Source organism: Streptomyces sp. NPDC058653, from assembly GCF_042716895.1.
Lineage (GTDB): Bacteria > Actinomycetota > Actinomycetes > Streptomycetales > Streptomycetaceae > Streptomyces.
The window spans coordinates 6789-63814 of sequence record NZ_JBHXRM010000029.1 but is presented as its reverse complement, the minus strand read 5'-3'; the positions used below and the strand labels follow the sequence as shown (position 1 = coordinate 63814).

The 57026-nt window shown below is 69.5% G+C and carries 52 protein-coding genes, 3 pseudogenes and 1 riboswitch (1 of these 56 only partly in view); of the genes and pseudogenes, 28 read left to right on the top strand and 27 right to left on the bottom strand.

The window, feature by feature from the left end; all coding sequences use genetic code 11:
- A protein-coding gene (locus ACFWU9_RS23800) for a tetratricopeptide repeat protein (RefSeq protein ID WP_384321656.1) crosses the window boundary here: on the bottom strand, positions 1–284 show its 5' portion. The gene continues 118 nt to the left of window position 1, outside the view; the window shows 284 of its 402 coding nt (coding positions 1–284); its start codon is at positions 282–284; its stop codon lies off the left edge, out of view.
- Positions 285–803: 519 nt separating this feature from the next.
- Between ACFWU9_RS23800 and ACFWU9_RS23795 the strand changes: the two genes are divergently transcribed.
- The 7 genes from ACFWU9_RS23795 to ACFWU9_RS23765 all read left to right on the top strand — a co-directional run bounded on the left by ACFWU9_RS23795 (position 804) and on the right by ACFWU9_RS23765 (position 10807).
- Positions 804–1601, top strand: a complete 798-nt coding sequence (locus ACFWU9_RS23795; RefSeq protein WP_384321557.1) for a thioesterase II family protein — start codon at positions 804–806, stop codon at positions 1599–1601.
- Positions 1602–1981: 380 nt separating this feature from the next.
- Positions 1982–2290, top strand: a complete 309-nt coding sequence (locus tag ACFWU9_RS23790; protein ID WP_384321554.1) for a phosphopantetheine-binding protein — start codon at positions 1982–1984, stop codon at positions 2288–2290.
- A 403-nt stretch (positions 2291–2693) separates the two neighbouring features.
- Positions 2694–5018, top strand: a complete 2325-nt coding sequence (locus ACFWU9_RS23785) for an amino acid adenylation domain-containing protein (RefSeq protein WP_384321552.1) — start codon at positions 2694–2696, stop codon at positions 5016–5018.
- Positions 5019–5104: 86 nt separating this feature from the next.
- Positions 5105–6292 (top strand): FAD-dependent oxidoreductase, encoded by a 1188-nt coding sequence (locus ACFWU9_RS23780; protein ID WP_384321550.1) that lies wholly within the window; start codon positions 5105–5107, stop codon positions 6290–6292.
- A gap of 201 nt (positions 6293–6493) precedes the next feature.
- Positions 6494–7642 (top strand): acyl-CoA dehydrogenase family protein, encoded by a 1149-nt coding sequence (locus tag ACFWU9_RS23775; RefSeq protein WP_384321548.1) that lies wholly within the window; start codon positions 6494–6496, stop codon positions 7640–7642.
- 1250 nt (positions 7643–8892) lie between these two features.
- On the top strand, positions 8893–9387 hold the full coding sequence (locus ACFWU9_RS23770; RefSeq protein WP_384321547.1) for a hypothetical protein: 495 nt from the start codon (positions 8893–8895) through the stop codon (positions 9385–9387).
- Positions 9380–10807, top strand: coding sequence for a hypothetical protein (locus ACFWU9_RS23765; protein WP_384321545.1), 1428 nt, complete (start codon positions 9380–9382; stop codon positions 10805–10807). The genes ACFWU9_RS23770 and ACFWU9_RS23765 overlap by 8 nt, the downstream gene beginning before the upstream one ends.
- Positions 10808–11296: 489 nt before the next feature.
- Here ACFWU9_RS23765 and ACFWU9_RS23760 read toward each other — a convergent pair whose 3' ends face one another.
- The 7 genes from ACFWU9_RS23760 to ACFWU9_RS23730 all read right to left on the bottom strand — a co-directional run bounded on the left by ACFWU9_RS23760 (position 11297) and on the right by ACFWU9_RS23730 (position 15318).
- Positions 11297–12082: an ABC transporter permease gene (locus ACFWU9_RS23760; RefSeq protein ID WP_384321543.1), complete on the bottom strand. Its 786-nt coding sequence runs from the start codon at positions 12080–12082 to the stop codon at positions 11297–11299.
- Positions 12079–13089: an ATP-binding cassette domain-containing protein gene (locus ACFWU9_RS23755; protein WP_384321540.1), complete on the bottom strand. Its 1011-nt coding sequence runs from the start codon at positions 13087–13089 to the stop codon at positions 12079–12081. The genes ACFWU9_RS23760 and ACFWU9_RS23755 overlap by 4 nt, the downstream gene beginning before the upstream one ends.
- Positions 13090–13137: 48 nt before the next feature.
- Positions 13138–13974 carry a DUF4097 domain-containing protein gene (locus ACFWU9_RS23750; protein WP_384321539.1) on the bottom strand — a complete coding sequence of 279 codons (837 nt, stop codon included), beginning with the start codon at positions 13972–13974 and terminating at the stop codon, positions 13138–13140.
- Between the two features lie 79 nt (positions 13975–14053).
- Entirely contained in the window at positions 14054–14518 is a 465-nt protein-coding gene (locus tag ACFWU9_RS23745; RefSeq protein WP_384321654.1) for a hypothetical protein, read from the bottom strand.
- Positions 14403–14834, bottom strand: a complete 432-nt coding sequence (locus ACFWU9_RS23740; RefSeq protein ID WP_384321652.1) for a hypothetical protein — start codon at positions 14832–14834, stop codon at positions 14403–14405. Before ACFWU9_RS23740 ends, ACFWU9_RS23745 begins: the two co-directional genes overlap by 116 nt.
- 25 nt (positions 14835–14859) lie before the next feature.
- The gene (locus ACFWU9_RS23735) at positions 14860–14976 is read right to left on the bottom strand and encodes a hypothetical protein (RefSeq protein ID WP_384321650.1); all 117 of its coding nucleotides are present in this window, start codon (positions 14974–14976) and stop codon (positions 14860–14862) included.
- A gap of 54 nt (positions 14977–15030) precedes the next feature.
- Positions 15031–15318 carry a hypothetical protein gene (locus ACFWU9_RS23730; RefSeq protein WP_384321537.1) on the bottom strand — a complete coding sequence of 96 codons (288 nt, stop codon included), beginning with the start codon at positions 15316–15318 and terminating at the stop codon, positions 15031–15033.
- Positions 15319–15591: 273 nt separating this feature from the next.
- On the opposite strand from ACFWU9_RS23730, the gene ACFWU9_RS23725 reads away from it, so the two are divergent.
- Complete coding sequence (locus ACFWU9_RS23725; protein ID WP_384321535.1) at positions 15592–16236, top strand: FMN-binding negative transcriptional regulator; 645 nt, start codon at positions 15592–15594, stop codon at positions 16234–16236.
- Between the two features lie 75 nt (positions 16237–16311).
- On the opposite strand, the gene ACFWU9_RS23720 is transcribed toward ACFWU9_RS23725, so the two are convergent.
- On the bottom strand, positions 16312–16905 hold the full coding sequence (locus ACFWU9_RS23720) for an LmbU family transcriptional regulator (protein ID WP_384321532.1): 594 nt from the start codon (positions 16903–16905) through the stop codon (positions 16312–16314).
- Positions 16906–17603: 698 nt separating this feature from the next.
- Here ACFWU9_RS23720 and ACFWU9_RS23715 point away from each other — a divergent pair.
- Positions 17604–18797, top strand: a complete 1194-nt coding sequence (locus ACFWU9_RS23715) for an IS701 family transposase (protein WP_384321530.1) — start codon at positions 17604–17606, stop codon at positions 18795–18797.
- A 510-nt stretch (positions 18798–19307) separates the two neighbouring features.
- A complete protein-coding gene (locus ACFWU9_RS23710; RefSeq protein ID WP_384321529.1) occupies positions 19308–20150 on the top strand; it encodes a DUF4097 family beta strand repeat-containing protein in 843 nt (280 codons plus the stop codon).
- Between the two features lie 418 nt (positions 20151–20568).
- Here ACFWU9_RS23710 and ACFWU9_RS23705 read toward each other — a convergent pair whose 3' ends face one another.
- From ACFWU9_RS23705 to ACFWU9_RS23690, 4 genes are all read right to left on the bottom strand, one after another.
- Positions 20569–20964, bottom strand: a complete 396-nt coding sequence (locus tag ACFWU9_RS23705; protein WP_384321527.1) for a thioesterase II family protein — start codon at positions 20962–20964, stop codon at positions 20569–20571.
- A gap of 203 nt (positions 20965–21167) precedes the next feature.
- Complete coding sequence (locus tag ACFWU9_RS23700; RefSeq protein WP_384321525.1) at positions 21168–22514, bottom strand: lysine N(6)-hydroxylase/L-ornithine N(5)-oxygenase family protein; 1347 nt, start codon at positions 22512–22514, stop codon at positions 21168–21170.
- Entirely contained in the window at positions 22511–23095 is a 585-nt protein-coding gene (locus tag ACFWU9_RS23695; protein ID WP_384321523.1) for a hypothetical protein, read from the bottom strand. Before ACFWU9_RS23695 ends, ACFWU9_RS23700 begins: the two co-directional genes overlap by 4 nt.
- A 230-nt stretch (positions 23096–23325) precedes the next feature.
- A complete protein-coding gene (locus ACFWU9_RS23690; RefSeq protein ID WP_384321521.1) occupies positions 23326–23550 on the bottom strand; it encodes an MbtH family protein in 225 nt (74 codons plus the stop codon).
- 1040 nt (positions 23551–24590) lie between these two features.
- Here ACFWU9_RS23690 and ACFWU9_RS23685 point away from each other — a divergent pair.
- Positions 24591–24956 carry a hypothetical protein gene (locus ACFWU9_RS23685; RefSeq protein WP_384321520.1) on the top strand — a complete coding sequence of 122 codons (366 nt, stop codon included), beginning with the start codon at positions 24591–24593 and terminating at the stop codon, positions 24954–24956.
- Positions 24902–25372, top strand: a pseudogene (locus ACFWU9_RS23680) (AMP-binding protein); the annotation flags it as partial. The gene ACFWU9_RS23685 and the pseudogene ACFWU9_RS23680, both read left to right, overlap by 55 nt.
- Before the next feature lie 236 nt (positions 25373–25608).
- Here ACFWU9_RS23680 and ACFWU9_RS23675 read toward each other — a convergent pair.
- A pseudogene (locus tag ACFWU9_RS23675) lies at positions 25609–25734 on the bottom strand (DUF1707 domain-containing protein); the annotation flags it as partial.
- 250 nt (positions 25735–25984) lie between these two features.
- Here ACFWU9_RS23675 and ACFWU9_RS23670 point away from each other — a divergent pair.
- The 8 genes from ACFWU9_RS23670 to ACFWU9_RS23635 all read left to right on the top strand — a co-directional run bounded on the left by ACFWU9_RS23670 (position 25985) and on the right by ACFWU9_RS23635 (position 33994).
- Positions 25985–26629 carry a GntR family transcriptional regulator gene (locus ACFWU9_RS23670; RefSeq protein WP_384321518.1) on the top strand — a complete coding sequence of 215 codons (645 nt, stop codon included), beginning with the start codon at positions 25985–25987 and terminating at the stop codon, positions 26627–26629.
- On the top strand, positions 26626–27537 hold the full coding sequence (locus ACFWU9_RS23665) for a dihydrodipicolinate synthase family protein (protein ID WP_384321516.1): 912 nt from the start codon (positions 26626–26628) through the stop codon (positions 27535–27537). The genes ACFWU9_RS23670 and ACFWU9_RS23665 overlap by 4 nt, the downstream gene beginning before the upstream one ends.
- Positions 27534–29312, top strand: a complete 1779-nt coding sequence (araD, locus tag ACFWU9_RS23660; protein WP_384321514.1) for an L-arabinonate dehydratase — start codon at positions 27534–27536, stop codon at positions 29310–29312. The genes ACFWU9_RS23665 and araD overlap by 4 nt, the downstream gene beginning before the upstream one ends.
- A gap of 169 nt (positions 29313–29481) precedes the next feature.
- Complete coding sequence (locus ACFWU9_RS23655; RefSeq protein ID WP_384321511.1) at positions 29482–29841, top strand: hypothetical protein; 360 nt, start codon at positions 29482–29484, stop codon at positions 29839–29841.
- A gap of 94 nt (positions 29842–29935) precedes the next feature.
- Positions 29936–30949: a polyprenyl synthetase family protein gene (locus tag ACFWU9_RS23650; RefSeq protein WP_384321509.1), complete on the top strand. Its 1014-nt coding sequence runs from the start codon at positions 29936–29938 to the stop codon at positions 30947–30949.
- 89 nt (positions 30950–31038) lie between these two features.
- Positions 31039–32232 carry an oxygenase MpaB family protein gene (locus tag ACFWU9_RS23645; protein ID WP_384321507.1) on the top strand — a complete coding sequence of 398 codons (1194 nt, stop codon included), beginning with the start codon at positions 31039–31041 and terminating at the stop codon, positions 32230–32232.
- Positions 32233–32391: 159 nt separating this feature from the next.
- On the top strand, positions 32392–33312 hold the full coding sequence (locus tag ACFWU9_RS23640) for an endonuclease/exonuclease/phosphatase family protein (protein WP_384321648.1): 921 nt from the start codon (positions 32392–32394) through the stop codon (positions 33310–33312).
- Positions 33313–33496: 184 nt separating this feature from the next.
- Positions 33497–33994 carry a Rieske (2Fe-2S) protein gene (locus tag ACFWU9_RS23635; protein WP_384321505.1) on the top strand — a complete coding sequence of 166 codons (498 nt, stop codon included), beginning with the start codon at positions 33497–33499 and terminating at the stop codon, positions 33992–33994.
- 97 nt (positions 33995–34091) lie between these two features.
- On the opposite strand, the gene ACFWU9_RS23630 is transcribed toward ACFWU9_RS23635, so the two are convergent.
- Positions 34092–35021, bottom strand: coding sequence for a LysR substrate-binding domain-containing protein (locus ACFWU9_RS23630; RefSeq protein WP_384321503.1), 930 nt, complete (start codon positions 35019–35021; stop codon positions 34092–34094).
- Positions 35022–35094: 73 nt separating this feature from the next.
- Here ACFWU9_RS23630 and ACFWU9_RS23625 point away from each other — a divergent pair, with 73 nt between their 5' ends.
- Positions 35095–36171: a DMT family transporter gene (locus ACFWU9_RS23625; RefSeq protein WP_384321501.1), complete on the top strand. Its 1077-nt coding sequence runs from the start codon at positions 35095–35097 to the stop codon at positions 36169–36171.
- Here the strand turns inward: ACFWU9_RS23625 and ACFWU9_RS23620 are convergent.
- Entirely contained in the window at positions 36162–37493 is a 1332-nt protein-coding gene (locus ACFWU9_RS23620; RefSeq protein WP_384321499.1) for an aminotransferase class I/II-fold pyridoxal phosphate-dependent enzyme, read from the bottom strand. The two genes, ACFWU9_RS23625 and ACFWU9_RS23620, sit on opposite strands and share 10 nt — an antisense overlap.
- Positions 37494–37528: 35 nt before the next feature.
- Between ACFWU9_RS23620 and ACFWU9_RS23615 the strand changes: the two genes are divergently transcribed.
- Positions 37529–38221, top strand: coding sequence for a pyridoxamine 5'-phosphate oxidase family protein (locus tag ACFWU9_RS23615; protein WP_384321497.1), 693 nt, complete (start codon positions 37529–37531; stop codon positions 38219–38221).
- Between the two features lie 75 nt (positions 38222–38296).
- Here ACFWU9_RS23615 and ACFWU9_RS23610 read toward each other — a convergent pair whose 3' ends face one another.
- The 3 genes from ACFWU9_RS23610 to ACFWU9_RS23600 form a co-directional block, all read right to left on the bottom strand.
- Positions 38297–39277, bottom strand: a complete 981-nt coding sequence (locus ACFWU9_RS23610) for a DMT family transporter (protein ID WP_384321646.1) — start codon at positions 39275–39277, stop codon at positions 38297–38299.
- A gap of 167 nt (positions 39278–39444) precedes the next feature.
- A complete protein-coding gene (locus tag ACFWU9_RS23605) occupies positions 39445–40470 on the bottom strand; it encodes a DMT family transporter (RefSeq protein WP_384321495.1) in 1026 nt (341 codons plus the stop codon).
- Between the two features lie 84 nt (positions 40471–40554).
- On the bottom strand, positions 40555–41106 hold the full coding sequence (locus ACFWU9_RS23600) for a Clp protease N-terminal domain-containing protein (RefSeq protein WP_384321493.1): 552 nt from the start codon (positions 41104–41106) through the stop codon (positions 40555–40557).
- 253 nt (positions 41107–41359) lie between these two features.
- On the opposite strand from ACFWU9_RS23600, the gene ACFWU9_RS23595 reads away from it, so the two are divergent.
- Positions 41360–41554 (top strand): hypothetical protein, encoded by a 195-nt coding sequence (locus ACFWU9_RS23595; RefSeq protein WP_384321491.1) that lies wholly within the window; start codon positions 41360–41362, stop codon positions 41552–41554.
- Between the two features lie 79 nt (positions 41555–41633).
- On the opposite strand, the gene ACFWU9_RS23590 is transcribed toward ACFWU9_RS23595, so the two are convergent.
- The gene (locus tag ACFWU9_RS23590; RefSeq protein WP_384321489.1) at positions 41634–42251 is read right to left on the bottom strand and encodes a PadR family transcriptional regulator; all 618 of its coding nucleotides are present in this window, start codon (positions 42249–42251) and stop codon (positions 41634–41636) included.
- Between the two features lie 351 nt (positions 42252–42602).
- On the opposite strand from ACFWU9_RS23590, the gene ACFWU9_RS23585 reads away from it, so the two are divergent.
- Entirely contained in the window at positions 42603–43424 is an 822-nt protein-coding gene (locus ACFWU9_RS23585; RefSeq protein ID WP_384321486.1) for a PhzF family phenazine biosynthesis protein, read from the top strand.
- A gap of 35 nt (positions 43425–43459) precedes the next feature.
- Here the strand turns inward: ACFWU9_RS23585 and ACFWU9_RS23580 are convergent, their stop codons facing one another.
- On the bottom strand, positions 43460–44239 hold the full coding sequence (locus ACFWU9_RS23580; protein ID WP_384321485.1) for a CPBP family intramembrane glutamic endopeptidase: 780 nt from the start codon (positions 44237–44239) through the stop codon (positions 43460–43462).
- 184 nt (positions 44240–44423) lie between these two features.
- On the opposite strand from ACFWU9_RS23580, the gene ACFWU9_RS23575 reads away from it, so the two are divergent.
- Complete coding sequence (locus ACFWU9_RS23575) at positions 44424–46172, top strand: substrate-binding domain-containing protein (RefSeq protein WP_384321483.1); 1749 nt, start codon at positions 44424–44426, stop codon at positions 46170–46172.
- 86 nt (positions 46173–46258) lie between these two features.
- Here ACFWU9_RS23575 and ACFWU9_RS23570 read toward each other — a convergent pair whose 3' ends face one another.
- Entirely contained in the window at positions 46259–47791 is a 1533-nt protein-coding gene (locus tag ACFWU9_RS23570) for a glutamate--cysteine ligase (RefSeq protein WP_384321481.1), read from the bottom strand.
- 501 nt (positions 47792–48292) lie between these two features.
- Here ACFWU9_RS23570 and ACFWU9_RS23565 point away from each other — a divergent pair.
- Both ACFWU9_RS23565 and ACFWU9_RS23560 read left to right on the top strand, forming a co-directional pair.
- Complete coding sequence (locus ACFWU9_RS23565) at positions 48293–48919, top strand: hypothetical protein (protein WP_384321479.1); 627 nt, start codon at positions 48293–48295, stop codon at positions 48917–48919.
- A 366-nt stretch (positions 48920–49285) separates the two neighbouring features.
- Positions 49286–49492, top strand: coding sequence for a DUF5999 family protein (locus ACFWU9_RS23560; protein WP_384321477.1), 207 nt, complete (start codon positions 49286–49288; stop codon positions 49490–49492).
- A gap of 136 nt (positions 49493–49628) precedes the next feature.
- Here the strand turns inward: ACFWU9_RS23560 and gcvP are convergent, their stop codons facing one another.
- On the bottom strand, positions 49629–52514 hold the full coding sequence (gene gcvP, locus ACFWU9_RS23555) for an aminomethyl-transferring glycine dehydrogenase (RefSeq protein WP_384321475.1): 2886 nt from the start codon (positions 52512–52514) through the stop codon (positions 49629–49631).
- 180 nt (positions 52515–52694) lie between these two features.
- Positions 52695–52791: riboswitch (glycine riboswitch) on the bottom strand.
- A 112-nt stretch (positions 52792–52903) separates the two neighbouring features.
- On the opposite strand from gcvP, the pseudogene ACFWU9_RS23550 reads away from it, so the two are divergent.
- Positions 52904–53278 (top strand): annotated as a pseudogene (locus ACFWU9_RS23550) (PRC-barrel domain-containing protein); the annotation flags it as partial.
- An 89-nt stretch (positions 53279–53367) separates the two neighbouring features.
- Here the strand turns inward: ACFWU9_RS23550 and ACFWU9_RS23545 are convergent.
- The 4 genes from ACFWU9_RS23545 to ACFWU9_RS23530 form a co-directional block, all read right to left on the bottom strand.
- Entirely contained in the window at positions 53368–54825 is a 1458-nt protein-coding gene (locus ACFWU9_RS23545) for a DNA polymerase IV (protein ID WP_384321473.1), read from the bottom strand.
- 83 nt (positions 54826–54908) lie between these two features.
- Positions 54909–55475, bottom strand: coding sequence for a MerR family transcriptional regulator (locus ACFWU9_RS23540; protein ID WP_384321471.1), 567 nt, complete (start codon positions 55473–55475; stop codon positions 54909–54911).
- Between the two features lie 205 nt (positions 55476–55680).
- On the bottom strand, positions 55681–56154 hold the full coding sequence (locus ACFWU9_RS23535) for a bifunctional nuclease family protein (protein ID WP_031232239.1): 474 nt from the start codon (positions 56152–56154) through the stop codon (positions 55681–55683).
- A gap of 53 nt (positions 56155–56207) precedes the next feature.
- Positions 56208–56960 (bottom strand): MerR family transcriptional regulator, encoded by a 753-nt coding sequence (locus ACFWU9_RS23530; RefSeq protein WP_384321469.1) that lies wholly within the window; start codon positions 56958–56960, stop codon positions 56208–56210.
- Positions 56961–57026 lie beyond the last annotated feature (66 nt).

Sequence of the window (57026 nt, the reverse complement as noted above, 5' to 3'; positions counted from 1 at the left end):
CGACTGGTGAGGGTGTTGGGGTTGTTCGGGCCCAGGACCTGTTCGAACGTGGCGAGTGTCTGCTGGTGGAGGTCGGCGGCCTCGTGATGTCGTCCGAGGTCGTTGAGGGTGTCGGCGAGGTTGTCAGCAGGTTGCGGGTGATGGTGAAGTCGTCGGGGTGTGTGCGGTGAAGGAGGGGTGGGAGGTGGGGGTGAGGAGGCGTGCGGTGGGCCAGCCGGCGCGCCCCGCGCTGTCGGTGTCGCGAACGGTCTGGGTGAGGTGGGGTGTCGAGGGCTGTGTGACAGGTAGCGCGGTTCGTTCCGGCTCGTTATCCAGTGCTGTCAAATATCTCTACAGGTCAACGTATTGGAGAGGTGTAAGGCAAGTTAGACATGCGGCTCTGCACACGAGAACGGACGGCGCCGGCCGCCGGCGTTCGCCACGGTCCAGCTGAACTGCGGAAACGAGCATGGCGCAGCCTCACGTACACACCGAATGTCCCGTGTCCTCGCGCTTCACGGCATCACATGATTGCCATAATTGGGCGATCGAGATAAATGCCGAATTATGCTAAATCGGGCTACTTCTCCTCACCGTTTACACGTGTATCTGTAGATCATCCACTTCCCTTACGGCAGCGGGTCTGCTAAAAAGTTTAAGTACGCCACTTGCGCGAGCCAGAGGATTCGCATGATGTTATTTGGGACTGGAGCCCTTCCTAGTGCCGCCGTTATTCGTCAGCACGTTTGCCGCTTCCCAAAGGCAACCCCGCCGATCTCTCCGGGTCAGGCCGGCGGGGCGCATGCGAATAGTGTTGATGTTCTATGAGTCCGGCCGGAGAGAGTTATTCGCCGGAGAACCCGATGCAAAAGCGGTGGATTCGGCGCTTCCGTGATGACGACGAATTCAAGACAAAGCTGGTCTGTTTCCCTCACGCCGGTGCCGGGGCGGGCATTTACCGCACCTGGCCCGCAGGACTGCCATCCGATATCGGCGTCATGGCTGTCCGATACCCGGGCCGGGATGACCGGTTCGATGATCCGTTCTCGCCCGGACTGGAAGCTCTCGCAGACGATATCGCCGACGCGCTCGTCGATCTGACGCAGTACCGGTTGGTGCTCTTCGGTCACTGCATGGGGGCTTCGGTGGCGCACGAGGTGGCGCTGCGCCTCCAGGAACGAGACTGTCCGCCGACCGCCTTGTGCGTGTCGTCGAGACGACCGCCGCAGGCGCTGGCCGACCGCCGTACGGACTACGGTACGGACGAGGACATCATCGCGCATGCCACGAGCCTGGAGCCGAACATTGCCGCGGTCTTCGAGGACCCCGGCCTGAGAGAGGCCATGCTCCCCGCAGTCCTCGCCGACTACCACTTGACGGCTGGATATTCCGGAGGCCGGCGGCCTCCGCTCTCCTGCCCGATCTACGGGTACGCCAGCGACGATGATCCCGAACTGAGCCCGGAGCAGATGCGTGGCTGGGCGGACATGACAAATAACGCCTTTCAGTTCCAGGTGCTGCCCGGTGGGCATTTCTACCTCAAGTCCGAGGAAGCCACACTGCTCGCGGACTTGGGTGACGTACTGGACTCCATCAAGCTCGGTACGACAATCGCCCCATAAGGTACAGCTCCATGGGCGATTCCGGCGCCCCCGGGATCAGGCATGCGTGTGTCGCGGCCAACCGATTTTCAAGAATCCGAGATGTAAATCGGTCCCGAGTAAATAAGTCCCGCTATCCAAGTGGCGAATCCAGCGACATCAACGCGGGATTTCAGCACTGCATATGTACGGGCCGCCGGACATATTCTCGCACTGCCCGATGCGGGGGCCGACCCCACCCCGAGACTCCTTGGGGGAGGCGGCACCTCACCCCTTGCAGGGCAGTAATTACTGTCCGGGTGACGTGAGGGTAGCTGCCTCGACCGAACATGGCGATCCCATGAACCAAATTGGGCCAAGCCAGCTCGCAACGAAAAATTCAATCAACTGGACAGGCATAGATGATGGAAGACTCGATAAAATCTCCACGCCCCGACGAGCGGGTTCAGGATCCATCCGATCTCACCCATCTCGTCCGTTCCGCCTGGCGGGATACGCTCGGCCACGACACCTTCAGCGACGACACCAGTTTCTTTGATGCCGGCGGAGATTCGTTCGTGCTCATCTCTCTCATCGCGAAGATCACAAAATCCTCCGGACTCACGATCAAGGCCATTGACATGCTCCGGAACCCAACCGTCCAGGGACAGGTCGCCGTACTGGGCCAACTGATGAGCAATGATCCCGGAGAACATCAGGCAAGCACGTGATTCGTTCTTCTTTCCCGTCCAGGGGTTCCGTCCGCGTGCGTTCACGGCGGTGAGGGACAGACGAGTGCAGTTCCCGGATAGCCGCAGTCGGGGATCGTGAGGGTCCGGCCGGCTGAGGCATGCCCCCACGTACACCCAGGCCTCGCAGTCGTCATGCTTCCTTGCCAACGGTCGGACGGCTGCGATGACCAAGTGGCTGTCGGCGGGTGATGACGACCTGGCGGTCGGCGGAGTACCGATGCGTGAATGTGTCGCGCGCGACCAGCAGTCCCCGTTCTCCTACGGAAGACTCCCCACGTCGGCCCTTGCGGACGTGTCCGCACCCTCGTGATTACACCCCGCTGTACCAAGAGCATGTCGCCGTGACCAGCTGTTACGGGACGACCCTGAGGGGAGGCGCCTGATGGAAACACTTGACAGCCAGGACGAGCACGCAGTTGAACTGTGGTCAGAAAGATTGGCGGGAGTTCCGACGGTTCTGGAGATACCGTCAGACAATCCTCGTCCACATCATCACGACCCGCGCAGTAGCCGGCTCTCCTTTGAGCTGGCCACCGAAACTGCAACGCTATTGCGTAGGCGATCGCTAACCCTGAACGCACCTTCACTCCCCATTCTCCTGGCTGCATTCGGCCTTACGTTGAGCAGATTGACCGGGGCAACCACTCTGCTTGTCGGTGTCGCCAATGTCGAAAACCCTGTTCCGGTTCGTGTGGACATCAACGACGATCTCGCACCGCAAGACTTCGTCCGTAACGTTCATGAATCGCTGACATGGAGCTTGGACAGAATGGATGTTCCATTCGATAGGGTCGCAGCACGGCTGGGCGTGGAACAGTCCGGACGATGCGGTCTCGTCCAAGCCTTTTTTGACGTGCGTGACCAGACCAATCCGGGGGCGACGGACGCTGTTCCCGGTGTGATCCACACCGAGGAAGACGCCACCCGCAGACCCGAGTTCGATATCGCTGTACAGCTGGATGGCTCCGGCCAGTCATTCGCAGGTTACGTCGACTATGCGACGGACTTGTGGAACGGAGGCGAGGCAGAGAAGTTCATCATGGGTTATTCTGCCGCCGTGGAACAGCTTGTGGAGGCGATGGCAGCGGATCATGCAGGCGGGACACTGGCGGATATCCGCTGTCTCTCCGCCAGTGCGCGGAAGACTCTCGAAGCCATCAATGGCACACGTTGCGCCTTCCCAGATTCATCCGTGGACGAGCTTTTTCGCGTCGCGGCGGAGCGATGGCCGGCTGCGCAGGCCATACGTGATGCAGAATCGGTGCTGACGTACTCCGAACTTGCCGTCGCGGCAGCTGAACAGGCGCATCTGCTGCGTGCCGCCGGTGTCCGAGAGGGCGACACGGTCCTGATCGATGTTCCGCGGTCGGTGTCGGAGGCAGTAGCGGTGTTGGGAACGCTCTGGGCGGGCGCCATATATATGGGAGTCGATCTGGCGCAACCAGAATCCCATACTGCCAAGATAACCGCCAAGGCATCTCCCGCTGCTGCGATCGTAGTCGGCGACGGGGTCGACCGTATCGCTTCGCATGGCGTACCTGTGGTCAGTTCATGGCATAGGGGATGGGAGGCCGACGGAAAAAGTGTGTCCCCCGTCCGGCCTGATCCCAATCGACTGGCTTACATTGCCTTCACGTCGGGCTCGACAGGTGATCCAAAAGGTGTGGCGATCCCGCACCGCGGGGTTGTCCGATTGGTCCACGATGGAAAGTATCTGGCACTGGGCCCGGGTGAACGATTTCTTCGGATGTCGCCACTTGCATTCGATGCCTCTACGCTGGAGCTCTGGGGCGGCCTACTGACGGGTGCGACCATTGAGGTCTGTCCTCCGGAGTATCTGACCCCGAACGAGATAGGCGCTTTTCTTGCAGAGCGTCAAATAACTGTAGCCTGGCTCACTGCCGGGCTTTTCAGGCTCGTGCAAGAATTTTCGGCAGAATCGTTCGGTGGTTTGCGACACCTCTTGACCGGTGGAGATGTCGTGCCCTACGAGCAAATCAAACAAGCTCTGGCGGACAATCCGGGTCTCGTGGTCACCAACGGCTACGGTCCGACCGAGAACACGACCTTCACGACAGTCCATTCAGTCCGTGATCCGGCGGACATCAATGGGCCGATTCCTATCGGCTTGCCTGTCGTGGGAACTCGGGTATATGTTCTTGATAAACGCGCGAGGCTGCTGATGCCCGGAGCTGTCGGAGAATTGTATTGCGCCGGAGAAGGCCTCGCCACCGGCTACTTCAACGAAAAGGTAGAAACCGATCGGGCGTTTGGTTTCTTCTCGCCGGACGTTCCTGAGCGACTTTACCGCACGGGCGACCTGGTACGTATCGATGGGGCCGGGAAACTCCACTTCCTGGGGCGGGAAGACGACCAGGTGAAGATCCGCGGCTTCCGCATCGAAATGCACGCGATCAGCGAGTCATTGAATGCTCAGGAGGGGGTGGAGGATTCGGTCGTGACGGTCACGGACGGCGACAGCGTTGACAAGAAGCTCATAGCCGCGGTTCGGCTGACGCCAGGGACGGCTGTCACACCCGCCGACTTGAGCAACCGCCTCCGTGAAAATCTGCCGTCGTATATGGTTCCCCCTCTCTGGGCGGTTATGGATCAGCTACCTGTCACGGCGAATGGGAAAATAGACCGACGCCGAATCGCAGCCGTCGCCAGGCCTGCCAGCTCGTTCGCAAAGCGGCGCCAGGCCTGATCAGAGTGGACGGTCACCAAAGTGAGCCGTCCCTCCTGTCTCCTCCCCGAGCCACGGCTCGCCGACATCCGTTGTGAGGCATTCGCATGTACGACGCCATAGTGGTGGGGGCGCGCTGCGCCGGCGCACCCGCCGCCATGTTGCTGGCCCGTGCGGGGTACCGAGTACTCCTGCTCGACAAGTCGGCGTACGGCTCCGACACCCTCTCCTCGCATCTCATCCACCAGCCCGGAGTCGCGGCACTCGCCCGCTGGGGGGTGCTGGAACAGGTCCGCACCTCGGGCTGCCCGCCTCTGAAGCGAACGACCTACGAAGTCGCCGACATTCGCATCGAGGGGTACGCCCGGGGCGCATCGGGGCAGCAAACGGAATTCGCCCCTCGGCGTCGCGTCCTGGACGCCCTGTTGGTGGACGCGGCCGTCGCGGCCGGCGCCGAGTTCCGTGAACGCTGCCGGGTGACCGGTCTGCTACGGGACGAGGCGGGACGGATCATCGGAGTCGCCGGCCGGCAAGGGGACCAGAACTTCACCGAACGCGCACATCTGGTGATCGGCGCGGACGGCATGCGGTCCACCGTGGCCGAGATGGTGGAGGCGCCGTACAGCGTGCAGGACCCGCTGCTCACCTGTGCGTACTACATGTACTGGCAGGACCTCCCCGCCGAACTGGAGCTGTACGAGCGGCCCGGCAGTTGGGTCGCCACCGTGCCCACCAACGATGACGCCACCCTCGTTCTGGCCTACTTCCCGCAGTCCCGCTTCGAGGAAGTCCGCGCCGACGCGCGCGGTGCCTACCGGGAGCAGATACGCACCACCGCGCCCGCACTGTACGAGCGGCTGGGGGGCAGGGAGCCCGAGGGGCGTCTGAGTGGCAGCGGCGACCAGCGGAACTTCTTCCGGCAGGCGGCCGGGCCTGGCTGGGTGCTCGTGGGTGATGCCGGACATCACAAGGACTCCATCACGGCACGTGGCATGAGCGACGCGTTCCTGCAGGTGGAAAGCCTGGTGCAGGAGGTGGGAAGCACGCTCGGTGGCGACCCCGCGCAACTCGACGCGGCCCTGGCTCGATTCGCCAAGGACCGGGACGCCACACTTGCCTCGGGTTACCAAGCCACGCTCGGCGTCGCCCGGCTCGCGCCTCCGCACGAGGAACGGCTCACCCTGCTGCGGGCCGTGCAGTCCGATCCGGAGCTGGTCGCCATCTACCTCGACGTGGTGGCCGGAGTCGCATCGATCGATGCCCTCTACACGCCCAAGCTACTCGCCCTCCTGTGATCCGCGCTCGGCAACGCGTGTACAACGCTGTGCTCCATGAGAGCGCGGTGCGGGAAGTCGGCGAGACAAGGAGAACAATCCCGCAGGTCGCCGAGAAACCGGTTATCGATATCCCGGGACCTCGCGCTCGTGGGTGTCGCGGGTGCGCGAGTCATGGTTCAAGATCAATCGGATCTTTGCTCAATTCGGGAGTGATGGACAATGGTGGCTTTCACCGCTGAGCACAATGCCTTTCGCCAACTGGTTCGCGACTTTGCCGAGAAAGAGATCGGACCGTACGCGGAGAAATGGGAGGCGAATGGGATGTTCCCCGCGCACGAGCTGTTCCCGAAGATGGGCCGGCTCGGCCTGCTCGGTGTGGAGTACGACGAGAGGCACGGCGGCCAGGCCGCGGACCACCTCTTCACGGTGATCCTGCACGAGGAACTTGGCCGCGTGGGCCCCTGTGGCGTGGCTCTGGGCATCGGCGTCCAGACGGACATGGCAACCCCGTCGCTGCACCAGTTCGGCAGCGAGGAACTCAAGCAGAAGTACCTGGTCCCGGCGATCAAGGGCGAGGCGGTCTGCTCGGTCGCGGTGACCGAGCCTGATGCGGGCTCCGACGTGGCTGCCATTCGCACCCGTGCGGTGCCCGACGGCGATGACTGGGTGATCAACGGCTCGAAGCTGTACGTCACCAATGGCGTCCAGGCCGACTGGATCTGCATGCTGGCCCGTACGTCCGACGGGCCCGGCAACGGCTGTTTTACGCAGATCGTCGTCCCGGCGGACACGCCGGGCTTCCAGGTCCACCGCAAACTCGACAAGCTCGGTATGCGCTCCTCCGACACCGCCGAGCTGACGTTCACCGACGTGCGGGTCCCTCTCAGTAACACGATCGGCGAGATCGACCTGGGCTTCTACCAGCAGATGAGTCAATTCCAGAACGAGCGCCTGGTGTTGTGCTACGCCGCGGTCGGCAGCATGGAAACGGCCCTGACCCGGACCGCGGAATACCTGAAGACCCGCCATGCCTACGGCAAGCCCTTGATCGACAACCAGTACATCAATTACACACTGGCCGAGCTGAGTGCACGGCTGGACATTCTGCGGCACTACAATTACGCGGCAGCGGAGGCGTACATCCGCGGTGAGGACGTCCTCCGGTTCGCGTCCGTCGGGAAACTGGAGGTGGGCCGCCTGGCCCGCGAGATATCTGCGACCTGCCTGCAGTTCTACGGCGGTATCGGATACATGGAGGAGATGTGGACCGCCCGGTACTTCCGGGACAGCCCCGTATGGTCGATCGGCGGCGGTCCGGACGAGGTCATGTTGTACGTCCTGTCCCGCCTGGACGGTTACCACGCGTAAGAAGAACGGCCTCAGCTCACGGGCCGCCCGTGGGGGCGCCGGGTACCTTCTGTTCAACAGGGCTATACAGACGCCGACGCCGGAAGGGGCACCATCAGGGTCCCCCGCCGCCGTACCGCCCGTCGGAGCCCGCATCCGGCGACCCCGCCTGGCGCGAGGGATATTCCTGCGCGCCCTCGTCCGCGAGGTCGGCGTTTCTCGGCCAGCCTGGTCTCGTAGATCGAGACGGGCAAGAGCCGGCCTTCCTTCACTACGCTCTACGCGATCACCGCGGCCCTTGCGATCTCGGTCGAGTCGTTCTTCGACGGCGACGGCAGCGACAGCCCCCTCCACTCAACCCCTGCCTCCGCTCTGGTCGCGGCACGCGGCGTGGATCGGCTTCGGACGGTCCCGGTTCGCGCCCGTCGTCCAGGCGTTCGTCCCGCTGGATTGTGGCCCGGGGCGCTGCGGCTGCGCACCGCCTTCTTTCGCGGGTACGTACGTGACCTGACACCGGAGGAGCACCGCGTGCTGAGGTGCCTGCCCAGTCTGAAGGCCTCGCGGCATCACTCGGGCGCCTGTTCACGCTCGGCATGTGGGCGGCACTGGCCGCCCTCGCCCTCTCCACTGTCTCCAAGAATCCGGACCATACGCGGGCCAGCAACCCGCCCATGAATCACCCCGCCTTTGTTCAGGCGCTCGTCGCCAGGCTTCTGCCCTGCCCACGCAGGCAGTCACTCAGCGTGCGCCCCGGGCAGTGCCTTCGATGGGATGACGTTCCGTGCCAGCACGGCCTGCCGCAACAGCACTTCCTGGAAGGGGTCTGGGGAGTATGGACCTTGCTGGGGAGCGCGTAGAAAGAATCGGCTACGTCGCGCGGCACAATCCTGAAAGACGCATCCTCGCGGTTCAGAGGCGGGCACAGCTGCATCGATGCAGGTCAGTGCCATCAGGTAGACACCTTCATGACGTACGTCCCGGGATCATCGGCCTCGACGATCCCGGGGAGCGATCCGCCCTCACGAAGGGGCGTGACGTAGCGGGGCGCGACGACCTCCTTCAACATTTCCCGGGCCACCCAACACGAGGAGCGCCCGAGCCACCCCGCCAGGGTTACGACGGCCTCTCGGGCCTCCAGCGTGAGCGAGGTGCGGGTATGCCGCGGCGGCATGTGAAATGCCAACCTGCCGCGGGCCGCCGCCGGCTGTGTCGTGTTTCGCGTACCGCCCGGGGGTAGTGAGCCCGAGACACCTGAAGCAGGGGGAGCAGTGGTGGAGAACACGGGGGCGGCCTTTCGCATTCATCTCTTCGCGGCCTTGGACGACACGGCCGAGATAGAGGCGGCGCTTGAGGAGTCGGGGGTGCGGGGCCGACGATTGGCGGCGCACGGGAGCGTTCCGCTCGCCGAGGTGCTGTTCGCGGCCTCCGCGTCCGTCACCGCACTGACGCACCTCGTCAGTGTGCTGCGGCGCCAGTTCAAGAAGGGCGTCATGGTGGACGCCATGGGGGCCTCGGGCGTCACGATCAAGGCGGACGGCAGTGTGCCGAGGGGCATGGTGGTGATCCGGCACCAGGACGGTGAGGTCCGGGTACGGGACGCCGAGGGCATCACCCAGGCGCTGCTCGGCGCGGTCACCGGGTTCTCCGCGGACGGGTCCGCCCCGGGAGCGTCCCCATCGCCCGGTTCCTCTCCGTCCGGCGCCGAGCAGGGGCCTCAGTCCACCACCACGTCCACGACGGGCGTTATGGGGAGTAGCGGTGGGTGAGGATGGGCACGCTCACCCGGCCGGGGACGGCTATGTGCCCAGTGTGCTCTTCGCCGAACAGCAGAACGTCGAACTGGCCCGCGAGGCAAGGGTTTTGTCGCAGGCCTTCACCGACGTGACGTTCTGCCGGACCATCGCGGGGGGCGTTCTGCCGCCCGCGCGCAGGGAGCACTTCTTCGCGCGTGGGGACCAGCAACTGCGCCTCCACCTCGACGGCCTTCTTCTCGTCCTCTGGCAGTCGCCCAAGGTCGAGCACTCCGAAGTGACGCGGCTGGTCGGCCGGGTGGAGGCGTTCCTCGTGGCCTCGACCGCCATGGAGTGCCAGGTCATCGAGTGCGTGAGCGCGGGCACCGACTCCAGCTACGTCATGGCGATCTCCCCGCTGGTGGTCGACATCATGGCGCAGTTGATGTGGGGCGCGCCGGTCGTCGCCATGCACTACGACGACGAGTACAGCCGGCCCCCCGAGGAGATCTTCCGGGAGCTCGTCGTGGCACCGCCGGGCGGCGGCACACGCGAGCAGGCCGACTATTTACGCGAGCGCCGAGCGCTCAACGAACTGGACGCGTCCATCGCCTCGTACCTGCGTCTGCGGGAGAGCGGGGGTACGAGCACCCCGTCCAACGTCGTCCCGGACGGCGAGGACGGCTCCACGACGCGCGCCGAGTCCGCCGACACCTACGCCGCCTGCTCGACCTTCCTGCTCGCGCACGAGTTGGAACACATCATGGGCGGGCACTTCGCCAAGGATCTGGCTCCCGTCGGGGAGGACTCCTTCCTGGCGGGTCTGGGCGAGGAGCAGCGCCGCGAAGTGGAGGCCGACTGCTCGGCCTTCATGCTCACCCTGAACGCCCTGATCATGAGCGAGCCCGACTCCCTCGGTAACCCACGCGTCCCCGACTTCGACGGTATCTGGAAATCCAGGCCGTACGGTCGCAGAAAGCTGTTGCCGGCGGCGCGCCGCCGGCAACTGCAGGCTCGCGACGACGCGCAGTACCTCGTACACCGCGTGCTCTCGGCGACCGACGCGATGCTGTGCTTCTACGCGGTCATGGACATCCTGGCCGCCATGGCGCACCGGCACGGCCGACAGGATGAGGCCGAACGCCTGGGCCGCGTCGCCGAACGCGCCGAGGTGGTGCGCGGCTGGCTCAGGGGGACGCTGCATGAATTGGAAGCGGTATGGAGGATACGGCTGAACGTTCCCGCGAGATCCCGGGAGTGGGAGTCCCTCAACCGTCACGTGGACCACTTCAAGCGGACAGTCGTCGACGGCTGGCCGACCAACGAGACGACGAAACCTCCGCTCCCCCGCTGGCTCAGGCAGCCGCAGGTCGGCCCGGCGAGGCGAGACCGACCGAGTCCACCGGCGCCGCCGAACCCGGAGGGCTCTGGGGAGGCACCGGCCCAAGGTCACTGATGAAGGCGGATCTTGGTCGGGTCTGCCCACCTTGCACGCGGGCAGGTCGAGGGACGGGCGCATGATGTCCCCGGTGGCTACCGTGGCCCAGCCGCCGGTGGTGGTGTCCAGATTCTCGTGGAACGAGGTGAGCCCGGTCCCGCCCTCACGCGGCTCGGCGACCCTGTTGGCATGAGGTTCCGGAGGCTGCGGTCTGGGCCCTGTCTCCTTGACCGGCCGCGGATTGAGGCGCTTGCGGATGGTCCACGGTGGTGCCGTCAGGACGCCCGCCCGAAAGCGGCCTCCTGTCGGTTCGCGTGGACGGACCGTGCCACTGCTTGAGCGGGTTGACGCACCGTTCGACTGTGCTGCGCCCCTTGTATGACTCGGTGTCAAAGGCCGGTGGCGGACCACCGCCTCGGCGCAGGGCGGCGTACGCCGACGCTGTGTCGGGGTACGCCGCCCGGAGGGGTGAGCGGCCCGGGGAGGTGGGCCTCGTGCTCGTGGTCGTTACTTCTGGTCGCGATTGAACTGGGAGCTGGACCAGAGGTATCCGAGTACCGCGAGGCCCACGCACCAGGCGCTGACGAGCCACCCGTTGCTGCCGATCTCGGTGCCGAGAAGGAGGCCGCGCAGGGTTTCGATGGCGGGGGTGAAGGGCTGGTACTCGGCGAACGGCTGGAACCAGCCCGGCATGGTGTCGACCGGGATGAAGGCGCTGGAGAGGAACGGCAGCAGGATCAGCGGCATGGCGTTGTTGCTGGCCGCCTCGGCGTTGGGGCTGACCAGGCCCATGCCGACCGCGATCCAGGTGAGCGCCAGGGCGACGAACGTCAGCAGCACGACCGCCAGGACCCACTCCACCACGGTCGCGTCCGTGGCCCGGAAGCCGATGGCCACGGCGACGAGGCCCACGACGAGCACACTCATGATCGACTGGAGCACGCTGCCGATGACGTGGCCGATGAGTACCGAGGCGCGGTGGATCGCCAGCGTGCGGAAACGGGCGATGATGCCCTCGGTCATGTCCATGGAGATGGAGACCGCGGTGCCCACGGTGGTGCCGCCGATGGTGAGCATCAGGATGCCGGGGACGATGTAGGCGATGTAGTCGGAGCGGTCCGAGCCGCCGATACCGGCGCTCATCACATCGCCGAAGATGTAGACGAAGAGCAGCAGCATCATGATCGGCGTGAGCAGCAGGTTCAGCGTGAGCGAGGGGTAGCGCCGCGCGTGGAGAAGGTTGCGGCGCAGCATCGTGTTCGAGTCACGGACGGCGAGGGACAGGGCGCTCATCGGCCGGCCTCCTTGGTCTGGTTGGGGACCTTGGTCCCGCCGGTCAGGGCGAAGAACACATCGTCGAGGTCGGGGGTGTGCACGGTCAGTTCGTCCGCCTCGACGCCGGCGGAGTCGAGCCGGTCGAGGATGGAGCGCAGTTCACGCTGGGTGCCGTCGCTGGGGATCTGCAGTGCGAGCGCCTCGTCGTCGCGGGTGACCTCGCTCAGGGAGGCGGCGGCCGACTGGTAGGCGGCCGGGTCGGTGAAGCGGAGCCGTACGTGTCCTCCCGGGACGAGCCGCTTCAGCTCCTCGGCGGTGCCCTCGGCGGCGATCCTGCCGTCGTGGAGGACCGCGATGCGGTCGGCGAGTTCGTCGGCCTCTTCCAGGTACTGGGTGGTGAGGAAGACGGTGACACCGGTGGAGACGAGTCCCCGGATGATGTCCCACATGTTGTGGCGGGAGCGGGGGTCGAGGCCCGTGGTCGGTTCGTCGAGGAAGATGATCCGCGGGTTGCCGACCAGGGTCATCGCCAGGTCGAGGCGGCGCTTCATACCGCCGGAGTAGGTGGACGCGGGCTTCTTCGCGGCCTCCGTCAGGTCGAAGCGCTCAAGCAGCTCTGCGGCGGCACGCCGGCCCTCGCTCTTGGACAGATGGTGCAGGTCGGCCAGGAGGAGCATGTTCTCCTCGCCGGTGATCAGACCGTCGACGGCGGAGAACTGCCCGGTGACGCCGATCGATGCGCGTACCGCCTGCGGGTCCTTGGCGAGGTCGTGGCCGCCGACCCGGATCTCACCGGAGTCGGGACCGGCGGAGATGAGGGTGGAGAGGATCTTCACGACGGTGGTCTTGCCGGCGCCGTTCGGCCCGAGCAGGGCGAAGATGGACCCGGCCGGGATACGCAGATCGATTCCGTCCAGGACGAGTTTGTCGCCGTACGACTTGCGCAGACCGACGGCGGAGACGGCGGCGTCCGTTCCCGGGCTGCCGTTGATCCGATTCGGCGTGGGCATGACAGATGAAGACATGGAGCCCCCCTTTGTTCTGCAAGGATTGAGTGAAGCGAAAAGTGGATCTCAGGCGTGGCGGATGTCGATGTTGCCCCACCGGGTGCGCGCGCGGATCTTGACGCTGTCCTCGGTCTTCTCCGGGGTCTCGGAGGAGGTGAGCGTGTTGCGCACCTGCCCCCGGTCGGAGTTGACGTCGAGCCAGGCGGCCGTGCCCTGACGGATGCCGACGTTGATGGCACCGTAGGAGGTCTCCAACTGGACGGTGCCGCGGGCCACTTCGTCGACGCGCAGGGCGCCGTGTGCCGTCTTGGCGGTGACCGAGTCCTCCGCGCGCCGGATGTCGATGTCGCCGTTGGCGCCACTCACCCGCAGCTCACCGATCGCCGCGCCGACCGTCGTGGTGCCGTGCGAGTTCTTCAGCACCCCGGGGCCGTCGATCAGCCCAACACGAAGGCTCCCGGAACTCGTGGTGATCTCAGCCATGCCCTCCACCCGGTCCACCGTGATCGAACCGTGCGACGCCGTCAGCTGCAACGGACCGGTGATGTCGAACCGGGCATCACCCGACGAGGTCTTCACACGGACCTCACCCAGCCGGCCCTCGCCGACCACCTGGGCCCAGCCCCCGGTCATCCCGATACTCGACCCGGTGGGCAGTTCGACCGTCACATCGACGGAACCGGTGCGGCCGAGCAGATTGGCCTTGGGAGTCCTGATGGTCAGTGCGCCGTTCGCGTACGAGACCTCGGTCTGATCGGCCGCCTTGACGTCCTGGTCCTTCTTCGGTTCGCGGGGCCGCACCTCGACGACGGTGTCGGATCGGTCGCCGGCCGTGAACTGGATGGAACCAGCTTCCACGCGCGCCGTGACCGAGATGGGTTCGGAGGTGTCGAAAGAAGGCATGGCTCTACCGTCCTCTTGGGTGTGCGTGACGTCTCGGCTGGTGGGGCGCGGTGCGGGTGACGTTCCTAGCGGCGGCTGGTCAACGTACCCAGCCGGTGAAGCCCTGGCCGACGGTTCTGGTCTTCTGAGGAGTTCGGGGGGCGGCGCCCGTGTCGACCGCGGCCGACACCACGCGTACGAGCCAGGCGTTGACCGACAGTCCCTGACGGCTCGCCTCCTCCTCCGCGCGGGTCTTGAGGTGTGCGGGCAGACGCAGATTGACGCGGGCGGTGCCCCCGTCGTCCGTGTCGGCGGGAACCGGAGCCGGTGCGGGCGCCGGCTCGTCGAGCGGTTCGGGCCGGTCTTCCTGCGGCAGCACCACCACGAACTCGGGGTCGAGCCCGCGAAGTCGCACGTCGACCGAGCCGGGTGCGAGTTCTCGGGTGATCTCATCCATGGCTGCTGACAACACATTGAGCAGGCTCAGTCTGGTGGCTGACTCCAGAGGCGCGGTCAACCGGTCCGCCAGCATGCGGGCTTCGTCGCCCCCTGCCTCGGCGGCCACCGTCAGTTCCCTGCGGAGTGTCTCGACATACGGCGCGAGGTCCATGACGCAATAGTGGCACCATTGTTGCGCCATTGGCAAGTCCGGCGGCACACAGTGTGGCGCGAGTGGCGTTCCGCTGTGGCATACCAGCCCATCGGTGCAGGTCAGAGCCGTGCGAAGATACGGCGCCAGGTTGTCGCACGTTGGTGTCGCGCGGCGCTCGGCGGTGGCCCCGCAGTGCCGGGCCGAACCATGTGGCGAGGGCCGTCCAGAGCGCGGTGATGTCAAGGGGGCCGTCGCCGGCGGCCCAGGCGACATGGCCGTCGGGGCGGATGAGGAGCGCGGCGGGAGCGGGGATCTCACCGGCGGACAGGACGAGAGTGCGCGTCCTCGGTCCGTGCCTCGACTAGGTCGACACGGTCGGCCCGGCCCTCGACGGCCGACGCCACCTCGGCGCTGCCCTGCGGATCGAGCAGTACGGGGCGTGCCGCGTGGAGCAGTTCGTAGACACAGATGGCACCGTCGGGCGCCTAGAGGTCGGCATCGGGTAACCGGCGGCCCTCCAACGGGTGGTCGCCGGCGGCCGGGTACCGGATGTCCAGCGCGGTGATCACGCCCCCGAGATACTCGTTGACCTCGTCGAACACCATGAGCGAGCTGAACACGTCGCGCAGCGCGTCGGTCTGGGGACCGGGCCGGGCCGGCGCCACCTGCGCCCCGGTGTTGTGCAGAAGGCGCTCCCCCACGGGGTGGCGCTCGGCGTGCATCAGGCCCGTGGGGCCGGCGCCCGCCCGTCCGCCCGCACGTCCGCTCTCCATGAATTTCCCCGACGGCTCAATGGACCCATTTCCAGGTACCGGTCGGGGCCCGGCAATTCGCCACCGTTCCGATTCACCGAGTATGTCGCGGGCGCCGGAACTTCTCTTCATTGCGCCGGAGACGACAACAGGCCACCATGAAGGGCCCGTTGTCCTGCCGACAGGACAGTACGGAGGATTCGCGCCGACAATTCGCCGCCCCATTTCCGCGCCGCGGAGAACTCCATGCCGGGCGGGCACTGTCTCATTCACACCACGAAAGGTGGGTGCAGTATGTTCGTCCCCAGCCATTACCGGGAACCGGATGTCTCATGGATGGTCGATCTGATCTCCCAGAACTCCCTGGCGCTGATGGCCAGCAACGGGAGCCCGGCCGACGGCCCGTTCGCCACCCACCTTCCGGTCATCACCGACCCCCTGTGGGAGGGGCAGGCCGCCTTTGACCTGGCCGGCATGCCGCTGCTGGGGCACATGAACCGCGCCAATCCCCACTGGGCGGCGCTGGACAACGGGACGGCGATCCTGCTGACGTTCACCGGTCCGCACGCCTACGTCTCGCCCACCGTCTACGACGTCACACCGGCCGCCCCGACATGGAACTTCACCTCCGTACACGTACACGGAGTGGTGGAGAAGATCGAGTCGACGGAAGAGACGCTGGGTGTCGTCAAGGCCACGGTCGAGGCCTTCGAGAAGGTATTCGGAAACAGCTGGGACATGAGCGAATCCCTCGGCTATTTCCGCAAGATAGTTCCGGCCGTGGGCGCTTTCCGTGTCCGTGTGACCAGGGCCGAGGGAATGTTCAAGCTCAGCCAGGAACAGACTCCCGAGATCCGCGACCGGGTGGTGCGGTCGTTCGCCGGACGCGAATGCACCCGGCACATGCAGACGGCGGATCTCATGAGCCGTCTGCCGTAAGGCGTCGTTGTCCCGTGACGCGGGGTCCGTACCTCCTGGAGTGTGCGGACCCCGCGACTCGTGCCGACGGAACGGTCAGACAAGGGGCGGCTGCGGGTCCACCTCCTTCAGTAACTGGTCGGCGGCGGCGTCGAGCGTGGCCATCACCCACTCCCCCAGGTCGGTGCCCGCTTGAGTCGCCGCCCTGTGCCACCACTGAAGCCGGTTGTCGGGTACGGCGAGACGGCTGGTCGCCACCGCGGCGTCCGTCTGTTTCGACGTGCCCTCACGCTCGGCCCGGATGGCGTTGCGCAGTTGCTTGGTGCTCCACTTCATCCGCTCGGCGCGGTCGAGCCACGCGTCCTGCTCGTCGACGCGGAGGGACGCCAGCTCGGCATGGTGCTGAAAGCTGAGCGCGGGCCGCCGGCGCTCCAGCTCGAACCGCCGGGAGACCCAGGCGTAGTTGCGCAGCGTCTGGTACTGGAGCCCGGCCGCGCAGATACCGCGCTCGTAGCGGTCGGCGTAGTGGTCCTTGCCGTATACGAGCCAGTCCCCGAGCCACCAGGACGACGAGTTGAGCAGCCCGGAGAGCTGGTGACCCGCGCGCTCCCACTCCTCGAAGGCGAGTCCCGTGGGTATGTGGAGTCCGACTTTCGTCGTGAGTACCTGATCGCGCCGCGGGTCCACCACGCCGCGGGTTCTTCGGCTCCTCGACACTGATTCCGCGGTCCTGCCGAACGTGAGCGCCTTAAAGTCTCTATAGTCCTCGACCTGATTTGCCATCACGCCTCCGTGTCTACGCGCGTATCGACCGATCGGGTTCGAGATGGCTCCCCGAGCAAATAGGAAAGCTTTCACCCCGTGTTTTCTCCCCCCGCATGCCAAAAGCAGTGGCCACCCGCCCCCAGATGAGTACTACAGACCTGAACGAACCGGGCATTGCACGGTTTGCGTTGAGGTCGGGATGGCCAACTGCCGTGCCCCCGAGTAGATCTCGACATCGTGGCGAGTTCAAGGATCTGGCGCCACCGAGCACTACTTTGCAGAGTTCGAGCACCTCTCCTACTCGGTGATCGAATCCGGCGTTTGGCGTGATTCGTCCACCCCGAACCACTTCCCCGCCGTTCTCCGCGAGCGCCCTGGAATGGCCAACTCCTCCCACGTTCCAGCAGGTCAGGAGCGTCTCCCCGATACGACGACGACAGCCGGTACAGGATCATGAGGGCACGATCGGCATCCGGCCAACACCGTGTCGTCGAGCGCTCCGGGATCGTGTGCCACTCAAGGCGCCAAACAAGTCACCCAACTCAGACGGTGGCGCCGGCACTGTCCGCGCACCTACACTCTTTCTCTACAACGCTCAGTAAACTCGGGGGAGTTATTGCGGCATGAATACGGCCCAAGCCGACACCCGCACGCCTTCGCGAGGCAGTACGAACGGCGTCAATGCGGAAGCCTCTCTGGACCATTTCAGCCAAACGATCTTCAAGAGCCTGCGCCGGATTGACCAACGGAAGTGGGCTCACGCTTATTTGAAAGGGCTGCTTGTCACTTCGGGCAAGAAATCGGTGCGCCGGCTCGCCACGGCGATCTCCCACGACCCGTCCGTGGTGCAGTCCCTGCGCCAATTCGTCAGCCTCAGCCCGTGGGACTTCGACGACGTCGCGGAGGAGCTCACCCGCTGGGTGGCGGACCGTCGGACCGAGCCCGTGCTGTCCATCGGACGGGCGGTCCTGCCCAAGCGCGGTGACCGGTCGGTGGGTGTCCACCGCTACTTCGACATCAGCTCCGGCCGTACCCTCAACTGCCAGCTGGGACTGGGCTCCTTCCTGTGCGTGAACGACGCGCCGGTTCCCGTCGACTGGTGCCTGCATCTGCCGTCGACCTGGACCCAGGACTCCGACCGGCGCAGGGACGCGCGGATACCGGACTCCGAGCCGTACCGGCCGCTGTGGGCGCAGACACTCCGGCTCGTCGACCGGCTGTCGGCGCGTACGGACTCCATGTCCCCCGTGGTTCTCGCCGACATGAGCGACGAACCGGACGTGGGGTATCTGCTGCACGGACTCGCCAGACGTCGCTACGACTTCGTCGTCGCCGTACCACCGCACCTGCCGGTGCAACTGCCCAGCGGCGAGGGTGCCTCGTCACCGGTCAGGGCGAAGACCCTCTTCTCCGCGCAGAACATGGAGACGGCCGTCGTCCCCGCGGAGAAGGGGCAGAAGGGGCTCACACGGCTCCAGACGTCCCTCGTCCATCTGCCGGGCGGCGTCCAGGGGCGCTCCTCCGGCCCCGCCTACCGGCTCTTCACCGAAGGGGGCCCGGCCCGCCCACTCTGGCTCACCAGCCTCACCCACCACACACTCGCGGAGGTCGGCTCGATCTCCGCACTGCACGCAGGGACGGAGGACGCGATCGGCTCCATGGAGCGGGACTTCGGGCTGCTGGACTTCGAGGGGCGCTCGTTCTCCGGCTGGTACCACCACATGGCTCTCGTCTCGGCCGCGTACACCTACTGGCATCTGCACGGGCTCACCGCCGTGACGTCCCGCGACACGGACACGGCAGAGCGGGTGCGCTGACACACCACGCACCACTGCGCACCGACGGTGGGGCCGGTTGTGGACCGGCCCCACCGCGCGCGTCCCGGACGATCCGACTTTGGCGTCATGTCATCGCCCGACGACACCCAGGGGCGTGCCCGCCCCGGCCGGTGTGCGTGAAAGGCCCGCCGCGGCAGGGGAGTCACCTCGGGAGTAGGGAGACGGCCCCTTCTTCCCGCGCGGGGACGTCCGTCTCGGATTCCACCGGCTGCCGTACGCCGATGTCCGATTCCGATCGCTGCCGCCTCGCCCTACGGGTTCTCCCCGGCCCGGGCGCCTCACAATGGCGCTAATGTGGCGCTACATGACGTCAGCGGAGAATCCCGTCCCGGACCGTAGGCCGCCTCCACCCTCCGCGTTACGGTCCCGCACTCCGCCGGCGTACGTCCCGGGGTCAGGAGACGGCCACCGCGACGAGCGCGAACCCATGTCGTTCGGGCCCCCGTTGTACGAGAGCGGTGGCCGCAGTCATCCCGAAGGCGGCCGGTCATGCCGACGTTCGACACACCCTTTCCGGTCCAGGTGGTGCTCAACCTGGTGTTCGGCGAGGTCCGGATCGTGGCGAGCGACCGCGCCGACACGACGGCGGAGACCCGGCCGCGCGACAGCGACGACCAGGACGATGTGCGGGCCTCCCAGCGGCTGCACATCGATTTCGCCGACCGTACGGTGCGGGTGAACGTCCCGGAGCCCGGCGGAGACGGCGGCGCCGTGATCCTGACGATGGCCGTGCCGACCGGCTCCGGCGTGCACGGCGAGGGTCTGGCGGCCGACTTCCTCGGAGTGGGAGAGCTGGGCGAGTGCCGGCTCAGTACGGGCTTGGGGCAGATCAGACTCCAACGTGCCGGCAGCGTGCGGCTGACCGCCGCTCTCGGTGACATCACCGTCGACCGTGTGACCGGCACCGCCGAGGTCACGGCGGACTGCGGCGACGTTCACCTGGGGCTCGTCGAGGGCGGGGCCACGATCGGCGCGAAGGGCAGAGGGGACGCCACTGTGGGAGAGGTGCGGGGTGTCGCCCGCCTGGACACGGAGCGGGGGGCCATCAGGATAGGCCGGGCGCACACCGGCGTGGAGGCCCGGACGACCCACGGGGACATCGACGTCGACGAGGTGGTGCAGGGCTCCGTGGTCACCGCCAGCACGTTCGGCAGCATCAGGGTGGGTGTGGCCGGGACCAGTGAGGCTCGGCTGTCTCTGGACTCCGCCGCGGGGACGGTCTACACGTCCCTCTCGCTGCTGGAGGCGTGCGAAGGGGCCGACAACGTCGTGAGCGTCCAGGCCCGGACGGTGGTCGGCGACGTCGTGCTGAGGCGTTCCGACCCGGAGTGAGTCCGGTTCCGGCCCGCCGGGCACCGGCGCGGCGCGGGGCCGCAACACACGGCCGCCCGCCGGTGGTTCACGTGCGCGAGGCTTGCACGAGCGCCAAAGCGATGCCATGATGACACCACCGATGCGCCGCCCGACCGGACAACCAGGGCGCGAGATTCCGGCCGCCGCTGCGGCGGAGCGCAACGGTGGCCACCGCGCGATGTCCGTCCGCGCCGCTCGGGCCGCCGGTCACCCCATGACGACGTCGGCGTTCGATTCCCACAGCTGACGGCTCCACCGGCTCAGCGCCGGCCACGATCGCGGTACCGATGCCGTCCCCCTCGGTTCGTCGGTGCCGTCCTGGCGGGCCCTGGAGAGGAAACCCCCCGCTCTCCGGGGCCCGCGTCCCCCACACACGACCGCACGGTCTGACACACACTCAAGACGTCCCCTTTGTAGGGGACTTGAGGCTCACCAGTACGTCGCTCAGATCCGCCGGCAGCGCGGCTTCCTCGGGTCTGAGGTAGAAGTGCCCACCGGGCAGTACCCGGAGCCGGAAGGCGCCGTGCGTCATGTCCGCCCAGCGGCTCATCCGCTCGGGGCTCACGTCATGGTCGTCGTCGCCGGTGTAGCCGTACACCGGGCAGTCGAGCGGCCGATGCCGTGTCAGCCCGCCGAGCGCGTCGGCTATGTCGTTGGCGAGGGCCTCCAGCACGGTCGCGAACGGATCGTCGAGCCGGTCCTCCCGGCCCGGGTGCCGGACGGCGAGTACGCCGACGTCCGAGGGCAGCCCCGGGGGCCAGGCGCGGGTAGGCGCTCGCCCACCCGCCGGCATGGGGGAAGCAGACGAGTTTGGTCCCGCACCCGTCGTCATCGCGGAAGCGGCGTACCCACAGGTCTTCCACCGGACTCCTCAGTCGAGCATTCCCCGGCCCTTCGACGTCCCGGCGAGAAGGGGTGAATCGAAACCAGGGAAACCACGGGCGGGACCGGGCGTCATGCGAGCGGCGCCGGTCCCGCCATTCCTTGTGTGCGGGTTCAGCGGATCTCGCTCCCGGCCGCCGCGGGGACCGCTCGCCCGGCGTCGCGCTGCCGGAACCGGGCGGCGACCGATTCGGCTATCTCGCCGCTCCGTACGGCGATGTTCGACAGCAGCGAGGAGGTCAGACCGTGGGTGTGTTCGGTACCGCCCTGAAGATAGATGCCACATCGCATGTCGGGGGCGGTGACGACGCGGTAGTCCCGCTCCACCCGGTACTGGCCCGCCTCGTCGCGCAGACAGAAACGGTCGAGGTCGCCGAGCAGGGCCGTGGGTTTCATGGTGCTGTAGCCGGTCGCGCAGACGAGGGCGTCGAATTCGAGTTCGCGCACCTCTCCGTCGGGGCCGACCTGGAGCGAGACGCGCGTCTCGGCGCCGGCGCGCTTCACACTGGTGACCCGCGTCAGATTGAGGAACTGAAGGCGTCTGAGACCTCGTACCTCGTCGTCGTACGCACGGCGGTAGAGGTCCCGGATCACCTCGTCGTCGACGACCGAGTAGTTCGTGTTGCGGTGGTACCGCCAGAACGCCTCCCGCGTCTGGTCGGTGCCGAAGTAGTAGTCGTCGACGGCCCCGGGGTCGAAGATCTGATTGGCGAAGGGAGTGTCGTCCGCGACGGAGTAGCCGTAGGACGGGATGACCGAGTACACCTGCGCGTGCGGAAGTTCGTCGTACAGAAACCTGGTGATCTCGGCGGCGCTCTGGCCGGCCCCGACCACCGCCACCCGGCGCAGCTCCTCGGGGTCCATCCGGTGGTACTTCTCCAGGAACTCCGAGCTGTGCCAGACCCGTTCGTCACGCTCGGTGCCCTCGGGCATGCTCGGGACCAGGCCCGTCGAGATCATCACGTTCCGTGCCTCGACCACGCGGGTGCCCCGGCCGGTGGCGTCCGACACCTCCAGGAGCAGTCGGTCCGCCTGCTCCGGATCGACGCCCGGCGGAAGCCGGATCGATGTCACTTCCGCGCCGTACTCGATACGGTCGGCCACCTGCGCCTGGGCCCATTCGAGGTACTGGTGGAATTCCTGGCGCGTAGGGAAGAAGTCCTGGTTGTTGACGAACTGCGGAAGACGCCCCGCCTCGTGCAGATACGAGATGAAGCTGAATTTCGACGTCGGATTCCGGAAGGTGACCAGATCCTTGAGAAAGGATATCTGCATGGTCGCCGACGGCAGCAGCATGTTGCGGTGCCAGCCGAAAGAGGACTGACGCTCCAGGAAGAGGGTGCTGATCTCCTTCTCCGGACCATTCGCCCGATACTCCTCCAGGGCGATGGCGAGCGACAGGTTTGACGGACCGAACCCGATTCCGACCACGTCGTACGTCTCGTGTTCACGGACACTCATAGATGATCCTCCCGCTGGCATGGCGTGATTTGCGATGCGCTGTTCGCATCTTCGGCCGGTGATCTTCCGCTCCGAATTCGTGGGAGCCCTCTGTCCGTGGGAGCCCTTTTCCTGGTGCGGGCCGGGCAGACCGTGCTCGGCGGCCACTTTCGAGTAGTTGTCCCAGGGCTCGTCAGCGCCCGCCGGCTCGGGGCCTCGTTGCTCTGATCGACGCGACTTGAGGGGATCTCGGGCTCGTGGCGCTGCTCGGTCGGACCGGCGCGGACCGCCCTGCGGAGTTCGTTGCGGGACCACTTCTGCGCTTCGGCCTTGCCCAGCCAGAGGTCCTGCTCCGGTGGCGACAGACGGGTGACCTCGGCGTGGTGCGCGAAGCTGAGGGTGTCCCGCCTGCGGTGGTGCTCGAACCGCCGCCCCACCCAGGCGTAGTTGCGCAGGGTCTGGTCCGACAGATTCCGCGGGAAGGCCATCCCCGCCTTCTGCACCTTCGCCTGGTTCTCGACGAAGGGCGGACCCACGTCGCGTTGTGCGACCTCACCGCCGGTTCCCGGCTGCCTCGCCTGGTAACCGCTCCCAGTGCTCACGGGACGCTCCCTCATTGCTTGCTCTTCGAACCCGGCGTGTCCGCTCGAATCAGCCCGCTCACGCGCTCCGCGGCTCCCCGCCGGCGGGCGCCCGCCGGCCTCCGGCGACCGTGAACCGGAATGCCGCCTACCGCGGCGGTGTCCCGCGGGCGCCTGCCGTACGGCCTTCCAGGTCGGCACCGCCGGTCGCGAGCGGTGCCGACGGTTCCGGCGCGTCGACCCGACGGCCCTCAGTCCGCCGCCATGGCCTCCTGGAGGCTCTTCGGACGCATGTCGGTCCAGTTCCGCTCGACGTACTCCAGGCACTCGGCCCTGGCCGCCTCACCGAAAACCACCCGCCAGCCCGCGGGGACCTCCGAGAACACGGGCCACAGGGAATGCTGGTTCTCGTCGTTGACCACGACGTAGAAGCGGCCGTCCTCGTCATCGAAAGGGTTCGTGCTCACTGCCACCATCCTTAATCGTCACGGGGGTTGTGCCTCGGAATGGGAAATCGCGAGAGCTCGACGCGTGTTCACGGGTCGGACTTGTCCTGTCGACAGGACACCCGGCATCCACGGCCACCCCGGAATCTGACGCCACGCTAGGACCCGACCGCCGACGCCGCAAGGACGTCGGAATATCGGCTCCCTGCCGTCGGTCCGGGCCTGTATCCGGCCGGTTTTCTGTGCCACGATGGCGCCGAGCGGCGACCCGTGGACGGGCCTTCTCGAATGCTGGTTGGGCCAATCTCCTCCCGTCAAGACCGTGAGATATCATCCCAGTTGATTACGGCCCGCGCGATGGCCCGCAAAGGCCGGTCTCCCGGGCGGAGAGAGGTCGGAAGAGTCCGGCCCGGCCGAATCCCGTCGGGCGGCGACCGCACTCACGCCGGAACGAGGGCAGACAATTCCCGATCGAATTCTCCACGTCGTGCCGGCCGGTATTCGACACGGTTCGACATCCACCGTCCATCTGCCCCCAAGGACACTTCCGAGCCGTCCGGAAGTCCCGTCTGGAGGCAACTCACATCCCCTGGCGCTGCGCGAACCGGCGGTCGACGCGAGCCCCTCGCTCGGCGGGCCCGATCTCCCGTGGGTCCTCGGGGACCCGGCCGGGGCGGGCGCGGCCGGCACGGTCGTACTGACCGCCACGGCGGTCGTGGCCGACGCGGTACCGGCCGTACCGGTGGCGGCCACCGCGGTCGCCCTGGCCCGTTACGGCCGTACGGAGCGCGCCGAGTTCGCGCGCGGGGGCCCGGAGACCGCGGACGCCCTGCGCGCGGTGGCGCTCCCGGTGGAGGACGCCACGCTCGTTCCCGATCTGCTCGACACCGCGGCCCAGGCTGGCGCCCCGGGCGGCGGGCCGCCGTCCGGGATGCCCGCGGTCGGTGTCCTGCTGACCGAGGCGCGCACCGGTAACGACTACCGGCCCGTCCTCACACCCGCCTTTCCCGTGACACTGGCGTGGGAGTACGGCGCGGACGGCAGGCGGGGCCCTGCACTACGACGAGGGTGTGCTGGACCCGGTGGTCGCCCGGCAGTTCGCCGGGTACGTCGACCGTCTCGTGGAAACGCTGGCCGGCGCTCCGGCCGGGGCCCGGGTCGGTGACATCGCGCCGATGGACGACGATCAGTCCGCCGCCGTCATCGCCGCCGGGCGCACCCCGGCCAAGAGCGAAGCGGTGGCCGCGCCCCTCCACGAGCTGTTCCGCGAGATGGCCGCCGCCCGGTCTGACGCCCCCGCGCTCACCGATCCGGACCGCACGCTCAGCTACGCGGAACTGGACGCGCTGTCCGTCGCCGGCGCTCTGCGCGACCGGGGGGGGTGGCGCCGGGGGACCGGGTCGGTGTGTGCCTCGCCGGTGAGGCCGATCTGGTGATCGCGCTGCTGGGTGTGCTCAAGACCGGTGCCGCCTATGTCCCGATGGATGTCACGTATCCGGCGGAACGGCTGGTCCACACGGTGACCGACGCCGGCACCCGGGTGGTCCTCTCCTCCGGGGCGGACTTCCCGGCGGTGGAGGGGGTGACCGTGCCGCACCGGGGCGAGTTGTCCCGTACGGGCGGTGAGCCGATCGCCGACCCGGGCGTCGGCGCGGACGACATCGCCTACGTCATCTACACGTCCGGCTCCACGGGGCGGCCCAAGGGTGTCACGGTGCCGCACCGCAACGTCGGCGCGCGCCTCACGGCGACCACCACCGATCTCGGACTGGGGCCGGAGGACACCTGGGCGCTCTTCCACTCCAGCGCGTTCGACTTCTCGGTGTGGGAAATCTGGGGCGCGCTGCTGACCGGCGGGCACCTGGTCGTGGTCCCGTACTTCGTCGCCCGCAACCAGGAGGACTTCCACGTCCACCGTCCTGAACCAGACCCCGTCCGCGTTCGCCGTCCTCAAGGAGGCCGATCTCCGCGGCTCCGCCGAGCTCGCGGTGCGTCTGGTGGTCTTCGGCGGCGAGCCGCTGGACGTGCGGGTGCTCCAGGACTGGTTCCGCGGACACCCCCACACCCCGTGCCGGGTGGTCAACAGCCGAGGCGTCCGTCCAACTCCTCGTGGGTGATGTGCCCTTCGGCGTACGCCTCCCGCAGGCGCCGCACGGCCATGTCTCGGTCGTCTTCACGGATCGGTCGCGGCGAGCTTCTCGACAGCGGGTTCACTTTCTCACCCTAGCCGGGTGATAGGGCCGCGAACAGGTCGAGACCAGGCGCCCGTTGGGGAATGGGACCGTCTCGTACGGCGGCTGGGGCCCGCTCCGCGGCAGGGGACGGCGGCCTGGCGGACGTGGTGATCACGCACGCCGCCGACGGGTTCCGTGTGAAGCGTTGACGAGGCATCCGAGCGGTCGTAACGTCGTCGCGTCGTACTTCATACGTCATATATGAGACGCGAGAGGTGGGAGCAGCTCCCATGGCCTTCGCTCCGAGCCCGATCCCCTCCCGCACCCAGTTCGTGCTGGACGCGATCAGACACAGCATCCTGACCGGTGATCTGTCCCCCGGTCAGGCCCTGGTCGAGACCGAACTCGCCGCGCGGTTCGGGGTGTCGAAGACCCCGGTGCGCGAGGCGCTCAAGACGCTCGCCGGTACCGGCCTCGTCGTGCTGAGCCAGTTCAAGGGCGTCACGGTGCGCGCCGTCGACGCGGCCATGGCCCATGAGGTCTACGACGTACGGCTGTTGCTCGAACCCGAGGCCCTGCGGCGCTCACTCGCCCGGCGCGCCTCCCTGGACGCCGCCCGCGACGCGCTGGTGAGGGCGGACAACGCGGTGGACCGGGCCGAACGGTCCCTCGCCAACCGGGAGTTCCACCGCGCGCTGTACGTCTCCTGCGGCAACCCGCTGCTGGTCCGGATGCTCGACGAGGTACGCGACCAGGCCGCTCTCGTCTCCACCGTCGCGTGGGCCGCCCACCCCTCCTGGGAAGGGGAGGCCGAGGAGCACCGGGAGATCCTGCGTCTCGCGCTGGCCGGTGACGCGGCGGGCGCCGTGCTCGCCCTGCGCGAACACATCGCCTCCTTCGTACGGAGGGCGTTCCCCGAGGGAGACCAGCTATGACAGGCCGAGGTCTCGACGCGGCGCGGAACGCGCTCGCCGACGTCGTGGCGATCCCCGTCACACCGTTCACCGCCGACGACACCGTCGACACCACGGCCCATCGCGCCCTCCTACGGAGGCTGATCGACGGCGGCGTACGCACCCTCACCCCGAACGGCAACACCGGTGAGTACTACGCCCTCACCCCCGACGAGCGCCGGGCGGTCACCGAGACGACCGTCGAGGAGGCCGCCGGACGGGCCTGCGTCCTGGCCGGTGTCGGCCTGGAGGTGCCGACCGCCGTCGCGTCGGCCGAGCACGCCCGGCGGGTCGGCGCCTCGATGGTGATGGTCCATCAGCCGGTCCATCCGTACGTGTCACAGGACGGCTGGATCGACTACCACCGCCGTATCGCCGACGCGGTGCCGGAGCTGGGAGTCGTCCCGTACGTCCGCGATCCGGAGCTGACCGGTGAGACCCTGGCGGAGCTGGGCGAGCTGTGCCCCAACGTCGTCGGCGTGAAGTACGCGGTGCCGGACGCCGCGCGTTTCGCGGCCTTCGCCCGGGACGCGGGCCTGGAACGGTTCGTCTGGGTGGCGGGCCTGGCCGAGATGTACGCGCCCTCGTACTTCGCGGTCGGCGCCACCGGCTTCACCTCGGGCCTCGTCAACGTCGCCCCGGCGCTCTCGCTGGAAATGCTGGAGGCGCTGCGCGCCGGCGACCACGCCTCCGCCATGGCGGTCTTCGAGCGGATCCGGCCCTTCGAGGAGCTGCGCGCGGCCCGGCGCTCCGCCGACAACGTGACGGTCGTCAAGGAGGCGCTGGCCGCGCTGGGGCACTGCCGTCGCGACGTACGCCCGCCGAGTCATGTACTGCCCGAGGCGGTACGCGCCGAGGTGGCCGCCCTCATCGCGGGCTGGCCGGCATGACCGCCCCAGAGACCGCCGGCGAGGCGTCCGGCGACGTCCCCGAGGGGCAGGTCGCCCCCGAGTCCCTGCGCAGCCACCAGTGGTACGGCAGCGGCATCTCCTCGGGGCTGCGCTCCTTCAGCCACCGCGCCCGCACCCGCCAGCTCGGCTACCTCCCCGAGGAGCACCTCGGCAAGCCGGTCATCGCGATCCTCAACACCTGGTCCGACATCAACCCCTGCCACGTCCATCTGCGCGAACGCGCCCAGGCCGTCAAGCGCGGCGTCTGGCAGGCGGGCGGATTCCCGCTGGAGTTCCCGGTGTCGACGCTCTCGGAGACGTTCCAGAAGCCGACGCCGATGCTCTACCGCAACATGCTGGCGATGGAGACCGAGGAGCTGCTCCGGTCCTACCCCGTCGACGGCGCCGTCCTGATGGGCGGCTGCGACAAGACCACACCCGCGCTGCTGATGGGCGCCGCCTCCGCCGACCTGCCGGCCCTCTTCGTGCCCGCCGGGCCGATGCTCCCCGGTCACTGGCGCGACGAGGTCCTCGGCTCGGGCACCGACATGTGGAAGTACTGGGACGACAGACGCGCCGGACTCATCGGCGACCGCGAACTGGCCGAACTGGAGAACGGCCTCGCCCGCTCCCCCGGCCACTGCATGACCATGGGCACCGCGTCGACGCTCACGGCCGCCGCCGAGGCACTGGGCGTCACCGTTCCGGGAGCCTCCTCCATCCCGGCCGTCGACTCCGGACACGAACGGATGGCGGCCGAGTCCGGACGCCGCGTCGTGGACCTCGTCCGGCGCGGCCGCAGACTCTCCGAGATCCTCACAGCCGAGGCGTACGAGGACGCCGTCGCCACCGTCCTCGCGCTCGGCGGCTCCACCAACGCCGTCATCCATCTCATCGCGATGGCCGGCCGCTCCGGCGTCTCCCTCACCCTCGACGACTTCGACCGCGTCGCCCGCACCGTGCCCGTACTCGCCGATCTGAGGCCCGGCGGCAGGTACTTGATGGAGGACTTCCACTTCGCCGGCGGACTGCCCGGCTTCCTCTCCCGGCTGACCGACGTCCTGCATCTGGACCGGCCCACCGTCACGCACGACACCCTGCGCGAACAACTCGCAGGCGCCCAGGTCCACAACAGCGATGTCATCCGCGAACGCGACAACCCCCTCGCCGACGAGGGCGGCGTCGCCGTGCTGCGCGGCAACATCTGCCCGGACGGCGCCGTCATCAAGCACATCGCCGCCGAACCCCGGCTGCTCCGCCACACCGGGCCCGCCGTCGTCTTCGACGACTACCGCGAGCTGCAACGCACCATCGACGATCCGGCGCTCGCCGTCACCGCCGACCATGTGCTGGTCCTGCGCAACGCCGGTCCCAGGGGCGGCCCCGGTATGCCCGAGTACGGCATGCTCCCCCTCCCCGACCACCTCTTGAAACAGGGCGTACGGGACATGGTCCGGCTCTCCGACGCCCGTATGAGCGGCACGAGTTACGGCGCGTGCGTGCTGCACATCGCTCCCGAGTCGTACGTCGGCGGGCCCCTCGCACTGGTCCGTACCGGCGACCTCATCACCCTCGACGTCGAGGCGCGGAGCCTGCATCTCCACGTGACCGACGAGGAGTTGGCCGTTCGCCGCGCCGACTGGTCGCCCCCGCCCGCCCGTTACCCGCGTGGCTACGGCGCCCTCTACGAGGAGCAGATCACCCAGGCCGACACGGGATGCGACTTCGCGTTCCTGGCGCGCCCCGGGGACGTACCGGACCCGTATGTGAGCTGACGGGGAACGTAGGCCCGGACGGCACGGACACCGGAATCGACCCCCGCCGGACACCTGAACGAGTGATCACTTGATCGGGTATCCGGCGCGTGTCCCCGACGCCTGCCAGGCACTCTGCTGTCAGGGGCGGGCACGCACGTGACCGGCCATCGGCAGAGGGGTGGAGACCGTGCGTGTACCGAATGACGTCCATCAGGAGGGTGAGGGCGGCGGCCATCCGGTCCTGCTGCTGGCCGGCCTGGCCGATCTGGCGCTGAGCACCTGCGGGTCGGCCCTCAAGGCCGCGGGGGGTCTGCTGAGCCGCTCGGACATCGGCGCGCTGGCCGCCCAGGGCAGGGAGGATCTCCGGGCGCGCGGCCGGCTGGCCATGGACCGCACCGGCGCCTCCGGTCCCGGCACGGGCACCGATCCGACGGGCCCCGGCCTCTTCGGCACGGGGGGTGAGGCGCACATGGAGGTGCTCGCGCGGCACGCACAGCACCGGGCGGCCTCCGCGGCCGACGGTGGTCCCGGTGGTCCCGGTGCCTGAGCCGTCCACGCGGACAGAGGGAGCAGAGCGGACAGAGGGAACCCAGCACACCGACCGGACCGAGCCGACCGACAGGAACACGCTCAAGTCCCGCGTGGACCGGGAGCTCGCACGGTTCGTGGCGCCGGAGGCCGAGGCGCTCCTCGCCCTGGACGCCGAACTGGCCCCCCTCGTCGACGTCCTGACGGCGGTGACCGCCCGGGGCAAACGACTCCGGTCGGCCTTCTGCTACTGGGGCTGGCGCGCGGCGGGCCGGCCCGACAGCGACGCGATGGTACGGGCGGCGGCGAGCATGGAACTCGTCCACGCCGCCGCCGTGGTCCACGACGACATCATCGACGACAGCCGTCTGCGGCACGGCCTGCCGACCGCGCACCTGGCGCTGCGCGAGGCGTTCACCGAGGGGAAGCGCCCCAAGGAACGGGCCCGGTCGATGGCGATGCTGGCCGGAGATCTGCTGATGGCCTGGGCCGGGCAGATGTTCACCGGCTGCGGGCTGCCCGGGGCCTATCTCGCCCAGGCCCGCGGCCTGTGGGCGGTGCTGGCACGGGAGTTGATCGCCGGGGAGGCGCTGGAGCTCCTGCACACCGGCGGCACGCCCGACGTACGGCGATCGCTGAAGGTGATCCGCTACAAGACGGCCAAGTACACCGTGGAGCATCCGCTGCACATCGGCGCCGCACTCGCCGGCGCCGATCCCGCCCTGCGGGAGGTGTTCACCGACTACGGCCTCCCGCTGGGCGAGGCGTTCCAGCTGCGGGACGACCTCATCGGTCTGTTCGGCGACCCCGCGACCACCGGCAAGTCGAACACCGACGACGTCTCCACCGCCCGTCCCACCGCCCTCATCGCCCTCGCCCAGGAGGCGGCCACACCCGCCGAGCGGCGCGAGCTGAAGAGCCTGATCGGCCGCCGTACCCTCACCGCCGATCAGTTGGGACGGGTGCGCGCGGTCGTGGAGCGCACCGGCGCCCGCGACCGCGTCGAGTCCATGATCACCGAGAGGGTCGAGGTCGCGGTGGGCGCCCTGGGCGGGGCCGGTCTGCCCCGGACCGCCCACCGTTCGCTGACCGGGCTGGCCACCGCCGCCACCAGCCGACCGGACTGACCGGCACGGGCAGGCACGAGCGCGGCCTTACGACTCCGCCTGCCGCCGGATCTTGAGCCCCCCAACTCCCGCTCTCGAAAGGTTCGTCCGTGGCCTACACCGAAGACTCCCTCGACGCCCTGCGCCTCTCCGGCGACGAACTGGCCGACGCCACCGTCGCGACTCTCTTCGAGCGGGGCGAGGTCGGCAAGTTCAACTCCCTGATGCGGTACGTCTCCACCGTCGGACAGCAACTGCCCGACGGGCTGCCGGAGGTGGCCCGGGAGTATCTGAACCAGACCTCCGGGCCGCCGGACTGGGTGGACTGGGACGAGATGGAGAGGGCGCGGATGTTCTTCATCGACAACAACGTGCACATCTCCACCGCGCTCTCCTTCGCCTCCATGCCCGCCTGTTACGTCGTGCCGCACATCGCGAAGCTGCTGTCGGCGACCCACTCGCTCAAGTACCCGTCGAAGCGGATGGCGGAGACCGGGCAGTTCACCGTCTATCTGATGCAGCCGAACGCCTTCGAGTCGGGCAGCCGGTTCATCCCCGCCGCCCAGAAGGTCCGGCTCCTGCACGCGTCCATCCGCCACCATCTGGCCCGCGAGGGGCGCTGGGACGTGGCCGGTCTGGGGACCCCGATCTGCCAGGAGGACATGATCGGCGGGCAGATGATGTTCTCGATCCAGGTCCTGGACGCCCTGCACCGCCTCGGTATCCATATGAGCCAGGAGGGCGCGGAGTCGTACTTCTACGCTTGGCGGGTGGTCGGCGCCATGCTCGGTGTCGACCAGGAGCACGCGCCCGCCGACCTGGAGGAGGCGCGCCACTTCTCGGACCTGTACATGGCGCGCCACATGGGCCCGAGCCCCGAAGGGGCGGAGCTCACAGGGCAGTTGATCGACCTGTACGAGGAAGTGGTGCCCGGGACCCTTCTCGACCCCGTCGTGTCCGCGCTCATCCGCCATCTGGTCGGGGACACGAGCGCCGACTGGCTGGAGGTGCCCCGCACCCCCTGGGACACCCTCGTCAAGGCGGTGCCGATCCTGCTGAATCTGCTGGAGACCGTCGAGGACCGCTCACCGTTCGGGGCGTGGGCACTGGACCGCCTCGGCCATCTCACCACCGTCCTCGAACTCTCCTCGCTCACGCGTGGGCGGGTCATGCACTACGCCATCCCGGAGCAGCTGAGGAAGGAGTACGGCCTCTCCGCCGTGCCTCGCAACCGCCGCTGGACTCCCCCGGCCCCGGTCCTCTCCCAGCCGGGTGAAACTGATCCGCCCGATCGTTCGTCTTGATCAGCACGGTCAAGCGGATGGGAAGCCATGGTGGAGCGGGTACGGGAGGACGGCGCTAAGACGTCGGACGCGCCGGGGCGGTCGGCCTGGGCCAGGGTGCGGTCGCTCCGGCCGGTCCGGCCGGGGAGGCGGGCGGCGTGGAGCCGGGAGCGGGGGCGGGTGCTCGCCGCGCTCGCGGTGCTGACGGCAGCGCTGCTGGCGTTCCATCGATGGGTGCCCAACTCCCCCGGTCGGCTGGGCAGTTCGCTGGAGACGTTTCTGCCGTGGCTCGGCCTTGTGGCCGTGCCGGTGCTCGTCCTGGCGTTGCTGCGCCGCTCGGTCCTCGCACTGGTGGCCCTGGTACTGCCGGTGGCGGCCTGGACGTATCTCTTCGGCGGGCTGCTCCTGCCCGCCGGCGCGGAGGCCGACGCGTACGACCTGGTCGTGGTGCAGCACAACGTCAGCGACACGAACACCGACCCGGCGGGCACCGCCCGCGCCCTGGCGGAGGCCGAGCCCGACCTCATCGCGCTGGAGGAGCTCACGCCCCCGGCGCTGGCGGCGTACGAGAGGACGCTCGCCCCCGACTACCCGTACCACGCGGTCAGAGGCACCGTCGGTCTCTGGTCCAGGCATCCGCTGTCCGGCACGCGGCTGCTGGACATCAGGCCCCGGGGGATCCCGGAGGGGTGGGACCGCGGGCTGCGGACCGTGGTCGGCACGCCGCACGGTGAGACCGCCGTGTACGTGGCGCACCTGCCGTCGGTCCGCTTCGGGGCGGGCGGACTCGCCTCGTCCGCGCGCGACGAGAGCGCCGGCCTGCTCGGCGAGGCGCTCGCCGCCGAGAAGGTGGGCCCGGTGATCCTGCTGGGCGACCTCAACGGCACGGTGGACGACCGCGGTCTCGCCCCGCTGACCTCACGGATGACCGTGGCCGAACGGGGCTTCGCCCTCAGCTTCCCCACCGCCTTCCCAGTGGCCCGGATCGACCAGGTCATGGCCCGCTCGGCGACGGTGGCCCACATCCGGACCCTCCCCGCGACCGGCAGCGACCATCTACCGGTCGCCGCCGGGATCACCGGAATCGGAGCGGGAGACTAGGGCCTGCCTGGGAGGATGCCCACCTCCCGGCGGCCGATCGCGTCCTGGGCGACGCCGGTCCGATGTCCCCCGGTGGTCCTTGAAACTTTGAGAAAGTTCTCCGGAGGTTGAACACCGCGCCGCACCGGTGCGTACCCACTGGAGGAACCGGCCGCCGGAGCCGGGCACGGGACAGGGAGAAGACATGACGGGAACGCAGGGCACCGCGCGGACGGCCACGGGCCGGACGGTGGCACGCCGTACGGTCGTGGCGGCGGCGGGCGCCGTCGGCCTCGGCGCGGCGCTGGTCGCCTGCGGCTCGGACGACGAGCCGTCGGATTCCGCCGCGGAGACGCCGGCGGGCGAGGGCGGGGCGGAGGACGGCGCCAACGGCGACAGCGGGGCCGCCGGCAAGGGAGAGGTCCTCGCCAAGACCGCCGACATCCCGGAGGGCGGCGGCAAGGTCTTCGAGGACAAGGGAGTCGTGGTCACGCAGCCGACGGCCGGTGACTTCAAGGCCTTCTCCGCCGTGTGCACCCACTCCGGCTGCACCGTGGGCGACATCTCCAACGGCACCATCACCTGCCCCTGCCACGGCAGTCAGTTCAGCGCGGCGGACGGCAGTGTGAAAAAGGGCCCCGCGAGCAAGCCGCTGGGCGCGGCCTCGATCACCGTCGAAGGTGACTCGATCTCGCTCGCCTGAGGGAGCCCCGCCCGACGGACAGACCCCGAGGGACCTTCCTCCGAGGGACATTCTCCCGAAGGAACTCTCCTCCGAGATTCTTTCGCCGGAGGAACGGTCAGCCCCGAGGACCTGTCGTCTCCGCGGTCCTCACCCCCCGCGCCGCTTCGTCCAGCGCCTCGACCGCCGCCCTGATCGACGGGCGGCGGTCGGCGTCGGTGCGCCACACCGCGTAGATGTGCCGGAGCGTCTTCTGCCGTACGGGGAGGGCCACCACACCGTCGGGCAGCCGCCCGCGCCCCAGCCGTGGCGCCACACAGACCCCCAACCCCGCCCCGACCAGCTCCAGTTGGGTGTGCTGCTCACCGGCCATGTGCTCGATGCGCGGCTCGATCCCCTTCGAGCGGAGCGTGAACACCAGCCACTCGTGGCAGAACTCGCCCGTCGGCCAGGACACCCACGAGTCGTGCGCGAACTCCTCCAGTTCGACATCCGGCCGGTCCGCCAGTGGATGACCGGCGGGCATCGCCACATCGGCCACATCCTCCAGCAGGGACGCGGTCGTCAGCCCGCCGGGCACCGGCAGCCGCTTGTTGTTCCAGTCCAGTACGACGGCGACATCGATATCGCCCCGCAGGACCTGGCCGATCGCGCCGTCCGGCTCCAACTCCCGTGAGCTCACCCGCAGATCCGGGTGCGCCTTGCGCAGCGAGGCGAGCGCGACGGGGAACAGCCCCCGGGCCGCCGTGGGGAACGCCGACAGCCGTACCTCGCCCGCCACCTGGCCCCGGCGCGCCTCGATGTCCGACTGGGCGAGTTCCACCTGGGAGATGATCCGCGCGGAGTGGTCGGCGAGCAGCCGTCCGGCGTCGGTGAGCCGTACGCCCCGCCCGTGCTTGGTCAGCAGTTGCTGACCGACCTCCCGCTCCAGCTTGGCCATCTGCTGCGAGACGGCCGACGTGGTCACATGGAGCCCGTCAGCGGCGCCGCTCACGGAGCCGTGCCGGGCGAGCGCGTCGAGGATCCGCAGCCTCTCCAGATTCAACATGTAAGCGATACTACGCAGACGGGTCGAGATATTCTCGCTTGTCCTAAGAGGTTACGGCCCCCATCGTTGCCGTATGACCACAGCGACCCCGCCGCGCCCTGGACCCATCGGATCCACGTCGCCCCTTCTCCCGCCCGGCCGTCGAGCCATCGACTGGCGCGTCCGGTTCGGCCTGCTCTCGCTCGTGTGGGGGTTCAGCTTTCTGTTGATCAAGGTGGGCACGGACGGCTTCGCGCCGTTCCAGGTGACGTTCGGCAGGCTGTTCTTCGGTACGGTCGTCCTGGCCGTGGCGATCGCGGTACGGCGCGAGCGGCTGCCCCGGGGGCTCCGCACCTGGGGCCATCTCACCGTCGCCGCGCTGATCCTCAACGCGGTGCCGTTCTCGCTCTTCTCCTACGCCGAGCTGAGCATCCCGTCGACCCTCGCCGGCATCTGCAACGCCACCTCACCCCTGTGGGGCATGCTGCTGTCGCTCGTGGCGCTCTCCGAGGACCGCCCCACCCGGCGCCGGGTCGGCGGCCTGGGCCTCGGCTTCATCGGCGTACTGACCGTGCTCGGCGCCTGGCAGGGCTTCTCGGGCCTGGACTTCGGCGGCACGGCCATGGCGCTGCTGGCCTCGCTCTCGTACGCGGTCGGCTGGATCTACGTACGCCGCACCCTGGCGGACAGCAGCAGCTCGCATCTCTCGCTCATCGGCGCGCAGTTGTTCATGGCCACTCTCCAACTGGCCGTGGTCACACCACTGTTCACCGATCTGCCGACGTCCTTTCCGGTGGTGCCGCTGCTCGCCGTGGTCGCCCTCGGCGTTCTGGGAACGGGCCTCGCCCTGCTGATCCAGTACGGCCTGGTCGCCGAAGTGGGCCCGACGACCGGCCAGATGGTCACGTACTTCGTCCCCGTCATCGCGACCGCCGCCGGTGTGGCGGTTCTCGACGAGCCGCTGCACTGGAACACCCCGGTCGGCGCGGTCATCGTGCTCGTCGGCGCCGCGCTGACCCAGAGCAGGGGCGGCACCAGGGGCGGCGGCTCGCGCACCGCGCGAAAGTCCCGTCCGAAGCCGGAGCCCACACAGTCTCCGTCACCGGCGCCGACGAACTCGGCCGCGGCGCCGACGCCAACCCCCGCCCCGATCACGGCCGATCAGCCGTAGCTCCGTGCCGGCGCGGCGCCCGCCGCGCCGGCCACCGCGTCGGCCACCGCCTCGATGTCGTCGGGCGTCAGGCCCGACACCGTCAGCCGTACCCCCGGCCCGGCGGAGAGGCGGAACCGCGCCCCGGGCGCGACCGCCCAGCCCGCGTGCAGCAGCCGCGCCACCGCACCGGTCTCCTCGGCCACCGGCACCCACACGTTCATCCCGCTCCGCCCGTGCGCCTCGACACCCCGCTCGGCGAGCGCCGCCACCAGGGCGTCACGCCGTTCGCCGTACGCGCGCGCGACCTGTCGGGGGTCGACCGCGTCCGTCGACCACAGCTCAACGACCGCCCGTTGCAGCAGCCTGCTCACCCAGCCGGGCCCCAGCCGCTGACGGCCCGTCACCCGGTCGACGGTCACGGTGTCCCCGGTCAGCACGGCGAGCCGCAGATCGGGGCCGTACGCCTTCGCCGTCGAGCGGACGAGCGCCCAGCTGTCGGTGACCCCGGCCAGCGGATGCAGGGGCACATCGACGATCCGGTGCCCGTGGTCGTCCTCGATGAGGAGTACGTGGGGATGGACCGCCAGTACCGTACGCAGCTCCCGCGCGCGGGCCGCGCCCACCACGGCCCCCGTCGGATTCTGCGCCCGGTCGGTGACGACGACCGCCCGCGCCCCGGCCCGCAGCGCCCGCTCCATCCCGCCCGGCAGCGGCCCGTCGTCGTCCAGCGCCATCGGCAGGGGTCGCAGCCCCAGCGCGGGCACGAGGTCGAGCAGGCTGCCCCAGCCCGGGTCCTCGACGGCGACGGCGTCCCCGGGCCGTAGATGGGCGGCGAGTACGCGCTCGATCGCGTCCAGGGAGCCGGAGGTGACGGCGACCGGCCCGTCGGGCACACCGTCCTCGTCCAGCCCCGCGCGGGCGAGCCGCGCGAGCTCGGGGAGGACGGCCGCGTCCCCGTACCGCCCCGGACGCTCCGCGTGCTCCCGCGCCGCCACCGCGAACGCGTCGTGCAGCGGCGGCAGCAGCGCCGGATCCGGATTGCCGTCCGACACCTCCCGTACGCCTGCGGGCGCGTCGACCCGGATCGAGCCGCGTGAGGTACTCGAAGGCCGTGCGCGCACCCGGCTGCCCCTGCGGCCCGCCGTCTCGATGACACCCCGGTCGCGCAGCGTGCGATACGCGGCGGCCACCGTGTTCGGATTGACCCCCAGCCCTTGCGCCAACTCCCTCAGGGGAGGCAGCGGTTGGCCGGGCGCCAGCTCTCCGGCGCCGATTCCACGCTCCACGCTCTCCGCGATCTCGGCGGCGCGCCGCCCTGCGATCCGATACTCTCCTAGCACAAAGAAGATTATGCACTAGTACATAGGAGCAGGCAATGTCCGAACCCGTCACCACCGGCACTCACGGCGCCGCCGGCGCCTACCGCCCCACGGATCGCACGGTCCCCACCCGCTCCGTCGCACGCGCCTCGTACGACCGCGAGCTGGTGCACGGGATACTCGACGAGACGTATCTGTGCCATCTGGGATTCATCCGCGACGGCGCTCCCGTGGTCCTGCCCACCCTCTACGCCAGGGTCGGTGAACGGCTGTACATCCACGGATCGACCGGCTCCCGGCCCCTGCGGATGGCCGGCGACCCGGCGGACCCGGGCCTCGCGGTCTGTCTGACGGTCACCCATGTCGACGGTCTGGTGCTGACGCGGTCGGCCTTCCACCACTCGGTCAACTACCGCTCCGTCGTGGTGCACGGCACCGCCTACCAGGTGACCGACCTCGACGAGCGGCGCTCCGCGCTCGACGCCGTGATCGACCAGGTGGTGCCCGGCCGCTCCCACGACACCCGGCCCGCCAACGCGAAGGAGCTGGCGGCGACCGCCGTACTGAGCCTGGATCTCGACGAGGTCTCCGCCAAGGTCCGCGGCGGCGGCCCGACGGACGACCCCGAGGACCTGTCGCTTCCCCACTGGACCGGTGTGGTGCCCCTCGTACGCGGACACGGCACACCGGTCCCGGCCGATGACCTGGACCCGGCGGTCGGCCTCCCCGACTATCTCTCCGTGCTCTGACCCCGACCCGTGCTCTGATCCCGGCGGGCGCCGCGGCGGTACGGACGGAAGCTCAGCGCCCGCCGGGCGCCGGCGTCACGCGGGGACGTCCGCCTTCCGCCGCTCCGACGCGAGGCGCGCCTCGGCGGTGGCGAGCCCCACCACCGCGGCGAGCAGCAGCAGTGTCCCCACCACGGTGGCGGCGGTGAGGCGCTCCCCCAGCAACGCGACCGCGATGACCGCCGCGCTCACCGGCTCAAGGAGCATGATCACGGAGACCGTCGCGGCGCGTACGACGGCCGCGCCCGCGAAGTACAGGGCGTACGCGAGAGCCGTCGGCACCGCCGCGACGTACAGCAACAGCCAGAGCACCTGGGCCGGTTCGGTCGTGTGCGGCAGGAGCCCTTCGCCCGCCGCGAGCGGCACGACGCACAGTGCCGCGACGGCGAAGGCCCAGGCGGTGGTGGCGAGCGAGTCGGCCCTGCCCCCGTCGCGGCCGAGCGCACGGGTGAGCAGGGTGATCGCCGCGTAACCGGCGGCGGCCAGCACGGCGTAGGCGATCCCCAGGGGGCGTACCGTCGCCCCGTCGCCGCCGAGTACCAGGACGGTGAGGCCGGCGAGAGCGCCGAGGACGGCGATCAGACCGCTGCCGCCGAGCCGTTCGCCCATGGTCAGCCGGGCGCCGAGCGCGATGAGCACGGGGCCGGCGCCGAGGGTGACCACGGTGCCGACGGCGAGTCCGGTCTCCTCGACGGCGGCGAAGTACGCGCTCTGGAAGACCGCGAGGCCGGTGCCCGTGACGAGGATCCGGGTCAGCCGGCGGCGGCGCGGTTCGGTGGCGGTCTCGGGCAGCGGACCCGGCGCCGCGCGCCTGCGGCGCAGCGCCAGCGCGCCGAGCAGCAGGACGAGCCCGCCGACGCAGCGCCAGAAGGAGAGGGAGAGCGGACCGATGTCGCTGACGCGGTAGACCAGCGAGGCGGCGGCGCCGGCGGTCCCCCAGGCGACGCCGGCGACGGCGAGGTAGAACAGGCCGCGGCCCGCGGACAGGCCGGGGGCAGCGATGGACGGTACGGAAATCGACACGTGACTTCTCCGTGTACGGAACGGTTTGGTGGTCGCTCACTCCGTCTTGCGGGCAGCGACGAACCGCTCGGGGACTGCCCGAGCCCGGTCTACGTCAACGGATGGCCGCCCGCGCTCAGGCGGCGGGAGGCGGAAGTACGGTCTGCGGCATGATCGGCACCCTATGTGGCGCCCCGGCCGGCGGACAACCCGTCGCCCTCACCGACCACTTCGGGCACACCGCCGACGACGTGCGGCCCCACTCCCCCGCCCTCTCCCCCCGACCGGGCCGTCGGCGTCGACGTCTGAGCGATGAACGCGCCGACAAGCACCACAAGACCGCCCAGGATCTGCGGCGCCGAGAGATGCTCGCCCAGCAGGACCCAGGCCAGCACGGTCGCGATGACCGCCTCCAGACAGGCGACGACCCCCGCCACCTGCGGCGAGAGCCTTCGTACGCTGATCACACCGGTGCCGTACGCGAGGACGGTCGCCACGAGCACGATCCACCCGAGCAGCAGCGGCGCGGCGACCGACGTCCCGTCCATGTCGGCGCTGCCGGTCAGCAGAGACCACTCCATCCCCCAGGGCCGGGCGATGACGGTGAGAACCGCTGTGCCGATGAGCAGCCCGTACGCGATGACACCCAGCGGATCGACGGCGTCGGCCGGGTCCGCCGACGGGTCGCCGCCCTGGTCGGACAGGAGGAAGTAGCCGACCTGGCAGCAGGCCGCGCCGAGCGCGAGCAGCAGCCCGACCACTTCGAAGGAGAGCCCGGCCCACACCTCCACGACACAGGCGAGCCCGCCGACGGCCAGTACGACGCCGACGGCGGCGGCGCGGCTGACGGGCGTGCGCCGGACGAAGCGCACCCAGAGCAGTACCAGCGCGGGCGCCAGGTACTCGACGAGCAGCGCGACACCGACGGGGATACGGGAGAGAGAGGCGAAGTAGAAGGCCTGCACGCCCGCCACGGCGAACATCCCGTAGCCCGCGAGCAACGCGGGCCTGCGGCGGACCAGATCGCGGTGGCGCCAGGCGAGGGGCAGCATCACGAGCGCGGCTCCGGCGACCCGGAGCCAGACCACATGGAGCGGATCGAGCCCCGCCTCGATCAGCGGCTTGGCCGCGACACCTGATCCGCCGAACGCGAAGGCCGACAGGAGCGCGAGTCCCAGGCCGACGCTTCTCCCCTGAGACGCGTGCATGGACACATCATGTCAGTCGGCGTCAGGAGCGTCGCCGCTTTCACGCCTGTCGAGACGGACCATGACTCTGCGCCGAGCGAACGGTCACACTCCGTAGGAGGCGTCGGCGATCCGGCCGGTGAGCGCCCGCGCGTCGACCCCGGCGCGCTCCAGCACCTCGACGGCGCGAGAGGCGGGGTCGGAGGCGAGGGCGGTGAGCAGATCGAGACCGCCGGCCTGCCGCTCGCCACGCCGTCGGGCGCGTTCGACGGCGCCCTCCATGACGGTGACCGCCGACGGCGACCAGCCCGGGACCGCGGGTGTGGAGACGACCGGGACCGCGCCCGAGTCCTCCACCGTCCCCTGCCAGCGCAGCCCGTAGCCGATGCTCCGCTGGACGAGATAGCCGAGGACACGGGCGACCTGGGGCCCGCCGTCGAAGGCGACGCGCACCTCGGAGTCCGATTCGAGGAGCGAGTGGAGGAGATGGGCGGTGTCGATCTGCCGGTCACCGTCGCGATGCGCCCTCCTGCGGGCTCCCGACACGACGGCCGCGAGCTCGGCGGAGAGTCCGGCGTCGATGTCCGCGCGGATCGACACCGCGGAGACAACGGTCGAATCGGACTGTTCGGGCAACCACGGGGTAGGGCTCTGCACCCTCCCACCTCATCAGCCGACCGGCCCCGAAAACATCCCCGGCGGGAAGCATTCGAGCATCCCACCGAAGTTGGGCACGGGAGTACGACCTCTCCTCCTTGCGAATGAGATCGGGCATCGACACGCCTCCGCGGCGCGCGCCGCCTTGCCTCGCACGCCATATACGCCATGTACGCCATGTACGCAACCGTCACGCCGGGCCCGTCGTCCCTCTCGTACAACGATGTCGCGACGACCGCCGGGAGCTGATCCGATGTACTGGATGGTCGCCCTGCTCGCGGTCGACGGGCAGCAGTACGTGTACCGCGTGTACGCGCCCGCCGACGCCCTGCGCGGTGATGTCTTCTGGGCCGCGTTCCACTGCCACGACGAGGGCCCGCACCCCCGGGCGAGCGACCGTTTCGACTCGGCGGAGTTCTGGCGGCTGCTTCCGGCGGCCCGGACATGAGTGGGCCCCGTGACGGTCTCGGTGATCGTCACGGGGCCCGGCGGGCCGTTGCCCGTACTCGCCCTCAGGTCCTGATCGCTCAGTCCTCGTCGGCGAGGATCAGATAGAGCTTCTTACGGGCGTCGTTGATGACGGCGAGGGCCTTCTGCCGCTGGTCGGTGGAGCCGGTCTTCCAGACCTGCCCGAACGCCTCCATCAGACCGAAGCCGGCCTGCCGGATCTCGTTCATCGTCTCCCAGTCGACACCGCGCCCGGCCTCTTCCCAGGGCGCCTCGGGCCCGGATTCGGCCTCGGCGCGACCGGCCTCGGTGAGCGTGAAGAGGTTCTTGCCCCCCTCGCTCCGGCTGGCGATGAGCCCTTCGTCCTCCAGAAGCTGGAGGGTCGGGTAGACCGAACCGGGGCTGGGGCGCCAGGCGCCTCCGCTGCGCTCGCCGATCTCCTGGATCATCTCGTAACCGTGCATCGGCCGGTCCTTCAGCAAGGCCAGGATCGACGCGCGCACATCACCGCGCCGCGCCCTGCCCCTGCCTCCACCTCGGCCCCGGCCGCCGCTTCCGAAGGGCCCGCCGAACGGCGGCCCGAAGTTCGGCCCGAACGGCCCGAAGGCCCCGCGCCGCCCCGCGGACTCCCCCCGGCCTCGATGGCCGGGCCCGCACTGCCCATGTCCGTGTTCCTGCTCGTGTCCATGTGAACGCATCGCTACGCTCCTTCCATCGATGATCAGTCGCGAACCTATCGCGATGCCTCAACGATATATCGGAACAGCTCGCTAGGCAACAACCTGCCGACAACACCACCAGCGCACTGCCGGAGAGCCCGGCGCAGCCCCTCCACGCGACCGGTCGGGGAGCGGCCCTTCATCGAGTCGGAGACCATCGACCACCTCGTCGCCGTCGAGCAGCGCACCGGGATCACGCGGGACCGCGTACGCGAGATCGCCAGGGGTCTGCGGCATCCGGCCCGAATCAGCGCGGGCTCGGGGATTTCCGGGCCAGCCGCGCCGGATTGGCCTTGGTCCGCGGGGCCCGGCATCTCCTACCGTCGGCGCATGCGAATTCGAATCGTCGACGCCTTCACCGACCGGCCCTTCGCCGGAAACCCCGCCGGGGTGCTGCTCCTGGAGTCGGGCCCGTTCCCCGACGACTCATGGCTTCAGCGGGTCGCCAGGGAGGTGAACCTCTCGGAGACGGCGTTCGCCCATCCCCTGCCGCCGGGCGGCGACGCGGACTGGGCGCTGCGCTGGTTCACCCCGGCCACCGAGGTCGACATGTGCGGACACGCCACCCTCGCCACCGCCCACGTCCTGCACACCGACGGCATCGCGACCGGCCCGATCCGCTTCACCGCGCGCTGCGGAATCCTCGCCGCGACCGCGCGCGAGGACGGCGCCCTGACGCTCGACTTCCCGACGTCCTCGCTGACCCCGCTCACGCTGCCGGACGGCGTCGCGGCGGCCCTCGGGGCGGTCCCCGTCTCGGCGCACGACACCGCGGAGCACATCGGGGATCTGCTGGTGGAACTGGCCGACGAGCGGACCGTACGGGAACTGACCCCGGACATCCGTGCGCTCGCCGGCCTCTCGCGGCGCGGCATCATCGTGACGGCCGCCGCCGAGGACCCGGACAGCGGCTACGACTTCGTCTCGCGCGGCTTCTTCCCCGGCGTCGGCATCGACGAGGACCCGGTCACGGGCAGCGCGCACACGGCGCTCGCCCCGTTCTGGTCGGCGCGGCTCGGCCGTACCGACCTGGTCGGCCTCCAGGGCTCCGCCCGTACCGGACTCGTCGCCACGTCACTGCGCGGCGCGCGGACTCTGCTCACAGGCCACGCGGTCACGGTCATCGACGGCGAACTGCTCGCGTCCCCCTGACCCCTGACCCGCCGCGCGGCTCCCGGGCGCGTCGCCTACGGCGTCGGCAGCCAGCTCACATGCCCGGCGAGCAGCGCGTATCCGACGAACGCCACGATGTCGAGCAGCGAGTGCGCGACCACCAGCGGACCCACCCGGCCCCAGCGGCGGTAGGCCAGCACGAACACCACGCCCATCACCATGTTCCCGATGAAGCCGCCGATGCCCTGGTAGAGGTGGTACGACCCGCGCAGCACCGAACTGGCCACCAGGGCGGCCATCGGTGTCCACCCCAACTGATCGAGTCTGCGCAGCAGATACCCGACGACGATGACCTCTTCGAGTACGGAGTTCTGCACCGCGGACAGGATCAGTACCGGGAACTTCCACCACACCTCGGGCAGGGACTCCGGTACGACGGTCAGATTGAACCCGGCGGCGCGCGAGCCGATGTAGAAGGCGAGGCCCGCGCTGCCGATGCCGGCCGCGATCAGCGTGCCGCGACCGAGATCCGGCCAGGGCCGGCGCCGGTCGAACCCCAGATCCCGCAGCCCGCTCCCCTCTCTGAGCAACAGGTGCGCCACCAGCACCACAGGAACCAGTGCGGTGGTGATTCCGAACAATTGCCAGGCAAGATCCAGCCAGGGGCGCCCCGGGGCCTGCGAACCGTTGAGCGTCGCCGCCTGGTCGCTCAGCCCGCCCGGCTTGGTGACCGACCCGACAAAGCTGATCAGCGCCGACACCCCGCTCGCCCCCAGCGAGAGCGCGAGGACGATCAGCACCTCGGACCGCAGCATCCTGCGCGACAGGCCTTCTTGGGGAAGGGAATCGGCCACGCGGCCCGCCTCCGTCTGCACAGTTGCCTCCAGTTGACTAATCGCGCCTCAAGCCCCTTCCCGCCCCGCTAGGGTCTCGAATGCGGGTACGAAGATCGCACGCGACAGGCCGGGGGGCGGGCGCCATTCAGCGGGCCGAGGCCCCCCATTTTCCTTGTTCAGGCCAAGGAGGGGCACCACCGCCATGGAACGTCACAGCTTGCCCGACGACGGAACGACGGACAGCACCAGGGGCCGTCGTCCGCGCCGTCGCAATGTACTGATCGCCACGGCGGTGCTGCTGAGCCTGGCTGCGGGGACCGGTATCGCGGCGGCGAGCGGCATCCTGTCCTTCTCCGACGGCTGCGCGGGCGCCGCCGTACAGATCGACCTGGCGGCCTCACCGGACATCGCCCCCGCCGTACAGGCCGTCGCCGACACCGCGCGGCGCGACGACATCACCTCCGACGGCCGGTGTATCGACATCCGGGTGGACGCCCGTGAGAACCATGAGATCGCCGACGATCTCGCCACCGGCACGACCGCCCACGAGTACGAGGCCTGGCTGCCGGACTCCGACGTCTGGGTCGAACGCGCGCTGACCGCCGGCGCCGGTATCGCGCTGACACCCGTCGGCAACGCGGCGGCCACACCGGTGGCGCTGGCGGCGGTCCCCTCCGCCGGCACCCGGCTCGGCTGGCCCGGGAAGACGTACACCTGGGCCGAGTTGACGGCGGCCACCACCGGCAAGGACGCCGTACGGCTGGGCGCGGCCGACCCGGCGCGCAGTGCCACCGGGCTGCTCGCGCTCAGCAGCGTCGTGGCGTCCACGCGCGAGGCCGATCCGGACGGCGACACTCTGATCGCCGCGACCGCCGAGGCCCTTGCCACGCGCGTGTCGGACTCCGACGCCCGGGTCGTCCCGTCCCTGGCGCGGAGCGGCGTGGACAGCGCCGCGAACAACGAGGCGCTCTTCCTCAGCGAACAGGCCGCGTTCACCCACAACTCCACCGACGGAGGCGTCTCCGATCTCCAGTTGTTCTATCCGACGGACGTGGCACCGGTCCTGGACTACCCGCTGAACCTCGTCAACGAGCCGGAGCTGACGACGGACGAGAGCCGCGCGGTGTCCCGGTTCATGTCCCTCCTCAACGAGGAGGAGGGGCAGCGCACGATGGCGGAGCACGGCTTCCGTACGGCCCACTCCGCCGTGGGCGACGACCTGGTCCGGGTGGCCGGGGGCCGTGCGCCCCAGCCGTACGCGCTGACGAAGGCGCAGCCTCCTACCGCGGACACGGTCGAGGAGACGCTCGGCATGTGGACGGTGGCCGTGCAGCCCGCCCGGCTGACCCTCGTGGTCGACACCTCGGGCTCGATGTCCCAGCCCGTGCCGGGCAGCGACGGCGAGTCCCGGATGGAGGCCACGAAGGACGCGGTGCTCCGGACGCTCTCCGGTTACACGCCGGACGACGAGATCGGCCTCTGGGACTTCGCGGCCGGCTCCGACGACGGCGAACTGGCCGGGACCGCGCCGCTCGGCGAGCGCGCCAAGGGCGACGCCACCCACCGGGAGAGCCTCTCGGACGCCGTCGGGGCCCTGACACCCTCGGCGGCGGGTTCGGGGACGACCGGCATGTACGACACCACGCTGGCCGCCTTCAAGGAGGCGCAGTCCTCGTACGTGAGCGGCAAGTGCAACGCGGTCGTCGTCCTCGCCGGCGGCACGGACACCGACACGGCGGCCCGCACCGACCTCATGGACGACCTGCGGAAGCTCGCCGACCCCAGGCGCCCGGTCCCGCTGATCACGATCGCCGTCGGCCCGGACGCGGACCCCGAGTCGATGGACGAGATCGCGCGGATCACCGGCGGCGCGGGTTACGAGGTGGAGGACCCGGCCGGCATCCGGTCGGTCCTGACCGAGGCGATCCTCTCGTTGGGGGCCGACCGGTAACGACGGGCGCCGGGCACCGCGGGCCCGGGCACCGCGGGCGCCGGGCACCGCGGGCGCCGGGCACCGCGGGCCCGGGCCGGGGCCCCTCAGACGGAGATGTCCGGCATCCGCGACGGCGCGGGGAAACCCACCGGCCAGGTGTGCACCGGCTCCCCCTGATGCATCAGCTCGGCGTAGCGCCGGGTCGTGGCCGCGAGCGCCGCCTCCCTGCGGAGCCCGGCCGCCCTCGCCCGGTGAAAGGTGTCCACCTGCCACGAGGCGCCGTTGACCAGTCTCTCGCAGCGTCCCTCGATCACCCCGAGGTAGAAGTCGCGGTCGGCCGGCTCCACGTTCCACGCGTCGAGCCCGGCGGCGGCGAGCGGCAGCAGCTCGTCGCGGACGAGCCGGACCGCCGAGACCTCGGTGACCCCGCTGCCCGTCCGGCCGTTACGGGGCCAGCGCAGCCGTGCCTCGATGCCGTCGCGGCACGCGGTCTCGAAGTTCCGCGCGGCGGTCTCGAACGGCAGCCGGGTCCAGACCGGTCTGGAGTCCTCGGCGAGCGCGCGGACGAGCCCGTAGTAGAAGGCCGCGTTGGCGACGACGTCCGTGACGGTCGGCCCGGCGGGCAGTACGCGGTTCTCGACCCGCAGATGGGGCTGTCCGTCGGCGACGTCGTACACGGGTCTGTTCCACCGGTAGACGGTGCCGTTGTGGAGCACCAGTTCCGCGAGGCGCGGGATACCGCCCTCGGCCAGGACGCGGTGCGGATCCTCGTCGTCCCTCATCTGGAGGAGCGGCGGGAAATAGCGCAGGTTCTCCTCGAAAAGGTCGTACACGGATTCGATCCAGCGCTCCCCGAACCAGGTCCTGGGCCGTACGCCCTGGGCCTGCAGCTCAGGTGGCCGGGTGTCGGTCGCCTGGAGGAAGAGCGGTGGCCTGGATTCACGCCACAGCTCTTTTCCGAACAGGAATGGCGCGTTGGCGCCGACGGCGATCTGTACGGCGGCGACGCACTGCGCGGCGTTCCAGACGTCCGCGAAGCGGTCGGGCGTGACCTGGAGGTGCAACTGCACGGACGTACAGGCCGCCTCGGGCGCGATCGAGGGTGATGTGCAGGTGAGACGTTCGACGCCGTCGATGTCGAGCACGAAATCCTCGCCCCGCGCGGCCACCATCCGGTCGTTGAGAAGGGTGTAGCGGTCCGCGTCCGAGAGGTTCGAGGAGACCACGTCGTCGAGGGAGAGCGTCGGCAGAATGCCGATCATCATGATGCCCGCGTCGACCTCGTTGGCTTTGCGATGCGCATATCCGAGACCCGTGCGCAGTTCTTCTGCGAGCTGATCGAGAACGCGTCCGCCGAGCCGGTGCGGGGCGATATTCACTTCCAGGTTGAACATTCCGAGTTCGGTCTGGAAATCACGGCTCGCGATCCGTTCAAGAACTTCCGCATTCATCATCCGGGGCATCCCGTCGGAACCGGCGAGATTCAGTTCGATCTCCAGACCCATCAGATTCCTGGGCCGGTCGAAGCGCCTCTCCCCCAGGAGCCGCCCCAGCACCGCCAGGCACTGCTGGAGCTTCCTGCGGTATTCCTGCCGATCGGACACGCCGGTACCGTCCGATTCGACCTTCTCCCCCATCGGATGGTCCCTCCTTCCGGTCGGCTTCCCGGCGGCCCCGGGCATCGCTTCACGATCGATAGTGCCCAGACTGGGTGATCCATAACGCCCCGTTTACGTGCCGCACCGGGTAGAGTGGACAGAACGGCCTCCAGGCACATTCCCTGGGCATGGACAGTGAGCAATTTCACTCACCACGCGGTCGACGAAAACGCCGACCAGTTTCGGCCTACCGCTCGGGCCGAATCATCCCAGGCCACACGCGCCTGTTCCGCGTTCATCTGACGGTTCATCGAAGCTGATTCCGTGCGAGATGGACCGGATATCGCCTTGACGCAATAAGGGCGACAGACGGAAGAAACATTCTGTGAACACACGTCGTATAAACTCTGTGCGAACGAGGCAGAGAGTTGAAGCCCGGCCACGGCCTGGAGCAAACCTCTGACCACGTGCGCCGACAGCGACGTCCGCACCCGCACCTTCGACGCATCACTGTGCCTACTGAGCGAGAGGCAACCCACCATGCCGCTGCATGTCTCCCCGGCTCCAGCGCCCGCCCTGCGCAGCGTCCTCGCGGCACTCGGTTCTCCCACCGCAGTGCGCGAGGCCCGAACGCCCGCTCTCCGGTCCGTCCAGGGACCGCTGAGCCCCGAACTGCCCCTTCCGGTACACGTACTGGAACAGATCACCCCGAGCAGCGACGCGCCGCAGACCAGACTGGCCGGCTGGCGTTTCCTGATCCGCAGCGGCGAGCGCGCCGTCGCGGCGGCGGACACGATGCTCACCCCCGACGGCTGGGCCTTCTCACGCTTCTTCGAGGGCCCCTACATCTCCGCCACGGAACGCGCGCTGCGCCAGGCCGAGACCGTGAAGGCGCCGTACCAGCCCCGGCTGCTCTCGGTGCCGGGCCTGTACATGCTCACCCTCTGGCTGCACCAGGACGTCGAGTCCGACGCCTCCGTCGGCGCTCCCGCCCCGGCCGACCTGCTGATCCCACTCGCCCCCGCCCCGCCCGGCATCGCGGCCCACCGGCCGCACCGTGTCGCCGACCTGCTTCCGACGATGGGGCTGCGCCTTACGTCCGCGCTCTCGGCGCCCCCCGCGACGGCGTCCACCAGCGCGCCCGCGCCCCTGCTGACCACCGGCTGAACCACACCGGCGGTCCGTCTCCGGACAGGCTGCCTCCCGACCGACTCCCAACCGCCCCACGCGCCCTACACTGCCCCGTGACCCCTCAACGGTCACGGGGCTCCTGTTTGGTCGCGGGGGACCGCACCGCGCTCGTCCGGACTAGTCCGGACGGGTCACCCCGAACCACCCGAAAGGACAGCCGAGTTGGGCTGAACCGTCCGGGCGGGTGACACGTCCTTAAGCAGAGACAAGCGCTGCCGCGAAATCCCTGCGGATCGACGTCCGTGGGGCAACACTGGGGTACGGATCGAGAGAAACCGGGGGGCGGCCATGACCACGTCGAGCCGCAGGACACACACCACGACGCAGCGAAAGAAACCACCCATGTGCCAGCACCAGCCAGCCTGTCCGACCGCCGAATCAGCCGACCGGGAGGCGGCCCGTCTCGCGGCTCACCACCCCGAGCAGGGCTGGAGCCTGCTGTGCAACGGCGTCCTGCTCTTCGAGGACACCGGTGAGCTGCTGCCCGACGGCCAGATCATCGCTCCGCACCGGCCGTACGGGAGCGGGCAGGTGATGACGGCAGCCTGAGCCGTCCGTACAAGGGGGCCGGCCGGAGAACTCACTCCGAACCGGCCCCGATGCATGTGCTCCGCCGGGTGCCCCGAGCGCCCGACGTACGCCGTCCGTCCGCGCACCGCACGGCCCGACGGCCCCGCGTGGTCCGTCAGTTGTCGTACTCGTCCAGCGGCGGGCAGGAACAGACGAGATTGCGGTCGCCGAACGCACCGTCGATCCGGCGCACCGGAGGCCAGTACTTGTCGGCCGCGGAGACCCCGGCCGGGAAGACCGCCTCGTTACGGCTGTACGCGTGCTCCCACTCCCCGCCCAGCGCGGCGGCCGTGTGGGGAGCGTTGCGCAGCGGATTGTCGTCCGCCGGCCAGTGGCCCGACGCCACCTTCTCGATCTCCGCGCGGATCGCGATCATCGTCTCGCAGAACCGGTCGAGTTCGGCGAGGTCCTCGCTCTCAGTGGGCTCGATCATCAGCGTGCCGGCCACCGGGAACGACATCGTGGGCGCGTGGAACCCGTAGTCGATGAGCCGCTTGGCGATGTCGTCGACGCTGACGCCGGTCGACTTCGACAGCGGACGCAGATCAACGATGCACTCGTGCGCCACGAGCCCGTGCGGCCCCGTGTACAGCACCGGGAAGTGCGGCTCCAGCCGCTTGGCGATGTAGTTCGCGGCCAGTACGGCGACCTGGGTGGCGCGCTTGAGGCCCTCACCGCCCATCAGCCGGACGTACGCCCAGGAGATCGGCAGTATGCCGGCCGAGCCCCAGGGAGCCGCCGAGATCGGGCCGACGCCCGTCTCCGGGCCCGCGGCGGGCTGGAGGGGGTGGTTGGGCAGGTACGGGGCGAGGTGGGCGCGCACGCCGACCGGGCCGACGCCGGGGCCGCCGCCGCCGTGCGGGATGCAGAAGGTCTTGTGCAGGTTCAGGTGCGACACGTCCGAGCCGAACCGGCCCGGCTTGGCCAGCCCTACCAGCGCGTTGAGGTTCGCGCCGTCGACGTACACCTGGCCGCCGGCGTCGTGCACGGCCGCGCAGATGTCGCCGATGTGCTCCTCGAACACCCCGTGCGTGGACGGGTAGGTGACCATCAGGACGGCCAGTTCGTCGCCGTGCCGCTCGATCTTGGCGTGCAGGTCCTCGACGTCGACGTCACCGTCCTCGCGCGTCTTCACGACGACGACCCGCATACCGGCCATGACGGCGCTCGCGGCGTTCGTGCCGTGCGCGGACGACGGGATGAGGCAGACGGTGCGTCCGGTGTCGCCGTTGGCGCGGTGGTACGCCCGTACGGCCAGCAGCCCGGCGAGCTCCCCCTGGGAGCCGGCGTTGGGCTGGAGGGACACCGCGTCGTAGCCGGTGACCTCCGCCAGGCGCTCCTCCAGCTCACGGATCAGCGTGAGATAGCCCTGCGCCTGGTCGGCCGGCGCGAAGGGGTGCAGCGCGGCGAACTCCGGCCAGGTCACCGGCTCCATCTCGGTGGTGGCGTTGAGCTTCATGGTGCAGGAGCCAAGAGGGATCATGCCGCGGTCCAGCGCGTAGTCACGGTCGGCGAGCCGGCGCAGATAGCGGAGCATCGCCGTCTCGGAACGGTGCTGGTGGAAGACCGGGTGCGTGAGGTAGTCGTCGGTGCGCAGCAGTGTCCGCGGCAGCGCGTCCCCGGACTCGGCGTCCAGCGCCTCGATGTCGCCGGTGACCCCGAAGGCGGTCCACACGGAGGCGAGTTGGGCGCGCCCGGTCGTCTCGTCGCAGGCGAGCGAGACATGGTCGGCGTCGACGAGGTGGAGGTTGACCCCGCCCTCGCGGGCGGCGGCCACGACCTGGGCGGCGCGGCCCGGGACGCGGGCGGTCAGTGTGTCGAAGTAGGCCTCGTGCACGATCTCGACGCCGCCCGCGCGCAGCCCCTCGGCGAGGACGGTCGCGTAGCGGTGGGTGCGTTCGGCGATGCCGCGCAGCCCGTCGGGGCCGTGGTAGACCGCGTACATCCCGGCCATCACGGCGAGCAGCACCTGCGCGGTACAGATGTTGCTGGTGGCCTTCTCGCGGCGGATGTGCTGCTCGCGGGTCTGGAGCGCCAGCCGGTACGCCTTGTTCCCGTCGGCGTCCACGGAGACCCCGACGAGCCGTCCGGGCAGGTTGCGGGCGAACTTCTCGCGTACGGCCATGTATCCGGCGTGCGGTCCGCCGAAGCCCATGGGGACGCCGAACCGCTGGGTGGTGCCGACGGCGATGTCCGCGCCGAGCTCACCGGGTGAGGTGAGGAGCGTGAGGGCCAGCAGGTCGGCGGCGACGGTGACGACGGCTCCGAGCTCGTGGGCCTGCTCGATGACGGGCCTGAGGTCCCGTACGGCGCCCGAGGCGCCCGGGTACTGGAGGAGCACACCGAAGACACCGCGTTCGGCGGCCTCGGCGGGGATCCCGTCGGCCAGGTCGGCGACGAGGACGTCGACGCCAGCCGGTTCGGCCCGGGTGCGGATCACCGCGACGGTCTGCGGCAGGGCGTCGGCGTCGACCAGGAAGACCCCGTCCTTCACCTTGCCGACCCGGCGGGCGAGCGCCATGGCCTCGGCGGCGGCCGTGCCCTCGTCCAGCAGGGAGGCTCCCGAGGTCGGCAGACCGGTCAGATCGGCCACCACGGTCTGGAAGTTGAGCAGGGCCTCCAGGCGGCCCTGGGAGATCTCGGGCTGGTACGGCGTGTACGCGGTGTACCAGGCGGGATTCTCCATCACGTTGCGGAGGATCACCGGCGGCGTGAACGTGCCGTAGTAGCCGAGGCCGATCATCGGCGCGAGGACCTGGTTGCGCTCCGCGAGGGACCGCAGCTCGGCCAGCACCTCCGCCTCGGTGCGCGCGGCGGGCAGAGCCAGTGCCTCGGCGCTCTTGATCACGTCGGGCACGGCGGCGGCGGTCAGCTCGTCGAGGGAGCCGTAGCCGACCTGCGCGAGCATCTTCGCCTGAGCGGCCGTGTCGGGTCCGACATGGCGCTGCTCGAACGGAATTCCTCGCTCCAACTGCGAGAGGGGTGTGCGATGGGCTGTCATACGGGAGGCCTCCTGGTCTGGCGCGACCTGCGAGGGGCACCGATACACAGGTGCCCGGACGGCCTCCCCCTCTGTCACATCAACCTGAGAGTTTCACCGGACCGCCGCGAGAGACAGGCCGACTTTCACCGTCGGTGAGAGCGGATGCCGTCCGACACCTGCTCTGCTTTCCAGAGTGACCTCGTCCATGCGGTACGGGGGCCTGAGAGTTTCCGGGGAGGATTTGCTCCTTCGGCGCCTCCGGCACTCTCGCCGGACGCTCTCCCGCATGGGGTCTACAGCCACTGGCCAGCCTACCAGCGAGTTCCCGCCAGGGCCTTCGAGTGGCCGATACCCCCGATGTGCCCTTTCTTAGAGTGAGGGAGCATGTGCGACCAGTTGGAGGGACCGTGCAGACCGACATCGATCCGCGCAGCCTGATCGGCCGCAAGGCGTACGACCGCGACGGGCACAAGATCGGTACCGTCGACGAGGTGTATCTGGACGATGCCACCGGTGTGCCGGAGTGGGCGGCGGTGCGGACCGGGCTCTTCAGCCGGGACGCGTTCGTGCCCCTGGCGCCCAGCACCTACCGCGACGAGTCCCTGCACATCCCCTACGAGCGCGGGCTGATCAAGGACGCACCGGACTTCGGGGTCGGCCGCCATCTCTCCCCCGACCAGGAGATCCAGCTCTACCACCACTACCGGCTGGCCCTGCCGGAGCCCGCGGCCCCCGAGCGCCCGGCCGACCGCGACTTCGGCCAGGTGGCGGGCCGCGACGACGACGCCCGCGCGGACGACCGCTCCGAGGACCGCTCCGAGGACCGGGAAGAATCCGGCCACCGGCGGAACCCGGCCGACCCGCCCAGGCCCTAGCCCTCCGTCTCGGTCTCCGCCGGGTCCGGCGCCGCCGCGACCAGGGGCAGCGGTTCCGAGAGCTCCAGATCGGGATCGTCCGTACGGAAGGTCCGCACCCGCCCGGGCACGGCCGACGTGGGCTCCTCGAACCGTACGGTGACCCGCCCCACCCCACTCCCCTGCACCCACCCCGCGCCGAACTCCGTATGCCGCACGTCGTGCCCCGCCGGCCAGTGCCTCTCGGTGACGGCCGCCGCGTCCGCGTCCGCGTCCGCGTCGGGCCCCGGCGGCGCCGCCTCGGGCTCGTCCTGCGCCGCCCCGGTGTCCGGCTCCCGGGCCGGGCCGACGCCGCCCTCGGACCGCTCCGCCCGTCCCGCCTCCGATGCCTCCGCCGCGTCCGCCGCCGCCTGCGCGAAGAGGTCCTCCTGTGTGAAGTCCGTCAGCCCCGTCACCCCCACCCCGAGCAGCCGCACCCCTCCGGTGGTGTCCAGGGACTCCAGCAGCCTCCCGGCGGCCTCACGCACCACGACCGGGTCGTCCGTCGGCCCGCGGAGCGTCTCGGAGCGGGTGAGCGTCGAGAAGTCGTACCGCCGCACCTTCAGGACGATCGTCCGCCCCGAGTGCCCGGACTCCCGCAGCCGCCGCACACAGCGCTCCGCCAGCCGGTCCACCTCCGTCCTGACCCGCACCCGGTCGTGCAGGTCGACGTCGAAGGTGTCCTCGACGGAGACGGACTTGGTCTCGCGCTCGGCCACCACCGGCCGGTCGTCGTGCCCGGACGCCATCCGGTACAGCGAGACCCCGTGCGCCTTCCCCACGAGCCGTACGAGCTCGTCCTCCCCGGCCTCCGTCAGATCGGCGATCGTCATCATCCCGGCCCGGCGCAGATGCTCACCGGTCGCGGGCCCGACCCCGGGCAGCGTCCGTACGGTCATCGGCCCCAGCAGTTCGCGCTCCGTCCCCGGCTCGATGAGCACCAGACCGTCGGGCTTGGCCTGCTCGGAGGCGATCTTCGCCAGCATCTTGGACCCGGCGAGCCCGACCGAGCCCGTCAGACCGGTGACCGCCCTGATGTCCCGCCGCAGGCGCTCGCCCATCGCACGCGCCGACGCCGAGTCGGACGCCGAGCCACCCGCCTCCAGATCGACGAAGGCCTCGTCCAGGCTCAACGGCTCCACCAGCGGTGACAGCCGGCCGAGCAGCTCCATGACCTGCTCGCTGACCGTGCGGTAGAGCGCGAAGCGCGGCACCAGATACGCCGCGTTCGGCGCGAGCCGTCTCGCCTGCGCCATCGGCATGGCCGAGTGGATCCCGAACCGCCTCGCCTCGTACGACGCCGTCGAGACGACCCCCCGGGGGCCGAGACCGCCGACGACCACCGGCTTTCCGCGCAGGCTCGGCTTCGCCGCCTGCTCGGCGGCGGCGAAGAAGGCATCCATGTCCAGATGCAGGATGGTCGGTGCGGGTCTCACGCCACCGATGCTCCCCTACCCCACTGACAATCGCCCGGGACCCGGGAGCCCGCCGTGCTCCGGCCTGTGCGGAGCCCGGCGGTTCAGACGGCCCGGTCGCGGCGCCGGCGCGCGAGTTCGTCGGCGGGATTGTGGCCGATCAGGGTCTCGCCGGTGTCGACGCGCTCCCCGTGCAATTGGGAGAGCGCCGTCTCGACGTCCCGCCAGACCACCCCGACGGCGATCCCGAAGATGCCCTGACCCCCTTGGAGAAGATCCACGACCTCGTCCGGCGACGAGCACTCGTACACCGTCGCGCCGTCGCTCATGAGCGTCATGCGCTCCAGATCGCGCGCCTCCCGGCCGCGTAGATGCCGGACGGCCGTCCGGATGTTCTGGAGGGCGACACCCGTGTCCAGGAAGCGCTTGACGATCTTCAGGAAGACGACGTCGCGCAAGCTGTAGAGGCGCTGGCTGCCCGATCCCCGGGCGGGGCGCACACTCGGCTCGACCAGCCCGGTACGCGCCCAGTAGTCCAGCTGGCGGTAGGTGATACCGGCCGCCGCGCAGGCCGTCGGTCCCCGGTAGCCGACCGTGTCGGTCGTGGGTTCGGACGTACTGCCGTGAAGCGGGTACGGGCCGTTCGCCGTACCGTCGCCGCTGCTGCTCACACCGACCTCCGTCCTTGACCTGCCCCGTCGACGGTAAGCAGTGCCCCCGGGTGCGTCAACGATCGCCACGCTGGGCACGCCGAGTGATAATCACCCTGAGAGTGGTTTGCCGTGTCCCGTCGCCGGGAAAGGCTGGCCGGATGCGCGGACGGAGTCGGTGGTGACGGCCGTCGGCCGCTCACCACTCAGGGGCTGTCGGTCCCCGTCACTGGCTGTTGGTCCCGAAATCCTCCGGCGAGATCTGGTCGAGGAACTCGCGGAACTTCTCCACCTCGTCCTCCTGCTCGTCGGGGATCGCGATGCCCGCGTCGTCCAGCACCCCGTCACTGCCGTAGATGGGCGTACCGGTGCGCAGGGCGAGCGCTATGGCGTCGGACGGCCTCGCGCTCACCTCGACACCGCTCGCGAAGACCAGCTCCGCGTAGAAGACTCCTTCGCGCAGGTCGGTGATGCGCACCTGCGTGAGTTCCTGGCCCACCGCTTCAAGGACATCCTTGAAAAGGTCATGGGTCAGTGGTCGGGCCGGTGCCATGCCCTGTTGGGCGAAGGCAATAGCGGTAGCTTCCCCAGGCCCGATCCAGATGGGAAGGTACCGGTCGCCTCCCACTTCACGCAGGAGCACGATCGGTTGGTTGGAGGGCATTTCCACCCGGACACCCACGACGTCGAGCTCGTTCACACAGCAACCCTAGGACGTGCCCGGTCGGTTTGGGTAGTCGGACTCCCCCAAGATCAGGTAAGCCGGACACCGAGAGCCGTCTGTACCAGTGCCGCGTGCAGCCTCACCGAGAGCGCCGCCAGCTCCCTCGTGGCGGCCTCCGCATGTGCCCTGGTCTGCGGATTACGGTGCCGGCGCAGGGGCGCGACGACCTGCTCGACCAGTCCGGCCTCACGGTCCGCGGCGGCTTTCACGGCGCGCAGATGCCGTGGTTCCAGACCGAATCTTCCGAGTTCCGCGACAAGTTTCGCCACGGTCACGGCCTCGGAGTCGTAGCCGCCGTCCGCCATCGGGGCGATGAGACCGTACGCCTCCCACTCGTCCAGCTCGCTCTCGGCGGCCTCGGTGGCCGCCAGCAGCTCGGCACGGCCGATCCTCGGGGCGGTGGGCGGCGCGGACTCCGGGTCCCACGTGGAGGCGATGAGCTCCCGCTGGGGCCCCTGCGAGGCCTGCGCGGGCAGAGGGAGCCGTTCACCTCGCGCGACGGCGTCGAGATGCTCCCTGATGACTTTCAGGGGCAGATAGTGATCCCGCTGCATCCGCAGGACCTGGGTGAGGCGCTCGACGTCCTCGGGGCTGAACTTCCGATACCCGGAGGGGGTCCGCCGGGGCTCGACGAGGCCCTCGGACTCCAGGAACCGGATCTTGGAGATGGTGACCTCGGGGAACTCGTCCCTGAGCTGGTTCAGCACCATGCCGATGCTGGCCAGTGGTTCACCCGTGGGGGGGGGGGCGGGGGCGGGCCCCCCCCGCGGGGGGGGGGGCATGGAGCCTGGCAGTGGGGGGTAACCCCCCCCGTGGGCGCCGGGTATAACACCCGGGTCATTTGGAAA

What these genes read in the sequence shown, in the direction of transcription:
- ACFWU9_RS23775 (WP_384321548.1), top strand. Translation starts at nt 6,494, where the DNA reads ATGGTGGCTTTCACCGCTGAGCACAATGCCTTTCGCCAACTGGTTCGC.
- ACFWU9_RS23670 (WP_384321518.1), top strand. Translation starts at nt 25,985, where the DNA reads ATGGCCTTCGCTCCGAGCCCGATCCCCTCCCGCACCCAGTTCGTGCTG.
- ACFWU9_RS23780 (WP_384321550.1), top strand. Translation starts at nt 5,105, where the DNA reads ATGTACGACGCCATAGTGGTGGGGGCGCGCTGCGCCGGCGCACCCGCC.
- ACFWU9_RS23785 (WP_384321552.1), top strand. Translation starts at nt 2,694, where the DNA reads ATGGAAACACTTGACAGCCAGGACGAGCACGCAGTTGAACTGTGGTCA.
- ACFWU9_RS23690 (WP_384321521.1), bottom strand. Translation starts at nt 23,550, where the DNA reads ATGGTGGCAGTGAGCACGAACCCTTTCGATGACGAGGACGGCCGCTTC.
- ACFWU9_RS23605 (WP_384321495.1), bottom strand. Translation starts at nt 40,470, where the DNA reads ATGCACGCGTCTCAGGGGAGAAGCGTCGGCCTGGGACTCGCGCTCCTG.
- gcvP (WP_384321475.1), bottom strand. Translation starts at nt 52,514, where the DNA reads ATGACAGCCCATCGCACACCCCTCTCGCAGTTGGAGCGAGGAATTCCG.
- ACFWU9_RS23790 (WP_384321554.1), top strand. Translation starts at nt 1,982, where the DNA reads ATGATGGAAGACTCGATAAAATCTCCACGCCCCGACGAGCGGGTTCAG.
- ACFWU9_RS23665 (WP_384321516.1), top strand. Translation starts at nt 26,626, where the DNA reads ATGACAGGCCGAGGTCTCGACGCGGCGCGGAACGCGCTCGCCGACGTC.
- ACFWU9_RS23585 (WP_384321486.1), top strand. Translation starts at nt 42,603, where the DNA reads ATGCGAATTCGAATCGTCGACGCCTTCACCGACCGGCCCTTCGCCGGA.
- ACFWU9_RS23595 (WP_384321491.1), top strand. Translation starts at nt 41,360, where the DNA reads ATGTACTGGATGGTCGCCCTGCTCGCGGTCGACGGGCAGCAGTACGTG.
- ACFWU9_RS23570 (WP_384321481.1), bottom strand. Translation starts at nt 47,791, where the DNA reads ATGGGGGAGAAGGTCGAATCGGACGGTACCGGCGTGTCCGATCGGCAG.
- ACFWU9_RS23625 (WP_384321501.1), top strand. Translation starts at nt 35,095, where the DNA reads ATGACCACAGCGACCCCGCCGCGCCCTGGACCCATCGGATCCACGTCG.
- ACFWU9_RS23565 (WP_384321479.1), top strand. Translation starts at nt 48,293, where the DNA reads ATGCCGCTGCATGTCTCCCCGGCTCCAGCGCCCGCCCTGCGCAGCGTC.
- ACFWU9_RS23760 (WP_384321543.1), bottom strand. Translation starts at nt 12,082, where the DNA reads ATGAGCGCCCTGTCCCTCGCCGTCCGTGACTCGAACACGATGCTGCGC.
- araD (WP_384321514.1), top strand. Translation starts at nt 27,534, where the DNA reads ATGACCGCCCCAGAGACCGCCGGCGAGGCGTCCGGCGACGTCCCCGAG.
- ACFWU9_RS23700 (WP_384321525.1), bottom strand. Translation starts at nt 22,514, where the DNA reads ATGAGTGTCCGTGAACACGAGACGTACGACGTGGTCGGAATCGGGTTC.
- ACFWU9_RS23575 (WP_384321483.1), top strand. Translation starts at nt 44,424, where the DNA reads ATGGAACGTCACAGCTTGCCCGACGACGGAACGACGGACAGCACCAGG.
- ACFWU9_RS23560 (WP_384321477.1), top strand. Translation starts at nt 49,286, where the DNA reads ATGTGCCAGCACCAGCCAGCCTGTCCGACCGCCGAATCAGCCGACCGG.
- ACFWU9_RS23630 (WP_384321503.1), bottom strand. Translation starts at nt 35,021, where the DNA reads ATGTTGAATCTGGAGAGGCTGCGGATCCTCGACGCGCTCGCCCGGCAC.
- ACFWU9_RS23615 (WP_384321497.1), top strand. Translation starts at nt 37,529, where the DNA reads ATGTCCGAACCCGTCACCACCGGCACTCACGGCGCCGCCGGCGCCTAC.
- ACFWU9_RS23725 (WP_384321535.1), top strand. Translation starts at nt 15,592, where the DNA reads ATGTTCGTCCCCAGCCATTACCGGGAACCGGATGTCTCATGGATGGTC.
- ACFWU9_RS23715 (WP_384321530.1), top strand. Translation starts at nt 17,604, where the DNA reads ATGAATACGGCCCAAGCCGACACCCGCACGCCTTCGCGAGGCAGTACG.
- ACFWU9_RS23705 (WP_384321527.1), bottom strand. Translation starts at nt 20,964, where the DNA reads ATGCCGGCGGGTGGGCGAGCGCCTACCCGCGCCTGGCCCCCGGGGCTG.
- ACFWU9_RS23730 (WP_384321537.1), bottom strand. Translation starts at nt 15,318, where the DNA reads ATGGAGAGCGGACGTGCGGGCGGACGGGCGGGCGCCGGCCCCACGGGC.
- ACFWU9_RS23710 (WP_384321529.1), top strand. Translation starts at nt 19,308, where the DNA reads ATGCCGACGTTCGACACACCCTTTCCGGTCCAGGTGGTGCTCAACCTG.
- ACFWU9_RS23530 (WP_384321469.1), bottom strand. Translation starts at nt 56,960, where the DNA reads ATGCCCCCCCCCCCGCGGGGGGGGCCCGCCCCCGCCCCCCCCCCCACG.
- ACFWU9_RS23755 (WP_384321540.1), bottom strand. Translation starts at nt 13,089, where the DNA reads ATGTCTTCATCTGTCATGCCCACGCCGAATCGGATCAACGGCAGCCCG.
- ACFWU9_RS23795 (WP_384321557.1), top strand. Translation starts at nt 804, where the DNA reads ATGAGTCCGGCCGGAGAGAGTTATTCGCCGGAGAACCCGATGCAAAAG.
- ACFWU9_RS23590 (WP_384321489.1), bottom strand. Translation starts at nt 42,251, where the DNA reads ATGCGTTCACATGGACACGAGCAGGAACACGGACATGGGCAGTGCGGG.
- ACFWU9_RS23750 (WP_384321539.1), bottom strand. Translation starts at nt 13,974, where the DNA reads ATGCCTTCTTTCGACACCTCCGAACCCATCTCGGTCACGGCGCGCGTG.
- ACFWU9_RS23635 (WP_384321505.1), top strand. Translation starts at nt 33,497, where the DNA reads ATGACGGGAACGCAGGGCACCGCGCGGACGGCCACGGGCCGGACGGTG.